The sequence below is a fragment of the Collinsella sp. CLA-ER-H2 genome (genome assembly GCF_040092405.1).
GTDB lineage: Bacteria > Actinomycetota > Coriobacteriia > Coriobacteriales > Coriobacteriaceae > Collinsella.
Map to the genome: position 1 here is coordinate 56,754 of NZ_JBBNLO010000001.1, position 57,671 is coordinate 114,424.

Below are 57,671 nucleotides of genomic sequence, written 5' to 3' on the forward strand. Positions count from 1 at the left end.
CCTCGTCCGTCTCGCCAGGGAAGCCGACAATAACGTCGCAAGAAAGTGACGCCTGCGGCAGATTGGCGCGAATCATACGCACCGTGTCCTCAAAGGCCTCCGCACTATAGGGACGGCCCATGCGATGCAGGGTCGCCGTGCAGCCGGACTGCACGGGCAGGTGCAAAAACGGGGCGATACGCTGCGGAAAGCGCGCCATAACCTTAAGCAGGCGCTCGGAGATATCCATGGGCTCGACCGAGGAAATGCGCACATGCGGAATAGACGTGCGCTCCATGATGGCCTCGAGCAGCTCATCGATTTCGACGTGCTCGTCGGTCGCGCTCTTGCCATCGTAGGCACCCAGGTTCACACCGGTCAGCACCACCTCGGGCACGCCGGCCTCCTGGGCCTCGCGAACTTGCTCGAGCACGGACTCGACGGGCACGGAGCGCTCGGGGCCGCGCGCCTTCCACACAATGCAATAGGTGCAGCGATGGTTGCAGCCATCCTGAATCTTCACGCCCAGGCGAGAGCGACCGAGCGCATCGACCACCTCGCCATCGCTGCAGGCGGGAACGCTATCGGACTCAACACCCAGCACCTCGCATACACGTTCGGCGACATCTATCTTGGACGGCTCGGCAATCACGCGATCCGAAAGCTCCGACAGCTCCTCGGGATGCAAATTGACCACGCATCCGGTCACGACCACATAGGGCTCGTTTGGATGGGCCAGCGCATGACGGACGGCCTTACGGGTCTTGGCCTCGGCCTCGCCCGTAACGGCACAAGTGTTAATGACGATCAGATCGGCATCCTGGGGCTCCACCATAGCAAAGCCCAGGCGCATAAGATCGGCAGTGATACGGTCAGACTCAACCCGGTTTACACGGCAGCCGAGGTTGACGACGGAAATATGGGGTGCGAGCACGCGGGCTCCTTAATCGAGGATATCGTCGAGGGCACTCTTGATACGGTCGGTCACCGACTTCTTACCGGAAGCGACGTCATCGCCCATCTCGTCGGCAAAAGCACGGAGCAGCTCGCGTTGCTTATTGGAAAGATTGGTGGGAACGACCACGCGCAGCTGCACAATCAGACGACCGCGCGAACCGCCACCGCCAATGCGCGGCATGCCGTAATTATTGACGCTCACGGTGTCGCCGAACTGGGCGCCGGCGGGAACCGTCACCTTAACAACCTCGTCGGGCATAATGCCCTCGACCTCGATCTCGCAGCCGAGCGCAGCCTGCGCAATCGAGATATCGCTCACCAGGTACAGGTCGTCACTGTTGCGCTTAAAGCGCTCATGGTCGGCAACGCGCACGTTGACAATCAGGTCGCCCGAAGGCTCGCCGCGAAGGCCGGCCTCGCCAAAGCCGCTCACACGCAGCTGGCGACCGGTCGAAACGCCAGCGGGAATATCGATGTCGATCTTTTCGTGCGAAGGCGTGCGGCCCTGACCGTCGCAGGTCTCGCAGGGATGGTCGATAACCGTGCCCTCGCCATGGCAGTCGGGGCAAGGCGAGGAAGACTGAACCTGGCCCAAAAACGATCGCTGAACCGTCGTGACGTAGCCCGTACCGTGGCAGCGACTGCACTGCTTTTCCTGTGCACCCTCGGCCCTACCGGTACCGTTGCAGTCCTCGCAGGGAGCAAGGCGATCATAGCTGATCGTCTTTTTGCAACCGAGCGCCGCCTCCTCAAGGGTCACCGAAAGGGAGATGGCCATGTCACGTCCGCGACGACGCTCACGACGGCTGCGGGCGCCACCACCGGCGCCACCGCCAAAGAACGACGAGAGCAGGTCGTCCATGCCCATGCCACCAAAGATATCGTTGATGTCGACATAGCCCGAACCACCAGGAACGTCGGCAGTGCCGTAACGGTCGTAGTTAGCACGCTTCTGCTCATCGGAAAGAACGGAATAGGCCTCGTTGAGCTCCTTGAACTTGGCCTCGGCCTCGGGATCGTCCGAAACATCCGGATGTACGGTACGGGCCTTCTTTAGAAACGCACGCTTAATCGTCCGCGCGTCGGCATCCCTGTCGACGCCAAGCACCTCGTAGTAATCCCTATTTACCGACACGACCGAATCCTTCCGACTTTCATTATTGTCACAGTGCGCCCTATACCCAAGCTGGGCCGACCGCAAACAAAGGGTTTGATGTTATTGCATTTGATACGGCGAAAGCATGGCCCGTTGCGAGCAGCTCGCGAACCAAACCGACACGAGCGCGAACATGAAGCCGTTGGCAAAACCGTTGGCAAACTGCATCGCACCGCGCTTCCACCACAGCAGGCTGCGATGAAGCACACCGTCCGAAAGCACCATGAACAGGCCCATGGTAAACGGAATAAAGCACATCACGGCAAAGGCCGAGAACACGCCCGAGATGGCCGACAGCACCAAAAACGGCGCCACAATGCCCATCAGGTAAAAGCCAGTACGAGCTTTGCCTTCCAAGCGCTCGGCCTCAACATGGGCGCGGCCGACCAGGTCGCCGCCCGCGGCACCGTTAGTGCCAGCATGGCCCATGCCGCTAATGCGGACCTCGTCGCCATCGTGCGTGCCGGCAGGAAACTCAATCGTCTGCTCGGAGGTCACACGGGTTCGCCCGCTGCCACCGCAATCGGGGCAGGGGTCGGCCACGACCTTACCGGAACCGCCGCACTCGGGGCAGACCGACTGGAACGTGCCCGCACCAAACAGGAAGGACAGGTCGACGTCGATGTGGCCGCGGCCACCGCAGCTCGGGCAGGTATGTGCATGCTCGGACGAAACAGAGCCCGAGCCGCCGCAGTGACCACAGGTATCGAAGCGCGTGTAGCGGACGGTCTTGCGGGCACCGCCCTTGGCCTCCTTGGCGTCGAGTTTGATATCGACGACCACGTTGGCGCCGTTCTCGGGATTGTAGGCAGCCTGGCCGCGACGCTGCTGGCCCCAGGCGCCACCAAAGGGAAAGCCGCCCTCAAAGGGATTGCCATAGCCCGTGCTGCCGGCGTAGCCGCCACCATAGGGCGAAGCCGTAGGAGCACCGGCAAAGGGATTGCCAGAACGCATGGCGTCGTAGCGCGCACGTTTTTGCTCATCCGAAAGCACGGCGTAGGCCTCGGAAACCTCTTTAAACTTTTCCTCGGCATCCGGCTCTTTATTGACGTCCGGATGGAGCTTACGGGCCTTTTGCTGGAAGGCCTTTTGAATATCACGCGAGGTGGCGTCCTTGGAGACACCCAGAATCTCGTAGTAATCTTTTTCGTTCATCGTCGCCATGCGCGGCAACCTCCTGCTCACAGCAGCGTATATATTCCGGTAATTCTACCCGAGCGGCCTAAGCTAGATCCCAAAACAGCTCGAACAGAACATTTCCATCGAGCCAGCCCAGATGGGTCGGCGCCAGACGAGCTCGAACATGGCCCGCGACGACATCTGCCGAAGTGAAGGGTCCCTCATGACCCCAGAGTGTCTCGGGCACCCAAGTGGCAAGACCCAATTCGAGCGAGCGATCGCAGGCAGCTGCCAGCTCGCCCGTTGGGATGACGTACGCTGCACGAACCAACAGGTCGGACGCGACACCGCGCGTCATGCGACAAGCGAGCATCAAGTCTTCGGCGACAGCCTCGCGCTGCGACAGATATTCGGCCTCGAACGCCGTCGCGTCATCGTCACGTTGCACCAGACGCACGCGGTACGCATCGCCTCGAGAAGACACGCCGGGGAACAACTTAGCCAGGCGATCGAAATCCTCAGCATCGAGCATGCCCGCGGCAGAGCGTCCTAGACCCAAATAGCCCTGTCCAGTCCAGTAGGCAATGTTATGGGCGCACTCATGGCCGTCGAGCGCGTAGCTTGCCACCTCATACGGATGATAGCCGGCCGTACCCAGGCGCTCACGCGCCGCGTCCATGCACGAAGCCTGAAAATCCTCGTCGGGCTCGAGCGACTCGTCGCGGCACGCCATGCGATAAAGGGGCGTCCCCTCCTCAAGCGTGAGCGGGTAGATCGACACATGATGAGGCGCCGCCGCCAGCACGCCATCGAGCGTGCTCCGCCAGCTTGCGGCCGTCTGCCCGGGAAGGCCGCACATCAGGTCGCACGACACATCGAGGCCAGCGTCCTTCACCGTCGCGATAGCCGCAAGTGCCCGATTGGCATCGTGAATGCGGCCAATAGCAGCCAGCTCGGTATTGTCGAGGGTTTGCACGCCCAGAGAGATGCGCGTGACACCCGCCTCGGCAAGCGCGGTGGCGAGCTCAGCGGTCAGGGACTCAGGATTGGCTTCGCAAGTAAATTCAACGGGTTTGCACCACATGGAGATACGACGGGCAAGTTCCACCAGGCGCTCCCCAGCAAGTGACGGCGTGCCGCCGCCAGTATAGACCGTGCGGACCTGCGCAAGCGCCCCGGCGTCGCCAAAGGAATCGAGGCGCGCATACAACTGCTCAAAATACGAATCGAGCGCGGCATCCAAATCACACGCAGCAAAGCTGCGCGAGTCAAAGTCGCAGTACCGGCACTTTTGGGCGCAAAACGGCACGTGCACGTACAGCGCGGTAACGGCCACCGTTAGGCCTCCAGCGGATGAGCAGGCACCGACTCGCCGGCGGCAAGCGCGGCCTCGCAGGCCACCACGTCGCGCTCGATATCATCGACCAGCGCCATAAACTCCTCGTACGTAGAGCAACGCACCACCTGAGCGCGCCAGGCGGCGGCATGGGGCATGCCCTTTAAGTACCAGCTTGCGTACGTGCGAGCACGCGACATGAGCGGCAGAAGCTCATGCGTCAACGTCAGGTGCTCGCGCAGAGCCTCCAGGCGCTCGACCGAGGAGCGAGAAGGAACCGGCGTGCCATCGAGTGCAAGGGCTCGGGCATCGCCGAACACCCACGGATTGCCGTAGATGCCGCGCGCGATAAACACCGCGCTGGCACCCGAGCCGTGCAGATGCTCAGCAGCCTCCTCGGCCGAGAACACATCGCCCGAACCAATCACGGGAATCTCGACAGCGTCGGCAACCTCATCGACGACCGACCAATCGGCCTGGCCCGTGTAGAGCTGCGTGGCGCAACGACCATGCACGGCGACTGCGGCAGCCCCTGCACTCTCAAGCATCTGGGCAAATGTCGCGGCATTGCGGTCCTCGGCATAAAAGCCCTTGCGAATCTTGACGGTCACGGGCACGTGCGCCGCGCCCACCGTAGCCTCGACGATCTTCTCGGCCAGGTCGGGCGTGCGCATGAGCGCCGAGCCCTCGCCCTTGGTAACGACCTTGCGGGCGGGACATGCCATATTGATATCGATGAGCGACAGTCGATCGCCAACGCGCTCCTCGACGGCGGCGACGGCGCTCGCAAACTGATCGGGCTTGGAGCCAAAGAGCTGCACGCAAATCTGCTGCTCCTCGTCGGCCGGCAGCACCAGGCGCCACGTTTTGTTGCTGGCATAGGCAAGGCCTGCCACGCTCACCATCTCGCTGTAGGCAAGGTTGGCACCGCGGCGGCGACACATGATGCGATAGGCGGGGTCGGTAACGCCCGCCATGGGAGCCATAAGGAACGGCTGCTCGGCATAGGCGCCCAGCAGCCGCAGACTATATTCGGAAAGAGCCATAGACCTACTCGTCCACCTTGAGGATCGCCATAAACGCCTCCTGCGGGACCTCGACCGAGCCGATGGCCTTCATGCGCTTCTTGCCCTCTTTCTGCTTCTCAAGCAGTTTGCGCTTACGCGAGATATCGCCGCCGTAGCACTTGGCAAGAACGTCCTTGCGACGCGCCTTGACGGTGGAACGGGCGATGATCTTGTTGCCGATAGCACCCTGGATGGGCACCTCGAACAGCTGACGCGGAATGATCTCCTTGAGCTTGTCGCACAAGCCACGGGCCAGGCCATATGCCTTGTCCTTATGGACGATAAACGACAGCGCGTCCACCTCGTCGCCCGAAAGCAGGATGTCGAGCTTGACGAGCTCGGAGGGGCGATATTCGTTGAACTCGTAGTCGAGCGAGGCGTAACCCTTGGTGCGGCTCTTAAGCTGATCGAAGAAGTCCAAGATGAGCTCGGCGAGCGGCATATCGAAGCGCATCTCGACCGATTTGCTCGTCAGGTGGATCATATCGGTCGTGACGCCACGGTGATCGATAGCGAGCTGCATGACGGCACCCGTATACTCGGGCGGGCAGATGATCTTTGCCTTGAGGTAGGGCTCTTCGATACGCTCGATGCGCGTGGCCTCGGGCAGATCCTGCGGGCTGCGGACATCGATCATTTCGCCGTCGGTCTTGTAGACGTGATAGTCGACCGAGGGACTCGTGGCAATGAGGTCCAGGTTGAACTCGCGCTCCAGGCGTTCCTTGACGACTTCCATGTGCAGCAGGCCCAGGAAGCCCACGCGAAAGCCAAAGCCAAGCGCCACCGAGGTCTCGGGCTCCCACACCAACGACGGGTCGTTGACGTGCAGTTTATCGAGCGCGTCACGCAGGTTCTCGTAGTCCTTGTTGTCGATCGGGAACAGGCCCGTATAGACCATGGGCTTGGCCTCGCGATAACCGGGAAGCGGCTCGGGGCAGGGGTTCGACGCCCACGTAAGGGTATCGCCCACGCGAACGGCCTCGGGATCCTTCAAGCCCGTGACCACATATCCGACCTCGCCGACCGTCAGCGCGTCGACCGGGGTCTCGGCAGGACGCTTGACGCCCACGCCGTCGACCAAAAAGTCGCCCTTGGCTTGCATCATAAGCAGGGTATCGCCCTTTTTGATGGAACCATCGAAGACGCGCACCGTAGCCACCACACCGCGATACTCGTCAAAGTACGAATCCAAAATGAGCGCTTTGAGCGGAGCGTTTGCATCGCCCTTAGGCGGCGAAATCAAAAAGACAATCGACTCCAGCAGATCGTGAATGCCCTCGCCGGTCTTGCCCGAGACGCACACGGCATCATCGGCAGGGATCGCCAGGTCATCCTCGATCTCGGTCTTAACCTCATCGGGATGGGCTGAGGGCAGGTCGATCTTGTTGATGGCCGGCACAATGTCCAGATTGGCGTTCATGGCGAGCGTCGCGTTGGAGACGGTCTGTGCCTCGACACCCTGGGTGGCATCGACGACGAGCACCGCGCCCTCGCAGGCGGCCAGAGAACGCGAGACCTCGTAGGTAAAGTCAACGTGGCCCGGCGTATCGATCAGATTGAACTGATACGTCTCACCATCGTCGGCGTCATAGGAAACGCGGACGGCATTGGACTTGATCGTAATGCCGCGCTCGCGCTCGATATCCATGGTGTCGAGCAGCTGCGACTCCATGTCACGCTCGTCGACGGTATGGGTGAGCTCGAGGATGCGGTCACTGATCGTGGACTTGCCATGGTCGATATGCGCAACAATCGAGAAGTTGCGGATGTGGGAAATGTCAATTGAAGTATTCATGCGGACTATCTTACCCGAGCGGTACAAAAAATGGAGCCTGTTCCATAAAACAGGCTCCATTTATGCGCGTAATCTGTGTGGTGTGAAATTTACAACTTAGGCGTTGATGCTGTTCACGAGCTTGGCAAGACCGGACTTGCGGTTGGAAGCCTGGTTCTTGTGGATAACATGCTTGGCGGCAGCCATGTCGAGACGCTTGGTGACGGTCTTGAGGGCAGCCTGGGCCTTCTCGGCGTCGCCCTCGGCGACGGCGGACTGGACGTGCTTGGTCAGCGTCTTGAGCTCGGACTTGACAGCCTTGTTACGCATGCGAGCTGCCTCATTGGTGCGGATACGCTTCTTCTGAGACTTGATGTTTGCCACTTCTGGAGTTCCTTTCGAGTTCCTTGCAAAAAATGTATGACACCTCTGAGACACGGTGAGGTCATGCAAGCGCCTACTATAGCACGCTCCCTCTCAAAGGGATAGAACGAATTTGTCAAATAGGCAGGTATCATCACGATTTTCTCAAGATGTTCGTAATCCAGAGCAAAAGCGCCGTCTGAGAATCGGCCGAACCCTTGAGCGCGAGCTCCACATCGACCGCACCCTCGAGCGCTGCGATGAGCTCTGCCATCGAAAAGCGACGTGCCCAGGTAAGGTGATTCTTGACCTGCCAGGACTGAAGCTTGAGCGTTGCGGCCAGCTCGCGACCCTGCCCACGCGCGTCGAGCGCCTTGGCGACGATAAGCTCGCGAATGCGACCGCACAGCAATGTGTAAGTCCACACGTAGCTCTTGGAGGACAGGAGCTTAAAGAGCTCGAGCGAACGCCGCATATCGCGAGCCGAGACGGCGTTGAGGAAGTCCCAGGGTTGGACCTCGGCCGTACGTACAATCCAGCGCTCAACATCGGCAAGTTCAATCTGAGGCGACTCGACCATCTGGGCAAGCTTTGCCAAGTCGTTATCGAGCATGCGCGTGTTTTCGCCCGAACGCGAAACGAGCTCCTCGGCGGCCGCCGTCGAAATCGACTTACCGCGCTGCGTCGCCATCTGCTGAACACGGCGCGGCAGTTCCCAGCGCTTGGTACCCGAGCAATCGACGATAGCCTTCTTGTCGATCTTGGCGATTGCCTTATACAGGCGCGTATTCTTGGCAAGTGAGTCGGCGATGATGAGACAGACCGTTGTTGGGCTGGGACTCGCCAGATACCCAACGAGCGGCTCCGAGACCGCCTTGGCGAGCTTTGAGCAGCCATCGAGGATTACCAGACGAAACTCGCTGCCCATCGGAAAGGTGTTAAGCGATCCGATAATGGACTCGATATCGGGGTCCTTGGTCATGTCTCGCTCGTCGAGGTTGAACTCGACCATACCCGATTTTTCCAGACGCGCTTTCATACGCGAGACGGCATGGTCGCGCTTAACTCCGTCGGTACCGACGATCAGATATGCCGGCAGCAAACCGGTTTCGGACATTGCGCTCCCCTCCCGCAGGCCTTCGTATTCGTTCCGTGCCATTTTAGCCCAGGGGCCCACCACACGCCAACGACGTCGTCACGGTCGCTGGCATCGCATCGCAAAGCCATTCGCAGTCGGTGTGACGGTAATGTCGCCGTGTTCGATGGTACACGCGAACACACCACCCGCTTCCTTAACGGCATCGATGCAGGCATCGGACGGATGGCCGTATCGATTCCCCTCACCGGCGCTTGCGAGGGAAAGCTCGGGCTTCAGGACGTCCAGCAACTCGCCATCGACTGAAACCTTGGAGCCGTGATGCCCAAGTTTAAGGACATCGATATCCCCCACCTCCTGCACGAATTCCCGCTCTTGGTCGAGCTCGGCATCACCGGTGAGAAGTATTCGCAGGCCCTTGCCTTCCTGAACATAAGAGAGCAGCAGGACAAGCGAGTCCTCATTTCCCTCGCCATCCACGAACTCGAATGGCCACATCACGCGAGCGCAAAATGAGCCGATGTCGACCGTATCCCCACGGCGCACCTGCCGATACTCCACGCCAGGTCGGTTCAATACCTCGGCAGGAGCATCCTCCAGCGCATCCGCCGCCACGGCAATCGTTCCGACCGAAAACTGTTCGAGCACGGCAGGCAAACCACCCCAGTGGTCCTCATCCCAATGCGTCACAAAAACGGCATCGATATGGTGCACGTTATTGCGAACCAACGCCGCAACCACACGCTCGTCGAGCCCGCAGTCGACAAGTGCAACTGCGCCGCCTTGGCGGATAAGAATCGCATCGGCCTGGCCCACATCGAGTACCGTCACCGAAGGCGGAGCGAATCGATCCCAGTAGACGTACGGAATCGCAGCCAAGAGCACCAGGCATGCAAGCCCCACCGCCATAAGACGTGCACGGGGACGCGGCCACCAGACCAGCAGAACCGCCAGCAAACACGGCACTAGGTAAATCCACATGCTATCGGGCGGCACGCTCACGGATGCACCCGGCACGGCGGCAAACAGCTGCTCGAAGAACAGCGCGCAACGGGCGGCAATCATGGGCACAACGAGCGCCCAAGTCCGCAACGGCGCCACGAGCGAAAAGGGAACCAGCACGATGGACACAGCAAGCAGTACGCTCACCACCGGACCGATGACCGCATTTGCCAACGGAGCAATGAGCGAGAACGTACCGAATGCAGGAATGGTAATGGGAAGTGTCGCCAGTTGCGAGCACAGCGTGACGGAAAGCATGCTGGCAACGCCCGATGACACACCCAGCTCACCCAAAGCGAAGGTCGCATAGGGGCAAAAGCACAGAATGGCTAAGACGCTGGCACATGAAAGCTGAAAACCCATCTCGAACAGCACCGTCGGTCGCAGTAGCACAAAGATGGACATGGTTACGAAGAGTGCCGATGCGCCGTGCCGGCGACGCCCCACGCCGTTTACAACAAGCGTCGTGAACACCATGCAGCACGCGCGCACGGCCGAGGGAGACGCGCCCGTAAAGGCAGCGTAGCCCACAAGCGTTATCGCCAATATCGCCCGCTGAAGACCACGTGAGCGCCGAGTCTTTTGCAATACACCCTCGATTACAAACCCCACGATAGCCAAATGGCTGCCCGAGACGGCGATAAGATGCGCCGTTCCCGTTACCGAAAACCAGTCGCCCGCCGGCTGGGCGCGTAGCTCGGCCGAACGACCACAGACGACACCGGCTATGAGCGCACGCGCCGGGTCGGTCGCAGGCGCGATGGACGCAAGCAGCCCATTTCGCAGCCGAAGCAGCGGCCCCGGAGAACCCTCATCGATCGAGACGATCCGAACGGCTTTTACCTTGCGTACCTCGCATCGGAGCGCGCGCGATCGTCCAAACGCATCGTTCTCAAAACGTGAAACGCGACCGATAACACGCACGTGCGCCCCGACCTTGAGCTCGCGGTCACACGATAGGCGAACCGCTGCCAAGTTCTTACCGTCCGCGCGTGCCTCGCAGGTATAGGAATACACGTCGTCGTTTATGGATGGATCACCCTGCACGACAAACTCGAGGCTGCTTGCCGCTCGACCGTCGAGCGCCTTCGAGGCGCCTAGCGTGCCCACAGCCCACCACGCCGAGACGACCGCTCCCGCCACGAGACCGACGGACGCGGCATACAGCCACCGCTTCAAAGGGGCAAGCCGCGCACAAGATTGAGCCAGCACAACGAAGACCGCCGCCGCAACGGGAATGGCCCATAGCGGCCCGACCGCCGGCACCCGCTCCCTCAGCAGCGCATCAGCGGCCACGTTAAGCACCAAAGCGCAGCTCACGCACATGCCGGCACACAGGGCCATCGTCCACGGCATCAAGGGCCGCGGAGGCATCACATGCTCGCGCTCGGTCGCACTCATACGCAGATGCAATCTTTGATTTTGGCAAGCTTCTTCTCGCCGATTCCCGACACACGCATCAGATCGTCAACCGAGGCAAAAGCACCGTTCTTTGTACGCTCATCGATAATCGACTGTGCCATGGAGGGACCGATGCCCGAGAGCGTCTGTAGCTCTGCCGTGCTTGCCGTATTGATGTTGACTAGGCCCGTTGCGCCACTCACGCCCAATGATGCGGAAGCCCCACCATCAACACCGGCTTCCGCAATGGACGCCTGCTGCTCCCCTACCGTTGGAACGTGGATTTTTTGTCCATCAGTGACCTTAGATGCCCGATTGAGCCCCGTAACGTCTGCCTCGGGCGCCAGCCCGCCGGCGGCATCAATCGCCTGAGCCACCCGCGCGCCGTCCTTGAGGCGATATACACCGGGCGACACAACGGCGCCATCGACATCGACATAGACCTCTGCCGCGGCAGAAGCCTTAGTCGAAGAACCTTCGGATGTCTTTCCGCTCGAGGCATCACCGGATCCCGGCTCCATCAACGAGCCCGTACCGTCAGTGCGCTCAAACGACACACCGCCGGCACCGCCGCCAAGGTTCGCCATCGCCAAGCCGCTCGCCATCGCAATGACGACCAGTATCGCCATCACCACTGCCTTATGACCGAGCAGCTTGTCCGCCAAGCGGTCCATCCGTTTGACCCGTTCGTGTTGTTCGCGCTGCGCCATAGCAAAACCTCCCAACACCATCGTGTCAGGAAAGGAGCCCTGCAACAGCCACGCTCCAAAACCGGTTTTAGCGGTCAAACCAAAAACCGACCAAAACCTTGCACAAATCTGTCCATTTATTCAGGCACACGTCAGCAAATGAACACTTAGCCGCAAAATGCCCAGATAGCAAAAGACCGACGATGCAGGCGCATCGTCGGTCTATGCACAACATTACTCGTGATCTTGGTAAATCTCACGCGGAGCAAGCTCCGAATGTTTGCGTTTTAAGGTCTTAGGGGCCTTATACGTGTTGCTCTCGAAGTCGATGTACTCGGTCTGCTTGAGCAGGCGCTCGATCATCTCCTCGTGATCGAACAACTCCCAGGCCTCATGCACGGCATCGAGTTTAGCGTGCGTCTCGGGACGGCGCGGCATAAACAGCGTGCAGCAGTCGGGAGCGGCCTCAGTCGAGATATCGAACGTACCAATCTCCTCGGCGCGCGCGATGATCTCCTGCTTGTCCGAACCGATGAGAGGGCGGAACACGGGGATCTTCACGGCCTCGTTGACGGCCATGATGTTCTCAAGCGTTTGGGAGGCAACCTGCCCAAGCGATTCGCCCGTCACGATAGCCTTGGCGCCCTCGATGTGTGCAATGCGCTCGGCAACCGAATACATAATGCGGCGATACATGATCACGCGCAGGTTGCTGGGACAGGTCACCGAAATCTCGCGCTGGCAGTCGCCAAACGGCACAACATACAGACGGCCGATCTGGACACCCGGCTCAAGGGCGCGAATGATGTCCTGCACTAGATACTCGCTGGTATCTGGCGTCTGCGGACGACCGGAAAAATGCACCGGCACGCACACGGCTCCGCGTCGCGCGAGCATCCAGGTCGCCACCGGCGAGTCGATACCCGATGACAGCAGGGTCACGACCTTACCGGCAGAGCCCACCGGCAGACCGCCCACACCGCGCTCGGAGCGCGCGTACACATAAACGCTACCCTGAACAACCAGCACGTGAACCATCGCGTCGGGATCGTGCATTTGAACCTTTTTATCGGGGAACGCCTCGCACAGCACCTCGCCCACCTGACGATTGATATCAATCGAGGTGAGCTCATAGTCGGTATTGGAGCGCTTGGCGTGCACCTTAAACGAATCGAAGGGGCCAAACTCACGCAGCGCCTTCACGGCGGCGGCACAGTACTCCTGAGGGTCGCGATTGGTGTGATACGCCAAAGAGACGCGAGCAACGCCGGGAACGGTGCGAATGACACGAGCCGCCTCGTCGGCCTGATGCTCGTTAAAGGTCACGAGGATATAACCGGAAATTCGAGACACGGCATTCACGGAAAAGGCGGCCAAGGCCGCCTTGATGTTATCCATGAGGATATGCTCAAAATGTGCGCGGTTCTTGCCCTTCAGTCCAACCTCGTGATAGTGGACCAGGCAGACGCGAGCTGCCATTTAGGCTTCAGCAACCTTGTGGCCGAGCGCCTTCTCGTAACGGGCCTCATCGTAGGAGATATCGCCGTCGACGATCTCGTCCATAGCCATCGAAATGGTATCGGCACCAGAAAGGCCGATGGTGATGTCATCGACATCCTGAACGGCAAGCACGCGGTTGTGCTGGCCACGAAGCATGCTATTGATGTCGCAGGCGCGCTTGGAGGCAAGCGAAGCGAGCAGGAAGCGGTTGTGATCGGTCTTCTCCAGAAGATCGTCAATGCAAGGCTTTACAACGGACACGGACCTCAGATCCTTTCATGCATATCGAGAACGCGAACGAGTTCGTCGGTCGCGCGGTCGAGATCGTCATTCACCACGACGTCGTCGTAGCGGTCGGCAAGGGCAAGCTCATCGGCGGCGTTTGCCATACGCAGCTCGATCGTCTCGGGCGTCTCGGTTCCACGACCGACCAGACGCTCGCGAAGCACTTCGAGCGAGGGAGGCTTGATAAAGATCAACACGGCCTCGGGGAAACGCTCCTTAACCTGCAGGGCACCCTGGACATCGATCTCCAAAATGAGAGACGCGCCCGAGGCGAGCTTGGACTGGACCTCGCTCACCAATGTGCCGTAGCAGTTGCCGTGGACCTCGGCCCACTCAACGAACTCACCGTTTGCCACGCGGCGGTCGAACTCCTCGCGCGTCAGGAAAAAGTAGTTGACGCCGTCGACCTCACCTTTGCGTGGTGCTCGCGTGGTAGCCGAAACCGTCAGGCCCAGGTTAGAGCGACGCTCGCGCACACGAGTGACGAGCGTGCCCTTGCCTGCGCCTGACGGTCCAGAAATCACAAAGAGCTTTGAATCCTGAGCGCTCACTTATTTGGTCAGCTGCTCGAGGAGCTGCTCGCGCTGACGGACGCCGAGGCCCTGGACGCGACGGGTAGCGGAGATGCCGAGCTCCTCCATGATCTTGGCGGCCTTAGCCTTGCCATAGCCGGGGAGGGACTCGATGAGGGTGGAAACCTTCATGCGGGAAGCGATGGGGTCATCGGAGTTGAGCACGGACTCGAGGGACTTCTCGCCCTTCTTGATCTGCTCGCGAAGCTCAGCGCGGGCATGACGTGCGGCGGCAGCCTTCTCAAGAGCCTGCTTGCGCTGCTCGTCGGTAAGCTGAGGGAGTGCCATTCGTACCTCCAAATAGTTGGGTTATATCTGATTCAATATTTGGCATTTTAGCACGTAAAACGTATAAAATGCCCAATCGCGGCTCCATAGGTTAGACGATAGCCGCAAAAAGTGCAATATATTGCGCTAAAAGTTGAGCCCCTGACCTGCGATTCCACACAAAGGATGGGAAAGTTTTCGCAGGCACAGGGGCTAAATTGTGCTAATGAGACCCAAAAGTGGTGACTTAAGGGAATCTTTTTATGCGACGTTTTCGACCAGCTCGGCGACGATGGCATCGAAAGCGGCAACCGGGTCATCGGCACCGGTGATGGGGCGACCCACCACGATGTGGCTCGCGCCACGCTCGATAGCCTGGGAAGGCGTGGCAACGCGGGACTGATCGCCAAGGGCGGCGCCCACCGGACGAACGCCCGGGGTCACGATGAGCGCATCGGGGCCCAACAGCTCACGCATATCGTGGGCCTCCATCGGCGAGCACACGATACCGTCGATGCCGTTGGCCTGGGCGAGCTTTGCCAGACGCGCGGCCTCCTCGGCCACCGGCGACTCGACGCCGATCTCGCTGAGCGAATCCTGGTTCATGCTCGTGAGCACGGTGATGGCGACGAGCTTGGCACGGTCCTCGCGCGCCTCCTCGGCGCCCTCGCGGCAGGCGGCGAGCATAGCGCCCGAGCCCAGACCGTGAACCGAAAGCAGATCGGCACCGGCAAGCGAGGCCGAACGGGAGGCGCCGCGCACCTGATGCGGAATATCGTGGAACTTAAGGTCGAGGAAGACCTTAAAGCCCAGGTCCTCGAACGTCCTGACGATCTCGGGGCCTTCGGCGTAATAGAGCGTCATGCCGACCTTGAGCCAGACGGCATGGCCCGAAAGCTCACGGGCGAGCTCGAGCGCACGCTCACGGTCGCAGTCGAGGGCGACGATAACGCGGTCGCGGGCATCGGTCTCTAGCATTCGAACGCACCTACCAGCTCGTTGATGTCCTTCACGCCCTGGGACTCGGCCCAGGCCTCGAGCTCGCGCGCGATCTTGAGAGAAGCACACGGATCGACGAAGTTGGCCATACCGACCGACACGCAGGTAGCGCCAGCCAGGATAAACTCGGCCGCGTCCTCGCCGGTCATGACACCGCCGACGCCGTTGATGGGGATATCAACGGCCTGGGCAACCTCCCAGACCATGCGCACGGCGATGTGGTGGCACAGCGGACCCGAAAGGCCGCCCTTGGGCTTGGCAACGCGCGACTTGCGGGTATGGACGTCAATAGCCATACCCTGAATGGAGTTGATGACCGAAAGGCCGTCGGCGCCCTCGGCCTCGAGAGCCTTGGCGATCTCGGCGACGTTGACCGGAGCCATCTTCACGAACAGCGGCTTGTCGGTCACCTTGCGGCAGGCAGCCATGACAGCAGAGGCGCCCTCGGGCGTGGAACCCATGGCGGCACCGCCGGCGGCGATGTTGGGGCAGCTCACGTTGATCTCGTAGCCGGCAGCCCAGGGGCACAGCTCGACATACATCTCGAGCGCACGGACAAACTCGTCCACGGAGTGACCGGCAACCTGGCAGATGACCTGGCAGCCGTCCTTGGACAGCTGCTCGAGCCACGGACCGGACTCACGGGCGAAGGCGGCGACGCCGGGATTCTGCAGACCCACGGAGTTGATCATGCCGCCGGGAATCTCGGCCATACGGGGCGCGGGGTTGCCGGGCCAGGGCTCGGCAGCGCAGCCCTTGGTGGTGATGGCGCCCAGCTGGGACACATCGAAGAAGTTCTGGAACTGCCAACCGTAGCCAAAGGTACCGGCTGCGGTGTTGATGGGGTTCTGCATCTTGACGCCGCCGAAATCGACGGCCATGTTCACGGTACCCACTAGAAGACCACCACCTTGGAAGCATCAAACACGGGGCCGCACATGCAGGCGCCCTTCATACCGTCGACCGTCTCGACATTGCAGGTGTTGCAGGCGCCAAAACCACAGCTCATCATGCGCTCGAGCGACACCTCGCAATACGCGCCGGCCTCGGCGGCAGCGGCGGCGACCTTCTTCATCATGACGGCGGGACCGCAGCTGGCGACGTAGTCGTAACCGCCCTCGCTGAGCAGCTCGGCGGCAGGATCGGTGCAGAAACCGTGCGTGCCCAGCGTGCCGTCGTCGGTGCACACGTTGACCGTGGCACCCAACGCGCGAAACTCATCGACGCCCACGGCCTTGGACGCGGTGCCAAAGCCCAGGCACACGTCGACGTCCACGCCCTGCTCGGCAAGCATGCCGGCCAGGCAGAGCACGGGCGGAACGCCGATGCCGCCGGCGACGAGCAGTGCCTTCCTAGTGCCCTCGGGCACGAGCCAGCCATGGCCGCCAGGGCCCAGCAGGTTGGAGGTGGAGCCAGGGGCCATCTCCGACAGGCGACGGGTGTCGTCGCCCACGACGGCGTACCACAGCTCGACGGTGCCGGCCTGGGCGTCGGCGCGATAGAAGCTCAGGGGCACGCGAAGCAGCGAGGACGCATCGCCGGGCACGGCGATGTTCACAAACTGACCGGGCTTGAGCGCACTTGCAAGCTTGGGGGCCGAGATAACGAGCGAGAAGATGCCGTCGGCGATCTCCTGGTTCGAGACGACCTCGAAGTCGTGCATGCGTGCAGTGGAAGGTGTGGGCATAGACGCTCCAATCCCCCATGCGATTGCATGGACCAAACGAACAGAAAGCGCGGCACCGCAAGGGCGCCGCGCACAAAAGCGATAAGGCTATGCTAGCAGATGCAGCCGTCGGCAAGCGTCTGTTTACCGCCGACAAATACATCGGTGGCACGACCGGTGAGCGTGCGACCGGCAAAACCGGAGTTCTCGGCGCGCGACTCGTAGCCGTCCTCGCCGACCGTCCAGGTGGCGGTGGGATCGAAGACGGTCAGGTCGGCAACGGAGCCCGCCTTGACCTGAACCTGATCCAAACCCAGGATCTCACGCGGCTTGATGGCCATGAGCTCGACCATACGGCCCATGCTCATCTTGCCGGTGTTGACCAGCTCGGTGAGCACAAGCGACAGCGAGGTCTCGAGGCCGATCATGCCAAAGGGCGCAAGCTCGAACTCGCGGGCCTTCTCCCACGGGGTGTGGGGAGCGTGGTCGGTAACGATGACGTCGACCGTGCCGTCGATGACGCCCTGGCGGATAGCCTCGGCGTCCTCGCGGGTGCGCAGCGGCGGGTTGACCTTGAGCGAGGTGTTGTAGGTCTCGTCCAGGTCGTTCTCGGACAGGAACATGTGGTGCGGGGTGGCCTCGCAGGTGACCTGCACGCCAGCGGCCTTGCCGGCACGCACGAGCTCCAGGCCGTGGGCGGTGGAGATGTGCTGGATGTGCAGCTTGGCACCGGTCAGCTTGGCGATCTCGATGTCGCGGGCGATCTGAAGCTCCTCGCCTGCCGCCGGCCAGCCCTCGAGGGCCAGACGGGTCGAGACCTTGCCCTCGTTGATCTGGCCGTGACCGACCAGGTCCTCGTCCTGGCAATGGCTCATAAAGACCTTGCCGAACATCTTGCCGTAGTCCATGCAGCGGCGGAGCATACCCGCACCCTGCACGCCGCGACCGTCGTCGGTGAAGGCGACGGCGCCGTGGGCGGCCATATCGCCCATCTCGGACATGGCCTCGCCCTTAAGACCGCGGGTCATAGCGCCAGAAGGATAGACGCGGCAGTGACCGACCTCGGCAGCGCGGGACTTAACGAACTCCACGACGGTGCCGTTATCGGTGACGGGGTCGGTGTTGGGCATGGAGCACACGCCGGTGAAGCCGCCCTTGACAGCAGCGCGGGTACCGCTCTCGATGTCCTCTTTGACCTCATAGCCGGGCTCACGCAGATGGACGTGCATGTCCACCAGGCCGGGAACGAGGTACTTGCCGGAAAGGTCGCGGACCTCGGCGCCCTCGGCGGCGAGATTCTCGACGACCTCGGCGATCTTGTCGCCGTCGATCAGGACGTCAACGACACCGTCAAGCTCGACAGACGGGTCGACGACGTGGGCATTCTTAAGAAGCAAGGCCATTATCGGCACCTCCAAGCAGCAGATACAGGATAGCCATACGCACGCAGATACCGGCGTAGACCTGCTCCAGGATGACGGAGCGTTGCGGGTGGTCGGCCATATAGGAGTCGAACTCGACGCCGCGGTTGATGGGGCCCGGGTGGCAGATGATCGCGTCGGGCTTCATGAGCTTCTCGCGGTCCTTGGTCAGGCCGAAGAGCTTGTGGTACTCGCGAATGGTCGGGAACGGCGCGCCCTCGAGACGCTCCTGCTGCACGCGCAGCATGTAGACGACGTCCAGCTCGGGCAGGACGGAATCGAGGTCGCTCGTCACGTGGTCGCAGCCCAGGACCTCGGGTGCCGGCGGTAGCAGCGTGCCGGGGGCGACGGCGTAGGTCTCGCAGCCCATGATCTTAAGGGCGGGGATCAGCGAGCCGCAGACGCGGGAGTGGGCGATGTCGCCGACGACGGCGACCTTCAGGCCGTGGAAGTCACCCTTGTGCTCCCAGATGGTGTACAGGTCCAGCAGGGCCTGCGTGGGATGGTTGTGCTTGCCGTCACCGGCGCAGATGACGCTCGCGGGCGAGTTCTGCGTGACGATGTAGGGGGCGCCGGCGTGCTTGTCGCGAACGACGATGCAGTCGATCTTGTAGGCGTTGAGGGTCTCGACGGTGTCGACGAGGCTCTCGCCCTTGACCGTGGAGGTCGAGGAGCCGCCAAAGTTAAGACTGTCGGCCGAAAGACGCTTCTCGGCGAGCTCGAAAGAGCTGCGGGTGCGCGTCGAGGGCTCGTTGAACATGTTGACGATGGTCTTGCCCTTGAGCGTGGGGACCTTCTTGATGGCACGCTCGTTGACCTCGGAGAACGCCTTGGCGGTCTCGAGGGTGAGCTTGATATCCTCTTCGGAGTACTCGGTAATGTCGATCAGGTGCTTATGGTTGAACGCCACGGTACTACTCACCTCCCAGCGGCGCGGAGCCCACGTGGGAACCCGGCGCGACGTCATTAATCTCGACAGCGGTGTGGCCGTCGACTTCCTTCATATATAGGTGCACGTTCTCCTCATGCGACGAGGGAACGTTCTTGCCGACAAAGTCCGGCGAGATGGGGAGCTCGCGGTGGCCGCGGTCAACGAGGACTGCCAGCTCAATGCGGCTCGGACGGCCCAGGTCCATGACGGCGTCGAGAGCGGCGCGGATGGTACGGCCCGTATACAGGATGTCGTCCAACAGCACGACGCGCTTGCCGTCGACGCTGAAGGGAATGTTGGTAGCGTGGATCGCGGGAGCGAAATTGGTCGCGTAGTCATCGCGGTAGAAGCTGATGTCGAGGCTGCCGAGCGGAACGTCGACGCCCTCGATCTCCTTGATCTCCTCGGCGAGCTTCTTTGCCAGAAGGTCGCCGCGCGTGACGATGCCGACCAGAGCGAGGTCTTCACAGCCCTCGTTGCGCTCGAGAATCTCGTGCGCGATGCGGGTCATCGCTCGATTGACGGCGGTCTCGTCCATGATGACCGCCTTGGGGGAAGTCGTGCCCATCGATCTCCTTCCTCACATGTCTTGACTGCTGACACAGTCAAAAAAAATAGATGCCCGACCGCTTAAAGCGGACCAGACACCCACAGGAAGGGCTGCTCTTTGGCAGCTATGTAATTCCATGTGGGTATCTCGTACCCCTTTAATGGTCATGGGATAGTGTAGCCAACCTCGAGCTTAATTGCGAGCATTAATACAGAGCAATCCGTAAACGGAGCTCAATGCTCAATAAACCTATATATATTTGTGGGACGAGCTTGAAAACACACGCACGAGCTGGCATAATCCTCTCTGCTGCACGCAAATCGGATCTACGTCCAGGGCCGTGGCGTGAGCACTATCGCCAAAAGAGGAATATCTCTGTGTAGATTACGCACAGGGAGCTGCTTCTGTGCTATAGTTCAGGCTTGTTTGTTAACGCGACATGTTCGTTTGTCGCCCAAGGAGGGTCAGTTATGTCCAAAGTTTGCGAAGTTTGCGGTAAGCACCCCGTTGCCGGTCGCTCCATCAGCCACTCTCACCGCGTCACCAACCGTAAGTTCCGCCCCAACATCCAGCGCGTCTACGTCGTCGTCGATGGTCACCGTCGCAAGATGAACGTTTGCTCCACCTGCCTCAAGTCTGGCAAGGTTGCGCGCTCCTAAATAAGGTCTTACCAACAAGTACCTCGGACTCTCCGGGTCAAAGACCTCGCGTTCATATAGAACTTACCAAAGGCGCCCTCCCCTACGGAGGGCGCCTTTTTGCACTCATTAGGGACAGACTTACATGAATGTTTTCACGCATTGGGGACAGACATGTCGCACGCAAGCGGCACACCGACTGGCTCCGGCCCCTGCCTCACGCTGCATCCTTCCAGCCTGCAGTTGCCTTGGTCACGCTCGTGGCGCCGATGCCGGTGATACGGGAAATTTGCTTGACCGTGAGATGCGCCCGCCTGAGCCTCAGCAGGCAGGCATCGCGTTCGGGACGAGGCAGGGCCTTGAGCAGCGCAGGATCTATGCTCGGCAGGACTTCGCGCGCAACGGAAAGGGCATCCTCATCGTGGATCCGTCGGCGTGGAAGAGCCTCAACTGACCAGATGCGCCCGGCAACTTCCTTGAGATGCTCGCAATAGCAACGGGAGCCTCCGACAATATCGAGCATAGGGGCCGCATCACAGATGTCAAAGGGATCATAGCCCAGCTGGTATGCCCTAAAGCTTGACCAGCGGTATGCTTCGAGAGAGTCGATCGCACCTTTCACAGGATTGAGATGGATATAATCGAGTAGCTGCACCGCCTGTGTGTCTGACTCAACCGCAACACGCGAATAGCGATTGTCAAACAGATGGCCCGTTCTTCCCGTTTTCCCATTGAAATACTTAGCATACGCCGTCAGTGCGCACTGCATTGCCTTTGAAAGGTTGTCATATGGGTCATCAACCATCAAATGGAAGTGGTTGTCCATAAGGCACCAAGCCAACACTGCCACGTCATGGCGCGCAAACCTGTCCGAGATATCCGATAAGAAACGATAGCGGTCAGAGTCATCTTCAAAAATAATCTGTTTGGAGTTGCCACGGTCAAAGACGTGGTAATAGCCGGTGAGCGAAACGGCACGGGCGCATCGAGGCATAAATCTCTCCTTTCAAAACTGAACAGGCAACACCTAAAAGGAGAGAAGGAACGCGAAATGCTGAGCCTGTGATCTATTTATATCCAATGAGCGGCAAAAACAGGCCCAGAACGGCAAAATGGCAAATCGATGTCTGTCCCCAATGAGTGGAAGCACTCATGTAAGTCTGTCCCCAATGAGCGGGGCGATGCATTGGGCATAGTTTTAGTTGAAACGGTTCATTTGATTGAAGCGTTTTAGTTTGTCTTTTACAGGAATCTGACCGTTCACCGAATTATTTCTTGCTATCATGCATCTTGTAGGGTAAATCTCCGATCGCAAGGAGACACAAATGGTGAAAAAGTCACCGGAAAACACTACTCCCGCAATTGTGGACAACGTAGAGGCGCTTGAGGCTAAGCTCGCTCAGATGCGAGAGGCCCAGGCGCTTTTTGCTACGTACACGCAGGAGCAGGTCGACAAGATCTTCTATGAGGCCGCCATGGCCGCCAACAAGGCTCGTATCCCGTTGGCGAAGATGGCCATCGAGGAGACCGGCCGCGGCGTTCTTGAGGACAAGGTCATCAAGAACCACTACGCCGCAGAGTACATCTACAACGCTTACAAGAACACCAAGACCTGTGGTGTCCTGGAGCGCGACGAGGCTTACGGCATCACCAAGATCGCCGAGCCCATCGGCATCGTGGGCGCCGTCATCCCGACGACCAACCCCACCTCCACCGCGATCTTCAAGACGCTGATCAGCCTGAAGACCCGCAACGCCATCATCATCTCCCCGCACCCGGCAGCCGCAAAATGCACCATCGCCGCCGCCAAGCTCGTGCTTGACGCCGCCGTCAAGGCCGGCGCCCCCGAGGGCATCATCGGCTGGGTCGATGTCCCCTCCATCGAGCTGACCAACATGGTCATGCGCGACGTCGACATCATCCTCGCCACCGGTGGCCCGGGCATGGTCAAGGCCGCTTACTCCTCGGGCAAGCCCGCCCTGGGCGTTGGCGCCGGTAACACCCCGGTCGTCATCGACGACACCGCCGACGTGCTGCTCGCCGTCAACTCCATCATCCACTCCAAGACCTTCGACAACGGCATGATCTGCGCTTCCGAGCAGTCCGTGACCGTCATCGACACCATCTATGACCAGGTCAAGGCCGAGTTCCAGAAGCGCGGCTGCTACTTCGTCAAGCAGGGTGCCGAGATGGAGGCCCTGCGTGCCGCCATGTTCAAGAACGGCGCCCTCGATCACCGCATCCCCGGCATGGCTGCCGCCAAGATCGCCGAGCTCGCCGGCATCGAGGTTCCCGCCAAGACCAAGATCCTGATCGCCGAGGTCACCTCCACCGACCCCGCCAAGGAGGAGTTCTCCCACGAGAAGCTCTCCCCGGTCCTGGCCATGTACCACGCCAAGGACTTCCAGGAGGCCGTCGACAAGGCCGAGCACCTGGTGCTCGCCGGTGGCCCGGGCCACACCGCCTCTCTGTACGTGCACCCCGCCCAGGCCGAGAAGATCAGCCTGTTCGAGCACGTCATGAAGGCCTGCCGTATCGTCATCAACACCCCGTCCTCGCACGGCGGCATCGGTGACCTGTACAACTTTGGCATGAAGCCGTCTCTGACCCTGGGCTGCGGCTCCTGGGGCGGCAACTCCGTCTCCGAGAACGTTGGGGTGAAGCACTTGATCAACGTTAAGACTGTGGCCGAGCGCCGTGAGAACATGCTGTGGTTCCGCGCTCCCGAGAAGGTCTACTTCAAGAAGGGTTCCACGCCCGTCGCCCTCGACGAGCTGGGCAACGTCATGGGCAAGAAGCGCGCCTTCATCGTCACCGACCAGTTCCTCTTCAAGAATGGCAACACCCGCGCCATCGAGGCCAAGCTCGATGAGATGGGCATCGCCCACGACTGCTTCTACGACGTCGAGCCCGATCCGTCGCTGCAGTGCGCACGTCGCGGCGCCAAGCAGATGGCTCTCTTTGAGCCGGACGTCATCATCGCCGTCGGCGGTGGCTCCGCTATGGACGCCGGCAAGATCATGTGGATGATGTACGAGCACCCCGAGTGCAAGTTTGAGGACATGGCCATGGACTTCATGGACATCCGCAAGCGTATCTTCACCTTCCCCGAGATGGGCAAGAAGGCCTACTTCGTCGCCGTCCCGACCTCTTCGGGTACCGGCTCCGAGTGCACGCCGTTCGCCATCATCACCGACAAGGAGACCGGCATCAAGTGGCCGCTCGCCGACTACGCGCTGCTCCCCAACATGGCTATCGTCGACGCCGACAACTGCATGACCGCCCCGCGCGGCCTGACCGCTGCCTCCGGCATCGACGTCATGACCCACGCCATCGAGTCCTATGTCTCCATCATGGCTTCCGACTACACCAAGGGCCTCTCCGAGCGCGCTGCTAAGCTCGTCTTCGAGAACCTGCCCTCCAGCTTCACGAACGGCGCCAAGGACCCGCATGCCCGCGAGGAGATGCACAACGCCTCCTGCATGGCCGGTATGGCCTTCGCCAACGCCTTCCTGGGCCTCAACCACTCCATGGCCCACAAGCTCGGCGCCTTCCATCACCTGCCCCACGGCCTCGCCAACGCCGTCATCCTGACCCGCGTCATGCGCTACAACGCCGCCGAGGCTCCCGTCAAGATGGGCACGTTCTCCCAGTATCCTTACCCCAACGCGCTGCACAACTACGCCGAGATGGCCAAGTACTGCGGCATCGAGGGCAAGGACGACAAGGAGGTCTTCGAGAACTTCATCACGAAGCTCGAGGAGCTCAAGGACTTCATCGGCGTCAAGAAGACCATCGCCGACTACGGTGTTGACGAGCAGTACTTCCTCGACACCCTCGACGAGATGACCGAGCAGGCATTCAACGACCAGTGCACCGGCGCTAACCCGCGCTACCCGCTCATGAGCGAGATCAAGGAGCTCTACCTGGACGCCTACTACGGCCGCGAGCCCCAGGACTACGCCGTCTGCTAGTTTTAGCACGGTTTTTAACGGCGGGGGTGCACGGGTGTTTCACACACCCCCGCCGTCGCTTCTATCGCATCGTTGAAAGGATGCAACCATGCTGCTACCCGATTCCAAGACCGAGCTCGTCCGCCGTGGCAACAAGGTCGTTTACGACCTGGGCGACAAGATCGTCAAGGTCTTTAACGAGACCAAGCCTGTCTCCGACGTGTTCAACGAGGCTTTGAATCTTGCCCGCATCAATGAGTGCGGCATCCGCAGCCCCAAGGCTCTCGAGGTTTCCCAGCTCGAGAACGCCAACGGCTGGGCGCTCGTGACCGAGAAGGTTCCGGGCACCACCCTTGCCGAGAAGATGACTGCCGAGCCCCAGCGCTTTGGTGAGTACCTCGAGATGTTCGTCGACCTCCAGATCGAGATCCACGGCTACACCTCCCCGCTGCTCAACCGTCAGCGCGACAAGTTCGCCCGCATGATCGACAGCCTTGATCAGCTCAATGCCACCACGCGCTACAACCTTCAGGAGCGTCTGGACGGCATGACCAAGGAGTTCAAGGTCTGCCACGGCGACTTCAACCCCTCCAACGTCATCGTCGGCGACGACGGCCAGCTCTATGTGTGCGACTGGGCACACGCCACCCAGGGCTCCCCTGCTGCCGACGTTGCCACCACCTACCTGCTCTTTGCTCTCAACAGCAAAGACCAGGCCGAGGCCTACCTGGAGCTCTACTGCGACCGCGCCGACATGCCCATGCAGGTCGTGCGTCAGTGGACGAGCATCGTCGCCGCTTCCGAGCTCGCTCGTAAGCGCAACGTGAACGATGAGTTCCTGAAGAACTGGATCGACGTCGTCGATTATCAGTAATATCTGAGCGATTCATTTCGCATCGGAGGCACAAAGGAAAACCCCGCAGCTCGCATGGGCTGCGGGGTTTCCTTTTAGCACTTGAGCGTGCCGACAAGATAAAAGGACGGCCCCTGCATCTCCCCGATCTGGAGAAATGCAGGGGCCGTCCCGTATATCGAACTACAAGCGAAATCGCCGATTAACGGCGTGCCGCCTTCACAAGCTCGGCAACCTTGGTGACGACCTCGTCGATCGCCACGTCCTCGCGCTCGCCCGTGGCACGGTCCTTGAGCTCGACGGTGCCGTTCTTAAGGCCACGCTTGCCGAGCACCACCTGATACGGGAAGCCCATAAGGTCGTTGTCGGCAAACTTAAAGCCGGGACGCTCATCGCGATCGTCGACGACGACCTCGATACCCTCGGCGCACAGGCCATCAACGATCTGCTCGCAGACGGAAGCGCACTCCTCCTTCTTGGGGTCGAGCGGAATCACCGCAACCTCGTACGGGGCAACGGAGACCGGCCAGACGATGCCGTGCTCGTCGTTGTGCTGCTCCACGACGGCAGCGAGCGAGCGGGACACACCAACGCCGTAGCAGCCCATGATCAGCGGCTTCTCCTTGCCGTCCTCGTCCATAAAGGTGGCACCCATGGCCTCGGAATACTTGGTGCCCAGCTGGAAGACCTGAGAAACCTCGATGCCGCGAGCAGCAGAGAGCGGCTTGCCGCAGTGCGGGCAGGGATCGCCGGCAACGACGGTGACCAGGTCGGCCCACTCGTCGACGGTAAAGTCGCGCTCGGGGCAGGCACCGGTAAAGTGATAATCGACTTCGTTGGCACCGCAGGCCCACTGCTTGGACTCGCGCAGGCTCTCGTCGCACACCAGACGGATGCCCTCGGGCAGGTTGACCGGTCCGATAAAGCCCTTGTGCAGGCCGTTCGCCTGAAGCTCATCGTCGGTCATCATGCGATAGCCCTTGCCAAAAACATGCTCGGCCTTGCAGTCGTTGAGTTCATGATCGCCCGGAACGATGGCCACGACAGGCTTGCCCTCAGCGTCGATGAGTGCCAGCGACTTGCGCGTGCCGTTCTCGGGGAAGCCGAAGAACTTTGCAACGGCCTCGATGGTGCCCATACCCGGAGTCTCGACCTTGGTAAGCGTACCGTCGCCAGGACCCTCGGTCACAACGACCTTGGTACTTGCGGCCTCGTCATCGGCAGCAAAGCCGCACTCGTCGCAGTAGACGAGCGAGGCCTCACCGGCGTCGGCCAAAGCCATGTACTCGACGGAGGTGTCGCCACCGATCTCGCCGGAGTCGGCGACTACGGGCAGAGCCTTGATGTAGCAGCGCTCGCAGATGTTGGCGTAGGCCTGCTTCATCTTGTCGTACTCCTCCTGCAGACTCTCCTGCGTGGCAGAGAAGCTGTAGGCGTCCTTCATGATGAACTCGCGACCGCGCATCAGGCCAAAGCGGGGACGGAACTCGTCGCGGAACTTGTCCTGGATGTGGTAGAGGTTAACGGGCAGTTGCTTGTAGGAACGCAGCTCATTGCGAACCAGGGCGGTCACGGTCTCCTCGTGCGTGGGGCCCAGCACGAACTCGCGGCCGTGGCGGTCATCGAAGCGCACGAGTTCCTTGCCATAGGCGTCGATGCGGCCGGACTCGCGCCATAGCTCAGCGTCGACCATAATGGGCATCATGAGCTCCTGGGCACCGGCGGCATCCATCTCGTCGCGCACGATGTTCTCGATCTTGCGAATCGAGCGCCATGCGAGCGGCAGGTAGGAATACAGACCGGCGGCCTCCTTGCGGATCATGCCGGCACGGAGCAGCAGGCGGTGGCTGGCGAGCTCAGCGTCCGCCGGATCCTCTTTAAGCGTCGGCGCATAGAGCTTAGACATATACATTGCTCGGGTCATTTATTTCTCCTCAATAAGTTTGTCGACCTCTGCCATAAGCGCGTCGACAATTTGGTCCTCAGCTACTTTACCAATGATCTGGCCATGCGAAAAGAGCAAGGCCTGACCACGTCCGCAAGCAACGCCCAGGTCGGCATCAGAAGCCTCACCGGGGCCATTAACGGCACATCCCATCACGGCGATGGAAAGCGGCGCGGAATAGTTCTTCAGTCGCTCGGTAACCTCCTCGGCGATGGGAATGAGGTTGACCTGGCAACGAGCGCACGTGGGACACGAGACGATCTCGGGACCACGGCGGCGCAGGCCAAGGGACTGCAGGATACCCCAGGCGACCGGCGGCTCCTCGACCGGATCGGCCGTGAGCGAGACGCGCATGGTGTCACCGATACCCTCAGACAGCAGAATACCAAGGCCCACCGAGCTCTTAATGGTGCCCTGAAGCTTGGTACCCGCCTCGGTTACGCCCAGGTGAAGCGGAACGTGGGGAATCTCACGCGACAGGGCTCGATAGGTATCAAGCGTCGTTTGCACGCTATGGGCCTTAGCCGAAAGCACGATGTTCGTAAAGCCGCGGTCTTCAAAATGCTTGACGAAACGCTCGCTCGACATCACGAGCTTTTCGGGCTGCGAAAGATTGTCGCGCTCGGCAATATCTTGCTCAAGCGAGCCCGCGTTCACGCCAATGCGAATCGCGCAGCCCGCGGCACCCGCGGCATCGATGACAGCGTCAACCTTGGCCCAATCGCCGATATTGCCGGGGTTGATGCGCAGCTTGGCGGCACCGGCCTCGACGGCGCCGATGGCAAGCTTATGGTTAAAGTGGATATCGGCGACGATTGGCACCGGAGACTCGGCACAAATCGTGCGAAAGCCCTCGAGCGCAGCCTCGGTAGGCACGCTCACGCGAACAACATCGCAACCCGCCTGGGCAAGCGCACGCACTTGCGCAAGCGTTGCCTGGGCGTCGGCGGTATCGGTGCAGGTCATGGACTGAACCACCACCGGCGCGCCACCACCGATCTGCACGCCGCCCACATATACGGGGCGCGTCAGCTCGCGCGGCAAAGGATGGGATAAAGACAATCCAAACACTCCCCTACAAAATAAATCGAAGGACGTCGGAACGAAGCATATAAACAAACAGCAGCGCAAAGAGCGCGATGCCGACATAGCTGACGATTGTCTGCACCTTGAGTGGCAGCTCGCGACCGGCGACCATTTGGATGATCTCGATAACCAGCTTTCCCCCGTCGAGCGGCGGAATGGGCAGCAAGTTCATAAAGCCCAGCGAGAATGAGATGAGCGCTGCAAACGACAGGAACGTTACGGGGCCGGCAGCAGCAGCCTGTGAGGACATAACGCTAATACCCACGATCGAAGAAGACTGATCGAGAATCTCCATCGTATGCTGCGGCTGGAGCAGGCGCATCACGCCCTCCGCGGTCTGCACAACATAGGAGAATGACAGACGCGCCGAGGTGATGGGGTCCAAACGGACTACCTGCGTAGAGGCATACACACCTAGGCGCTCGTCCTCTTTGAGCGCAACCGTGGTCGAATGCTGCTTGCCGTCACGCTCGTACTCGATGGCGATATCGTCCTTACCGGCGGCCTTGCCGATGGCATCGTAAACGTTCATCCATGTGGAGCACGATACACCGTCAACCGAAAGGATCGCATCACCAGCCTCGATACCCGCCTTGGCGGCAATAGACCCCTCGTCAACCTGACCGATCACGTTGGTATCGATCGGCACGGTGACGCCCGCAATGGAATAGATGCTCATAAGCAGCAAAAAACCCGTCAGGATATTGACGAGAATGCCCGCGAGCAGCATAAAGGCGCGCTTGAGAAAGCCCTGGCCAAGATAAGTGTGCGAGCGCTCTTGCGCCAAGAAATCAGCCTCGCCGCACGGCAGCTCCCACACATCGCCCTCGGCAGTCGCATGCTCTCGATCGAACCGGCGGCCGTCAAAGGTGGTGTAACCCGCCGCGTCTCGCGGCAGCGTCTGATACTTGGTGGGATAGTAGCTCGGCGAGGGTTTCTCCCCTTCCTCATACCAGGGAGCGATGGAGCCCCAGCCCAGCAACAGAGCACAAGCCTCGAGCACATCCTCCTCGGAAAGCTCGAGCTCGACAGCAAGGTCGGCCACGGTCACGCGACCATGACGGTAGATAGCCGCGAGCACGCGATCGGCGCAGGAGACATCGGTCGGATCCATACCGCAGATGGCAGCGTAGCCACCCAGCAGCAGCGGGGTCACGCCAAACTTGGTTCCAATGCGACGCGACGTGTAATGGATGTCAAAGCGGCACGGCAGGCCCAAAAAGAACTCGGTCACACGGACGCCGCAGGCACGCGCCGCCAAAAAGTGGCCGCCCTCGTGCAAAAACACGAGGACGGAAAGCATCAGCAGGCCCCAAAAGACCGATGAGAGAACGCTCAGAACAGTATCCATAAAACGAAAAAGCAATCCTTATGGGTTAGGAACGGGTTGCGGCGAGTACCTGCGCAGCCTTTTCACGCGCCCACGCATCGATGTCGCGAAGCTGCTCAAACGAATCGACCGCCTGCATATCGTGGGCATCCATGCAGGATTCCACAATGCGATCGATATCGGTAAAGCTGCAGCCATCGTGCAGGAAGGCATCGACGGCGACCTCGTTGGCGGCATTGAGCACGCACGGCATGGTGCCACCCGTCTTGCCGGCACGCTCGGCCAGTGCCAGACAGCGGAAGGTATCCATGTCGGCAGCATCAAACGTGAGCTGCCCCAGCTCGCGGAAATCGATACGAGGCGCCGGGGTATCCCAACGCTCGGGATACGAGAACGCGAACTGGATGGGAATACGCATGTCGGAAGCACCGAGATGCGCCATCACGGAGCCGTCGGCAAACTCGACCATAGAGTGAATCTTGGACTGACGCTGCACGACCACGTTAATGAAATCGAGGTCGCAGTTAAACAGATGCATGGCCTCAATGCGCTCCAGGCCCTTGTTCATGAGGGTGGCGGAGTCGATGGTGATCTTGGCGCCCATGGCCCACGTGGGATGTGCGAGGGCATCGGCACGCGTCACGCGATTGAGCTCGTCGCGGGTGCGGCCAAAGAACGGACCGCCCGAGCAGGTGAGCCAAATACAATGAGCCTCGCGTGGGTTCTCCCCCAGATAGCACTGGTAGATGGCGGAGTGCTCAGAGTCGACTGGAATAAGCTGGCCCGGTTGCGCCAACGGCATAAGCAAGTCGCCGCCGACGACGAGGGACTCCTTGTTGGCAAGGGCAAGACGCTTATTCGAGGTCAAGGCCGCATGGCTCGCCTCGAGACCGGCGGCGCCCACAATAGCGACGAGCACGCAGTCGACATCGTCGCGACACGCGAGCTCGCAAACCGCCTGCGCGCCAACGCCGAGCTTCGTTCCCTCGGGCAACTCCTGCAGCACGGCGTCATCGCCATGAGCGACATCGGCCACGGCAACCGCCGGAACCGAGAACTCGCGGGCAGCGGCAACGAGCTCGGAGGTACTGGAGTTAACGGACAGCGCCGTCACCTGCAGGCGATCGGCATGCTGGCGGCACACATCGAGCGCCTGGGTGCCGATAGAGCCCGTACAACCCAGGATGGCAACACGGAGACGTCCATCGGGGCCATACGTCGTCTGGAAGGACATTACAGCACGCCTCCGATCATCAAAAGCAGCTGCGCGGTAATGCAGCCAAAGATAAGCGAATCGCTACGATCGAGCATGCCGCCATGGCCCGGGATAAGGTTGCCGGAATCCTTGACGCCCACACCGCGCTTGATGCGCGACTCGATGAGGTCGCCGATAACGCCCAGGACGGACACGACCACGCCGCACAGCAGCGCATAGGGCAGGCTGAGCTTGTAGAAGTGCGTCGCCCACAGGATGAGCCAAATCAAAACCGAGCCAAGAATGCCGCCAACAAACCCCTCCCAGCTCTTTTTGGGAGAGATCTTGGGGACCATCTTGTGTTTACCGATACGGCTGCCCACGATGTAGGCAAACGAATCGGAGACCCAAAGGGACGCACAAACGCCCACCGAAAGCAGGGCGCCGGCAAAACCGGGCACGGCATCGCGCAGCAGCACGATAGCCGACAGCATAAAGCCAGTGTAGATGGGACCCATGAGCGTCACGGCCACATCAGAGATGCGGGTACGCGGCGACCAGACATACCAAATGCCCACAGCGAGCATCAGGGCAAAAAGCAGGGTATTCAGCAACATCGAATCGCCCAACGCCGACAGCGGAAAGAGTACGGCGGCAGCGATACCCATGCGCTCGTTAGCCATCTTGCCATCGAGCCTCGTCATACGGAAAAACTCATAGCAGCACAGACCGCTCATGACAGAAACAAAGATGGCCGTGGGCACAATACCCAAAACCAAGCACAAGATAAAGACAACGGCGTAGACGATACCGGCGGCGGCACGGGTAATAAAGCCCGCCAGCCACGAACCGGTGCCGCTCTTCGCTGCAGGCGCTCCCGAAGTGGCAGCTTTGCGCGCAGGCGTCTTGGGAGAAGATGCCTTGGGACGATTGGACACGATTAAGCCTCCTCGGTCTTGCTCAGTCCACCAAACCTACGGTCACGGCCCTGATAGGCCAAAATGGCGTCGACAAGGCCCCAACGATCAAAATCGGGCCAATAGGTATCGGTGACGTAGAACTCGGAATAAGCCACCTGCCACAGCAGATAGTTCGAAAGGCGCAGCTCACCAGAGGTGCGAATCACAAGCTCAGGATCGGGAAGACCGGCAGTATAGAGGTGAGAAGCCACCATGTCGTCATCAATTGCGGCAGGGTCGATCTTACCGGCGGCAACGTCGAGTGCGATCTGACGGACAGCGCGAGTAATCTCGGCACGCGCGCCGTAGTTGACGGCAAGCGCCAGCGTCATACCGGTGTGATCGGCGCACTCAGCAAGACCGCGTTCAAAAACGTCGCGGGTCTTCTTGGGCAGCGCGGAAATATCACCCAAAAAGACAACGCGCACGTTTTCGCGCTTCAGAAGCGGCAACTCGTCGATGAACGTCTTGGCAAACAGGTGCATCAAGACGTTGACCTCATGCTGCGGGCGGTTCCAGTTTTCGGTAGAAAACGCATAGGCCGAAAGCACGTCGACGCCCAGGCGCACGCAGGCGGTAATGATCTCGCGCAGCGAGACGATACCCGCCTTGTGGCCCTCAGTGCGTGCAAGACCGCGCGACGTGGCCCAACGACCGTTGCCGTCCATGATGCATGAGATATGGTGCGGAATGTTATTGAGGTCAAGGTCTGAAAAACCGACGCCCGCAGGGGCGTCGGCAAAGTACTCGACCAGTTTATGCTCGTCGTATTGCACCTTAGATCTCCATGACCTCGGCTTCTTTTTCCTTCAGAAGCTCCTCGACCTTGGCGACATACTCATCAGTGTGCTTCTGGACCTTGGCCTGCTCGCGACGGACATCGTCCTCGGTGAGCTCCTCATCGCGCTCGAGCTTGTTGTTGAAGTCGCGACGGATGTTACGGATAGACACCTTGGCCTGCTCGGCGTACTCGCGGCACTCCTTGACGAGCTCGCGACGGCGCTCCTCGGTGGGAGCCGGGAACGGCAGACGAACGACGGTGCCATCGGAGTTGGGGGTAATACCCAGATCGGAAGCGCCGATGGCCTTGACGATAGCGTTGATAAGTGCCTTGTCCCACGGCTCGATGAGCAGCATGTGGGCCTCGGGGGTCTTGACGGCGGCAATCTGCGTGACCGGCGTGGGAACACCGTAATAATCGACGGTGATGTCGGACAGAATGTTGGCATTGGCGCGGCCGGTACGGACCTTGGAGAAGTTATGCTTGAGGGACTCGAGCGACTTGTCCATATGGGCGGTGATGTTCTCTGCCATGCTTAATCCTCCTGATAGACGAGCGTGCCGACGGGCTCACCCGCGAGCGCGCGCTTGACGGTGTCCTCGCCATCGATGTTGAGGACCAAAATCGGCATACGGTTGTCCTGGCACAGTGCCGTAGCCGTGGAATCCATAACCTGCAGACCGCGGACGAGCACCTCGTGATAGGTAATCTTGTCAAAACGGACGGCGTCGGCGCACTTGACGGGATCCTTGTCGTAGATGCCGTCAACCTTGGTGGCTTTAATCAGAATCTCGGCGCCGATCTCGCACGCACGAAGAGCCGCGGCGGTGTCGGTCGTAAAGTACGGATTGCCCGAACCGGCGGCAAAGATAACGACGTTGCCCTTGGAAAGGTGGTTGATGGCGCGACGGCGAATATAGGGCTCGCAGATCTCGTTCATCTGGATAGCGCTCATAACGCGGCAGGGAACATCGTTGTGCTCGAAGGCATCCTGCAGGGCGAGCGCGTTCATAACGGTTGCCAGCATGCCCATGTAGTCGGCCTGAGCACGCTCCATGCCACCGGCAGCGCCGGCCATGCCGCGGAAAATATTACCGCCGCCGACAACGACGCCGACCTCATGGCCAACGGCGAGCAGCTCCTTGACCTGTTTGGCAAGATGGTCGGTAACCTTGGGGTCGATGCCATACTGGCCGTCGCCCATCAGTGCTTCGCCAGAAAGCTTAAGAAGCACGCGTTTATATCGGATGTCGGACAAAGCGATCCTCCTTTAGATTGAACTCTCAACATTCTATCAAAGGCTCTAAGAAGAGCCATGAAAAAGCAGGCTGTGAGTAAAACCCACAGCCTGCTCATTACCAGCTACAAGAGCTTATTTACTCGCCACGAACCAGACGGTCAAAGGCAACGACGGTAATGGTGTCGCCGAGCTCCTTGGAGACCTGCTCAGCGTACTTCTTGATGGTGAGGGAGCTGTCCTTGATGAACTCCTGCTCGGTGAGCACGGACTGCTTGTAGAACTTCTCCAGACGGCCGACAGCCATCTTCTCCTGGATAGCCTCGGGCTTACCGGACTCGGCAGCCTGAGCCATGTAGATCTGCTTCTCGTGCTCGACGGTCTCGGCCGGAACCTGATCGCGGGTAGCACAGATCGGGGCGACGGCGGCAACCTGAAGGGCAACGTCGTGAGCGAAGGTCTTGAAGGACTCAGCCTGAGCGGTCTCGGCCTTCTCGAAGGCGAACTCGACGAGGACGCCGATCTTACCACCCATGTGGATGTAAGAAGCGAGCGCGCCGTTCTCAGCCTTGCGAGCAGCGAAGCGGGAGATCTTCATGTTCTCGCCCATGATGTGAATCATCTCGGTGAGCTCGGAGGAAACGGTCTCCTCGCCCATCGGCTTCTCGAGCAGAGCGTCGACGTCAGCAGGCTCGGTGGTAGCGACAACCTCAGCGACCTTGGAAGCAAAGCCGGTGAACTTGGCGTTGGAGCCAACGAAGTCGGTCTCGCAGGAGAGCTCGAGCAGAGCGCCGGTCTTGCCATCCTCGGAGACGAACGCGGCGACAGCGCCCTCGTTGGTCTCACGGCCAGCCTTCTTGGCAGCCTTGGCAAGGCCGTTCTTACGCAGAACGTCGACAGCGGCGTCCATGTCGCCGTCAGCCTCGACGAGAGCCTTCTTGCACTCCATCATCGGGGAGTCGGTCATCTCGCGGAGCTGCTTAACCATAGCGGCGGTAATCTGGGCCATTGTGGTTCCTTTCAAAGAGATGAAAAAGAATTAACTAAGACTGATTTACTCGGCCTTGGGCTCAGCGGCCATCTCGGCCTCGGAGACCTGCTCCTTGCCGGAGCCAGCGAGGCAGGCGTCAGCCATGAGCTCGCACATAAGGGTGACAGCGGAGATAGCGTCATCGTTGCAGGGGATGCCGTACTCGACCTCGTCGGGATCGGAGTTGGTGTCGATCAGGGCGACGACGGGGATGTTCAGGCGCTGGGCCTCCTTGATGGCGTTCTCCTCGCGCTTGGTGTCGATGACGAAGAGAGCCTGGGGCAGACCCTTCATGTCGCGGGCGCCACCGAGGTTGGTCTGGAGCTTAGTGAGCTCCTTGCCGAGAACAGCCTGCTCCTTCTTGGGCAGAACAGCCATGCGGCCGTCCTCGACCATAGCCTCGAGCTCCTCCATGCGGTTGATGCGGGAGCGGATGGTGACGAAGTTGGTCAGCATACCGCCGAGCCAACGCTGGTTGATGTAAGGCATGTTGGCGCGCTCAGCAGCGTTCTTGACGGCCTCCTGAGCCTGCTTCTTGGTGCCGACGAACAGCACGTTGCCTCCCTTGGCGACGTTCTTGACGAAGGTGTAGGCCTGGTCGGCGTCGAGGATGGTCTGCTTGAGGTCAAGGATATAGATGCCGTTGCGCTCACCGAAGATGAACGGCTTCATCTTGGGGTTCCAGCGACGGGTCTGGTGACCGAAGTGGCAGCCGGCCTCGAGCAGGGTGCGGATATTAATCTTGGTAGCCATGTTAAACCTCCTGTGGTTTGCCTCCGCGCGGGGTCATCCTCCAAAACCAACCCGGACATGTGCTACCAAAGCCCGGGCACCACGGTATGAAGTAGCCGCGCGTGCGTGATAAAAACATGTTGCCGTGAAGCAACCCGATGAATGATAGCAGGAATGCTTCTTCCTGCCAACCCGCAATCAAAACCACACACCTGAGTGCGGCGCGGGACGTCCCAGCAACTATTCGCCGCGGGGATGGGCTTGAGCCACAGCCCGCTTAAGCCGATCGGGTGTGAGATGCGTGTAGATCTGCGTCGTGGACAGGCTCGCATGACCCAGCAGCTCTTGGACCGAGCGCAGGTCCGCACCGCCCTCGAGCAAGTCGGTCGCAAAGGTATGGCGCATCGCATGCGGGGCGATGTCGGCCGGAATGCCGGCGAGCGTCGCCAGCGTATGGAACCGCCGCCGGAGCATGGCGGCGCTCATGCGATTGCCGCGCGCCGATATAAGCAGCGGATGCGGCCCGGTGGCGGGGTCACGGCGCTTTGCCTGAGCGAGCAACACCGGCCTCCCCTCCTCAATATAGAAACGAGTCACCTCGAGCGCACGACGATACAGGGGGACGATACGTTCTTTGCACCCCTTGCCCCACAGGCGCAGCGTGCGCTCGGACCATGAGATGGATTCCACATTGAGCGCCGCAAGCTCTGAGATGCGGGCACCCGAGGCATAGAGCAACTCGAGCATCGCCGCATCGCGCAGTCCCGCGGGTGTTGAGGTATCGGGGGCTTTGAGGAGTGCCTCCACCTGTTGAGTCGTAAGGACGCCCGGCAGGTCGCGCGGCAGCTTGGGCGATGCGATCGCCGAGACCGCATCGCCCTCGACAATCCCCTCGACAGCCATCCACCGATAGAGTGAGCGAATGGCAGACAGGTGTGCCGCAAGGGTCCGAGCCGCCACCTGGCCACGCGACAGCTCGGCCAAATAGGAACGAACGGTCCGTACGTCGGCGGCGCGAGCGTCGATGCCCTCGCGTTCGCACCACGCAGCAAAGCGCTCCAGCCTCGAGCCATAGGCCGTCACCGTGTTGGGAGAAAGTCCCTCGACGCGTGCGATATAGGCGATAAACGAGTCGACGGTGTCGTACAGGTCAAAGGCTATGACCGGTCGCCTCCAAACAGATCGGGGCGAGTGGCCAGATAGGCGTCAAGGGCCTCGAGCGCACGGTCCGCATAGGCCTGGTAGCGGTCGCGCTTGCTGCGGCGCTTACCATCCTCGAGTGGCGGCACCAGGCCAAAGTTGACATGCATGGGCTGATAGCCCACGGTGGCAGGATCGGTCGCATAGCCCACGAGCGCACCCAGGGCGCCCACGCGGGGCAACTCGACGGAATCGGCGCCGATAGCCTCTGCATAGGTGTTGAGCGCCGCGAGCAGACCGGTCGCCACGGCTTCCATGTACCCCTCGGTGCCGGTGATCTGACCGGCCAGGCGCACGCCGGTACCGGGCACGGCAAAGGTGCCATCGAGCACGTGCGGGGCGTCGACAAAGGTATTGCGGTGCATGACACCGTAGCGGAAGAACTCAGCGTTCTCCAGGCCCGGCACCATATGGAAGACGCGCTTCTGCTCGCCAAAGGTCAGGTTGGTCTGGAAGCCCACCAGGTTATAGGCGGTCTTCTCCTTGTTCTCGGCACGCAGCTGAATCGCCGCCCAAGGGCGACGTCCGGTACGCGGGTCGGTGAGGCCGACGGGCTTCATGGCGCCAAAGCGAATGGCGTCCTTGCCGGTGCGCGCAACCTCCTCGGCAGGCTGGCAGGCCTGGAACAGATCGCCGCCCTCAAAGTCCTTGAGCACCACGCGGTCGGCCGTGGTGAGCGCCTCGATAAAGGCCTCGTACTCCTCCTTGTTGAGCGGAGCGTTGAGATAGTCGCCGCTCCCCTGCTCCTCGTAGCGCGACTGCGAAAACAGCACGTCCATATCGAGCGTGGAGGCATCGACGATCGGCGCCGCGGCATCGAAGAACGCAAGGGCGTCGCCACCGACGAGCTTCATGACCTCTTCGCTCAGCGCCGGTGAACACAGCGGGCCCGCGGCAATGACCACGTGGCCCTCGGGGATCTGGGTGACCTCGCCGTGAACGACCTCGATATTGGGGCGGGCGGCAACCTCAGCCTCGACGAGCTCGGAGAATGTAACACGGTCGACCGCCAGGGCGCCACCAGCGGGAACAGCAGCGCGATGGGCGCAGTCGAGCAGGACTGAACCCATGCGCTCAAGCTCGGCCTTCAGCAAACCAGCCGCGGAATCCGGACGGGTCGACTTAAACGAATTGGAGCAGACGAGCTCTGCCAGGTGATCGGTATGGTGAGCCGGGGAGCTCACCTGGGGGCGCATCTCGCACAGCTTTACGGCAAACCCGCGGTCTGCCAGCTGGATCGCGCATTCCGAACCCGCCAGACCGCCACCGATAACCGTCACCTGATCGAACTGCATCTGCAAACACCTTTCTAATTGACACGTTTTCCATTGTGACCGAAGGGCGTCTGGGCGTGAAGGGCAAACTTGGAGGGCGCATACCTTCCATCCATCATGCGCTCGATAAGGCCCTCGAGTTCAAGCGAACCCAAGAGTTTGAGTACGCCGACAGCATCGAGTGAGACGAGCGCCGCGATGTCGTCGACCTTGAGCGGCGAGGCGATGAGCGCATGCATCACGGTCTGCTGTGTTGGATTCAGGTCGGCAATGCCGGGAGCATCGGGGCGCGAGTAGCGCAGGGTGCCGTATATGCGAGAGATAGCCATCTCGATGGACTCCTCGTCGACAATGCAGCAGGCACCGTTCGCAATGAGGTAATTCGTGCCACGCGACTCGGGCGATAGGATCGACCCCGGCACGGCAAGAAGTTCGCGCCCCAAATCCATAGCAGCCTCGGCTGTAGAAAACGTCCCGGAAGGCATACCCGCCTCGGATACAAAGAGGGCTTGCGACAGGGCCGCGATCACGCGATTGCGACGCGGAAAGGCAAACTTGCGCGGACCCATGCCCCACGGAGAGATCGACACGACCGCGCCGCCCGTATCGAGCGTGCGCGTAATAAGCCCCGCGCTCGAACGCGGGTAGACCACGTCGGCGCCCGTCCCCAGCACCACGACGTGTTTGCCGCCGGCGTTGACCGCAGCCCAACCCGAGGCCTGGTCACAACCGACCGCACCGCCCGAAACTACCGTCACTCCCGCCTCAACCGCCACCTTCGCCGCAAGCTCTGCCACGGCAAGACCATACGGCGAGGCCTTTCGCGCACCGATGATGGAGAGCGCGGGCGTCGAAAGCGCCTCGGGGTTGCCGCGCACATAGAGCGTCTGAGGTACATCAGAAAGCTCCAAAACGGTCTCGGGATACAACGCGTCACCTGGATGCAGCTCGAAGGTCCCCTCAGCCATCATTGGTCCCTCCTTCCCTGGTACATCGCCGCCTCGAGCACGTGGTCCTGCGTCACCTGCTCGCTCTCGGCGACATCTGCGATCGTGCGCGCAATGCGAACAAGGCGCACGATGCCACGCCCTGTGAGATGCGTGCGCTTCGACAGGCCGAGCACACACTTCTCCGCCGCATCATCGAGCTCAAAGGTCGAAACGACGCCGTCAATGGACCGAGTCTCGTCATCCTCGCCCTCGGCATCCGCATCGTCCATGCGGGATTCGCGCCAAGCGCGAAAGGCGCGACCGCGCACAACGTAGTCACGTAACTCGGCCGACGACATGCCCTCCGCACCCTCGATAATCACTTGAGGGTCGGGACGGGTCACATCGATCATCATGTCGATACGGTCGGCCAAAGGACCGCGCAGTTTAGACCGATAGCGCTCGACCATCGCCGCCGAGCAGCGACACGGCACCTCGCGATCGCCCAAAAAGCCGCAGGGGCAGGGATTGCTCGCAGCCAGCAGCTGAAAGCGCGACGGGAAGGTAAAAGCCCCGTCGACGCGTACGATCCTCACGTAGCCGCGCTCGATGGGCTGACGCAGCGTCTGCAGCACGCCAGTGGGAAACTCGGCAAGCTCGTCCAAAAAGAGCACGCCGCCATGAGCAAGGCTGATCTCACCCGGGTGCACCGGGCGCCCGCCGCCGATAAGGCCTGCGGTCGAAATACTGTGGTGGGGACTGCGGAAGGGGCGGTGCCCCGCCAACAAGCCATCAATGTTCTCACCCAAAACCGAATGGATGCACAGTGCCTCCTGCTGATCCTCAACGGAAAGCTCGGGCAGGATGCCGGTCATACGGCGTGCGAGCATCGTCTTGCCCGATCCCGGAGACCCGATCATAAGCAAGCCGAGTTCTCCTGCCGCCGCAAGCGCCATGCCGCGTTTAGCGACTTCCTGCCCCAGCACGTCTGCATAGTCGAGCTCGGGCTCAAAGGTCGCCTCGACACCCTCGGAATCCAAGTAGTGCCGTGCGGCATCGCCCATGCCGTGAGCAAGCTGAGACAGATGGTCGATAAAGCCGCAATCTACGCCCGCGAGTGGCACATGCTGATCGGACCTGCCGGCGATAAAAGACAGCCCCATGTCGCGAGCCAATAGCTGAAACGCCACCTCGCCCTTGACGGGAAGCACCGTACCGTCCAGACCAAGCTCACCTGCGATAAGGCAGCGATCGAGGTTGTCACGGGGAATCTGCTCATCGGCCGCTAGAACCGCGATGGCGATGGGCAGGTCAAAGCCGCTACCGGTCTTGCGGATATCGCCGGGTGCCAGGTTAACGGTAATGCCCGAGCGCGGGATCTCGAACCCGGCGGAGCGCATCGCGCAGCGAATACGACCGCGTGACTCCATCACCTCCATACTCGGAATGCCGAGCATCTGGATGCCCGGAACGCCACCGGCAAGCGAGACCTCGACCGTGACGTGAATCGCCTCGACGCCGCGGATGCAGGCCGCGTGAACGGCAAACGTCTCGAACGCCATCACGACACCTGCCAATCGAACGCGTTGTACTGGTGCTCGATCTCGGCGATATGCCCGCCGCGGATGGTGACACCCACAGCATCGAAGCGAATCGCCTTGAGCGGATAATGCTCCATGAGATAGCAGCTTGCGATGCGGCGGTAGCGGCGTTGCTTTTGGGCGTCCACGGCCTCCTCGGGAAAGACCCGCGTGGTGCAATCCAGGGCGACGCGTCTCGTCTTGACCTCGGCCATCACCACGACATCGTCGAGCTCATCGAGCAGCACCAGATCGGCCTCGCCCTCGGTGCAACGATAGCCCTGCTCCAGCAAGGTGTAGCCGCGCTCGTTAAAGTAGTCGATGGTGATCAGCTCGCCCAGCATGCCTAGCTCGCGGGGACTGAGTCCCTTGATAAACTCGGGCGTCATCGCCCCGGAGTCGAGCTCGCCGTTTTCCCAACGCTCCTTGAGCTGCTGCGTCTTGCTCTTTTTGCTTGCGGCACTCATGGGGTCTCCTTCCCCGCACACTGCATTGCCCCGATGATGAGGGCACCTTTCATGCGGGTAAGTACCGGAAGCAAACCAAAAGCTGACCAAATGCCGTCAAAAAACGGGCCGTACGCAACAATGGTGTTGCATACGGCCCGCTACCAGCAGGTTTATAAAACCCCAGAGGTCCATGTCTCCACAATTGGCCTAGAAAAGGCGCTCAGTCTGCAGAAAGTTTCCGCAAAAGCTCACGCGGTGCAGCGGACAAAGTCCATGTTTGCGAATGGCCTCGATGTGCTCGGGGCTCGCATAGCCCTTCGACTCGGCCAGATGGTACTCGGGATACTCGGCGTCGTACTCGACCATCATCTCGTCACGCGTGACCTTGGCCATGATGGACGCCGCGGCGATGCAGGCGATCTTGGCATCGCCCTTAACCACGTCGCGCTCATTGGGAACGGCGCCCAAGGGGTTGCCATCCATGAGGACGCAGTCGGGTTCAAGTCCCGTATCGGCCACCGCACCCGCAACGGCAGCGCGGATGGCGCGGGCCATACCCATCTCATCGATATCTGCAGGAGCGATATGGCAAAAGCCGATAGCAGTCGCCACCTCGGCAATCTTAACCGAGAGCAGCTCGCGGCGCGCCGGCGTGAGCTTTTTGGAATCGTTGATGCCCCAGATGCGCGGCTCCATCGGAAGGCACACGGCACACACGGTCAAGGGCCCCGCTACCGAGCCACGGCCCACCTCGTCGACACCAACGACCACCCCATCGCCGCCAAGCTCATGCATAAGCTCATACATGTCATTGACGCGCTCGCGCTCGGCAAGCTCTTTGGCATGGCGTTTGAGGGCGCGTTCGCAAGCCTTGATCACCTGCTGGCGCGGATCCTCGCGATAATGCTCCACGAGGGCGGGAATCTCCTCAAACGTAGCACTCGCCAACTCACCGGCAACCTGCGATGCCGAAACCGAGCTCGTCATGTTGGCCATACCAGGCCCTCCTTGCATGCAAATCAGATAAAAAGAAGGGCCACCCGAAGGTGACCCTTACGTCCAAACGAGTGGACAGACGCTGCGATCTTCTTAGCGCTTCTCGGGGATGCGAGCAGCCTTGCCCACCTTGTCGCGGAGGTAGTACAGCTTGGCGCGACGGACGCGACCATGACGAACGACCTCGAGCTTGGCGATCTTGGGGCTGTGAAGCGGGAAGGTACGCTCAACACCGACACCGAAGGACATCTTGCGGACGGTGAAGGTCTCGCGGGCACCGGCGCCGGCCATGCGGATGACGTCGCCCTGGAAGACCTGGATGCGCTCGCGGTCGCCTTCCTTAATGCGGTAGTGAACCTTGACGTTGTCGGCGACGCGAACCTGAGGAATGTCCTCGCGGATCTGCTGACGCTCGATTGCGCGGATGTAATCCATGTGCAATTCCTTACTCTTCTAGAGGTGCCGTACCACCTTGGCCGGCACGTAGTTGAACAAACGTATTCGAGTATACACGCGCGGGTTTCTGCTGCAAGAACAATTTTTTACGCAGACAAAAAGACAAAACCCGCACATGATAACCGCCCGTCTCACGAATGAGACGGGCGGCATGAAGGGGGGCTACGCTAGGCGTCTAAACCCAAAACGTTAGGCGGAACGCTTAGCCTCGAGCTTGGCCTGAGCGGCAGCCAGGCGTGCGAGGGGCACGCGGTAGGGCGAGCAGGACACATAGTCCACATCGGCCACGTTAAACAGGCCCTTGATGGACTTGGGGTCGCCGCCGTGCTCACCGCACACGCCAAAGTGCATGTCGGGGTTGGTGGCGCGGCCCTTCTCGACAGCCATGCGCACCAGCTCGAGTACTGCCGTATCGATGGTCTCGAAGGGGTTGTCCTTTAAGATCTTCTTGTGCATGTACAGCGGGATGAACTTGGCCTCGGCATCGTCGCGGGAGAAGCCGAAGGTGGTCTGGGTGAGGTCGTTGGTGCCAAAGCAGAAGAAGTCTGCGTGATGGGCGATCTCGTCAGCGACCATGCAGGCGCGCGGCAGCTCGAGCATCGTGCCCACGGGAATATTGAGCTCGACGCCCTCTTCGTTGGAAACCTCGGCGATTACGCGCTCGATAACCTCGCGGGTCTGGACATGCTCGGCCGTGATGGAAACGAGCGGAACCATGATTTCGGGGCGCGGGTCGACGCCTTCCTTGATAAGGCGGGCAGCAGCCGTGGCCACAGCGCGGACCTGCATGAGCGGCAGATCGCCAAAGACGACGGACAGGCGCACGCCGCGCAGCCCGAGCATGGGGTTCGACTCGACCATGCCGTCGATACGGCGCAGGCGGGCGCGCAGGACGGCAAGCTCTTCCTCGCTGGCGTCAGCGGCTTCCTTCTTGGTGATGGCGACCTCGAGCTCGCGAGGATTATCCAGGAACTCATGAAGCGGCGGATCGAGCAGGCGGACGACCACATCGCGACCGGACATGGTCTTGAACATCGCCAGGAAGTCCTCGGTCTGAACCTTGAGCAGGTCGGCCAGGGCCTGCTGCTTCACGGCCTCATCGTCAGACAGGATAAAGCTCTGGATGATGTTCTTGCGGTCGCCCAGGAACATGTGCTCGGTGCGGCACAGGCCAATGGCCTCGGCGCCAAACTCGAGCGCGAGCGCGGCATCCTCGGGGCTGTCGGCGTTGACGCGCACATGGTTGGCATGGCCACAGGTCTCGTCCAGACGAATCTCGTCGGCCCAGGACAGGATGGTGTCCAGGTCGCCGGTGAGCTCGGCCGAAACCAGATCGACGGCGCCGTCGACGACGATACCTTGGGTGCCGTCGATGGAGATGACATCGCCCTCGTGCAGCACGAGGTCGCTGCCCTCGATGCGCACGACCTTCTCGGCGGCATCGATATGGAAGCGCTCAACGCCGCAGACGCAGGGCGTACCCATGCCGCGGGCGATAACGGCGGCATGGCTCGTCTTGCCACCGTGGCTGGTCAGGATACCCTCGGCGGCGACCATGCCCTTCAGGTCGTCGGGGTTGGTCTCCCAGCGAACCAGAATGACCTTGCGGCCCTCGTTGGCGCGCGCGACGGCATCGTCGCTCGAGAACACGACCTCGCCCACGGCGGCACCGGGGCTGGCGTTCAGACCACTGGCCAGCGCCTCGTACTTTTTGGAGGCGTCAAACTGCGGGTGCAGGAGTTGGTCGAGTTGCGCGGGGTCGATGCGGCTCACGGCCTCTTCGCGAGTGATCAGGCCTTCCTCGACCATTTCGATAGCGATGCGCAGGGCGGCGGTGGCGGTGCGCTTGCCCACGCGGGTCTGGAGCATCCAGAGCTTGCCCTGCTCGATGGTGAACTCGATATCGCACATATCGCGGTAATGGTCCTCGAGCGTCAGGAACACGTGCTCGAGCTCCTCACCTGCAGACTCGAGGCCCGGGGTGGCCTTGAGGTCGCCAATGGGCTCGGTGTTGCGGATGCCGGCGACGACGTCCTCGCCCTGGGCATTAACCAAAAAGTCACCGTAGAACTCCTTGGTGCCGTCGGCCGGATTACGCGTAAAGGCGACGCCCGTCGCAGAGGTCTCGCCCTTGTTGCCAAAGGCCATGGCCTGGACGTTGACGGCAGTACCGAGCTCGTCGGAGATGCCGTGCTGTTTGCGGTAGATGCAGGCGCGCTCGTTCATCCAGCTGCCAAAGACGGCCTGGATGGCAAGGCGCAGCTGAAGCTCAGGATCGTGCGGGAAGACGGGCTTGCCGTCGGCAACCTCGAGCTCGGGATACAGGGCGGCCTCGACGTTCTCGGAGAAGATCCCCTTGAAGGTCTCGACGAGTTCCTGCAGGTCCTCGGCCGAAAGCTCGGAATCGACGCGAATGCCGGCGACCAGGCGGGCCTGGGTCAGGGCGTTCTCGAACAGGTCGGCATCAACGCCCATGACGACGTTGGAAAACATCTGGATAAAGCGGCGGTAGCTATCCCAGGCAAAACGCGGATTTTGCGTCTGGGCGATGAGACCCTGAACGGAATCGTCGTTGAGGCCCAAGTTGAGGACCGTGTCCATCATACCGGGCATGGAGAACGGAGCGCCCGAGCGAACCGACACGAGCAGCGGATCGGAGGCGTCGCCGAGCTTTTTGCCGCAGCGGGCCTCGAGGTCAGCCTCGGCGGCAACGATCTCATCGAGTGCGCCTTCGGGCCAGACGTTGCCGGCACCGGAGTACTCGACACAGGTCTGGCAGGTAATAGTAAAGCCACCGGGAACCGGCAGGCCGATACGGCTCATCTCGGCAAGGTTTGCGCCTTTGCCGCCAAGCACGAAGTTCATGGACTTGTCGCCCTCAGTGACACAGGTGCCCTGGGCGTCGGTTCCAAAACGATAAACCCTCTTGCAATCGCTCACGATACTTCCCCTTCCATGCACTTACGCGCACGACCGTGGTAACGAATCGACCCGCCGGATGCGGGCCGTGAGGGTACTATACGGCGGGCATTGAGCGGGCTTGCGCAGAGGACGCGGGGGTTGGTAAACGTGGTAAATTTGGCGGTAAACGGTAGGTAAAGTTGGTTACCTTATGAAGATACCACAACAAGAAAATACAGGTCAGATGCAATGTTTTTGCTAAATCGCTTTACCAATTCAGACTTTTTAGCCACTTCGATGATTTTTCTGGGACGGGGATTAAAAAATCATTGAGTACCTAATGATTTTTTAATCCCCGTCCCAGAAAAATCATCTCAGGTACCGCTGTTGGGCTCGACGGGCGGCGCGGCGGGCGCGGGCTTCTTGGATTTCCTCCAAGTGGCTAATGATCTCGGCAGCGCTTTCCTCGATGGCCTTGCCGTCGGTACGCACCACAAAGCAGCCCAGGCGCTTCATGAGGGCACGGGCTTCCTCAAGCTCGCTGCGCACGCTCTCGGGCTCGGCATAGGAGCCGGCAACGGCACGAGCGTAGTCATCGCCCAAGCGGCTATCACGAATTTCGGAAATCACATCGACGGTCGAAATCAGGCCGAACAGGCGCATCGGGTCGACCTCGTAAATCGACTTGGGCGGCTCCATGCCATGGGCCAAAGGAACATTGGCAACCTTGTAACCTTGATAGGCCAGATACATCGACAGCGGCGTCTTGGACGTGCGCGATACGCCCAGCAGCACGATATCGGCACCCGACAGATCGTCGCAACCGCGCCCGTCATCGTGCTCAACGAAATACTCCATGGCCTCGATACGATGGAAATAGCGGTCATCGGTCTTGTGAATCACGCCCGCGACGCCCTTGGGCGGTACACCGATGAGCGACGACAGCACGGCGAGCGTCGGGCCGATCAGGTCGACCGAACGGATATGCAGCATGCCCAGGTAATCGAGCACACGAGCACGTAGCGCCGGGTCGACGATGGTATGGAACACGGCGATATCGCGATGGTCGGCATCGACGCGCGGCCCCACAAATGACTTGACCTGCTCCACAGAAGTCACCTTAGGCAGGCGCAAAACACAAAAAGCCCCTTCATCAAATTGCCCGGACGCCGCAAGCACCACCTCACAAGCGGTATCACCGAGCGAGTCGGAGATAACGATAACGGTGGGACGAGCGGTGACCGGGCAATCCATGCGGGGCTCCTTTTGCGCTTATGCGCAGGCTGGCTTACTTTTTGCGAGCAAGCTCACCGATGTTTGCGATGCCGGAGAAAACGACCTCGAAGCGGTTGAGCAGCTTAAGGCGATTATCGCGAAGCTGCTCGTCCTTGTCCATGACCATGACCTCGTCGAAGAAGCGGTCGATGGGGGCGCGCAGGGCCGCAAGGGCGGCAAATGCGGCCGGGTAATCCTCGGCAGCAAGGGCGGCGTCGACAGCGGTCTGAGCAGCCTCGGAGGCATCGGCAAGCGCGAGCTCGACCTCGCCCATCAGGGCGCGGTCGTACTCCGCGCCCAGCTCGGGCTTGGAGATGTGCGCGGCGCGGGCATAGGCGGTCGCCAGGTTATCGAACGTCTCAGCGTCGTTCTTGCGGGCCTCGTCGAGGGCGGCGCAGCGGGCGAAGAAGACGGACGGGGCGATGATGTGCACCGCGGAGACGGCGGCAACGGTATCGGCCGGGATCTTTTCGTCGCGGGCCATGCTCACCAGACGGCCGTGGAAGAAGTCGCGAACCTGCTGAGCGACCTCGGCGGCGTCGAACTCGATACCCTGCTCGCTGTAGAGCTCGAGGGCGAAGTCGATGAGCGACGTGGGGTCGATCAGCAGACGGTCGCGCAGGATGTTGATGATGCCGATGGCGGCGCGACGCAGCGCGTAGGGGTCGGAGGAGCCAGTCGGGGGCTCGCCGATGGCAAAGATACCGGCAATGGTATCGAGCTTGTCGGCACAGGCCACGATGCAGCCAGCGATGCCCTCGGGCAGCTCGTCACCGGCAAAGCGGGGACGATAGTGATCGCGGATAGCATGGGCGACCTCGTCGTTCTCCCCCATCGCGGTGGCGTAGTAACCGCCCATCACGCCCTGCTGGCTCGTGAACTCGACGACGGCGTTGGACACCAGGTCGGCCTTGCACAGGTGAGCGGCGCGAGCCGCATCGGCGGCCAGATGGGCACCCAGGTGAGCCTCGCGGGCGATGGCGAGCGCGAGCTGCTCGATGCGCTCGGACTTGGCGAGCACGCTACCGAGCTTCTCCTGGAAGGCGACCTTGGCCAGACGCTCGCGGAACTCGTCAAGGGAGATCTTCAGGTCCTCCTCATAGAAGAACTTGGCGTCGTCCAGACGGGCGCGCACGACGCGCTCGTTGCCGTCGATCACGCGCTCGGCATTCTCGGGCTTGCTGTTGGAGACGACTACGAACTCACGCGTGAGCTTGCCCTCGCCGTCATAAATCGGGAAGTAGCGCTGGTTGGTGAGCATGGACTCGCAGATGATCTCGTGCGGGACCTTGAGGAACTCCTCATCGAAGGTACCGACAAGCACCGTCGGCCACTCGCAGAGGTTAATGACCTCCTCAAAGACCTTCTTGGGCGTGTCGACATGGCAGCCGGGGCGCGCAGCCTCGACCTCGGCGATACCGGCAAGGATGGCCTCGCGACGACGCTCGGCAGAGAGCACGCCGGCGTCCTCGAGCACCTGCTCGTAGACGGCGGGGCTGGCGACCACATGGTCACCGGGGCCCAGAACGCGATGTCCGCGCGTGGTATTGCCACTCGTCACATCGGCAAACGACACGGGCACGACGTCCTCACCCAAAAGGCAGCAGATCCAACGGACCGGACGAACAAACGTAGCGTGCTCGTGGCCCCAGCGCTGCCTGCGGTAGTTGGGCCACTGCAGGCCGGCGATAGTCTTCTCGCACAGAGACGTCAGGATCGGCGTAGCCGGAGCGGAGGGAATGTTCTTCTCGGCGAACACGTACTCGCGGCCGTCGGTGTCCTCGCGACGGACCAGGTCCTCGGCAGCCACACCGCACTTGCGGGCAAAGCCCTGGGCGGCCTTGGTGGCGTTACCGTCGGCATCAAAGGCAATGTTTGCCGCGGGGCCGCGCTTGACCTCGTGAACCTCGTCGGTCGCGGTGGCGACGTCGGCAACGAGCGCAGCCAGGCGGCGCGGGCTCGAGATCACGCGGACCTCGCCGTGGGCCAGACCGGCCTCGTCGAGACCCTTGGCGATCATGGTGCCAAGCTGCTTGACGGCATTGTTCAGCGGTGCGGAGGGCATTTCTTCCGTACCGATCTCAAACAGGAAATCCTTAGCGTCTGCCATGGCTTACGCCACCTCGCCTTCCTGGTCGGCATTCTCGTTGACTCCGGCGACCTCGGCCATATAGGCCTCGCAGCACGCCTTGGCGACGGCGCGGACGCGCAGGATGTAGTTGGCACGCTCGACCGCGGACAGCGCGCCACGGGCATCGAGCAGGTTGAAGGCGTGGCTGCACTTCATGACGCAGTCGTACGCCGGCAGCGGAAGCTTGCGCTCCAGGCAGGAGTGGCACTCGGCCTCGTAGTCGTCAAACTTCTGACGCATCATCTCGACGTTGGCGACCTCAAAGTTATAGGCACTGAACTCGCGCTCGTTCTCGAGGAACACGTCGCCATAGGTCATGGGCGTTCCGTCGGGCAGATAGCTCCACACCAGGTCGTAAACGGAGTTGACGCCCTGAGCGTACATGGCGATACGCTCCAGGCCATAGGTGATCTCGACGGGCACGGGGTCGACCTCGATGCCGCCCACCTGCTGGAAGTACGTAAACTGCGTGACCTCCATGCCGTTGAGCCAGACCTCCCAGCCAAGGCCCCAGGCGCCGAGCGTCGGGCTCTCCCAGTCGTCCTCGACAAAGCGGACGTCATGGTCGTTGGGGTCCAGGCCAATGGCGGCAAGAGACCCCAGGTAGAGCTCCTGGGCGTTGACCGGCGACGGCTTGATGAGCACCTGGAACTGATAGTAGTGCTGCATGCGGTTGGGGTTCTCGCCGTAGCGGCCGTCGGCGGGACGGCGGCAGGGCTGCGCATAGCAGGTGCGCCACTCGGCGGGACCGAGCGAGCGCAGCGTGGTCGCGGTATGGAAGGTACCGGCACCGACCTCGGAGTCATAGGGCTGCATAATGACGCAGCCCTGCTCGCCCCAGTACTGCTGGAGGCGCAGGATGATGTCTTGGAAGGAAAGCGATGAAGCGTTCATGCCTCTAATATCCCCTCGTTGAAACGATTACACGGTTAGGTACTGTACTATAGCGGTTTTTAGTCGATAGCGCCCAGACGGTTGAGCGGCCAGTAACGCACGAGCGCCACGGCGATCAATTCGGAGCGGTCGACCGGGCCAAAGTAGCGGGAGTCAGCAGAGTTCTCGCGGTTGTCGCCCATCACCCACACGCACCCGTCGGGAACGGTGTAGGGATAGCTTACCTGAGCGCCGGGCGCTTGGACCGAAAGTGGCCAGCTCATGCCCATCGTATAGTCCTCGTCGAGCGCTTGGCCGTCAACGACCACCTTGCCATCCTGCAGGTCGACCGTCTGCCCGGCCGTGGCAATAACACGCTTGACAAGAACATCATGCTCGGAGGTGCCATCGGGGTTGTGAAACACCACGATATCGCCCTGCTTGACGGGCTGACCGAGCTCGAGGCTCACCTTTTGTGCCAGGATCTGGTCGCCAATCTCGATCGTGGACTCCATGGAACCGGTGGGTACCACAAAGGGTTCGACCACAAACGAGCGAATCAAGAAGGTAGCGACCAGTGCGATCGCGACGACCACGATCCACTCAAACGCACCCTTTAGCACGGAATGCTGCGATGGAACCATCCTCACTCCTCGCTCTGCGAATACGAAGCGTCCAGAATCTCCTGCGCGTAAGCGCGCTCCTCGGGCGTGAGCCGCGCCGTCTCAATCAGATCGGGACGCCAACGACAGGTGCGCTCGATGGCGTTCTTACGACGCCACGCATCGACCTTAGCATGATCGCCGCTCACAAGCACCGGAGGCACGCCCTCGCCGTTGAACTCGGCAGGACGGGTGTACTGCGCGTACTCGAGCAGGCCTCCATCCTCGGCGGTCGAGAACGACTCGTCCACGTTGCTCATCTCGTCGCCCAGGGCGCCGGGAATCAGGCGTACGACGGCATCGGCAACGACCATAGCGGGAAGCTCGCCGCCCGTAAGCACGTAGTCGCCGATCGACAGACGCTCATCGGCATACGCATACGCGCGCTCGTCGACGCCCTCGTAGCGACTGCACACAAACAGCAGGCGCTCACTTTTGAGCAGGCGCTCGGCCACATGCTGCGTAAAGGGCTCGCCACAGGGGGTGAAGAACACAACCGTGGGCTTGGGACCCTCTGCGCTAATGGCCTCGATGGCCTCCGCGATAGGCTCGACCTTCATGAGCATGCCCTGCCCGCCGCCGTACGGCTCGTCATCGACGGTACGATGGCGGTCGTGCGTCCAGTCGCGCAGGTTATACGCCTTAAAATCAAAAAGGCCGGCCTTGCGGGCGCGGCCCAAAATCGATGTGGACATGACGGGCTCAAACATCTCGGGAAAGACCGAAAGGGTCTCGATCAGCATGTTGTCCTCCCTACTTGTCCATATCGATCAGGCCGTCCATAACATGGACGGAAATTGTTCCTGTGTCGGGAAGATCGAGCACGACCTGCTCGATCACGGGAATCAGTACCTCGCCGTACCGATCGCCCTCGACAACCCAAACATCGTTAGCGGGCGTCGACATGATCTCGACGATCGTGCCGAGCGAACCGAAGCGCTCGTCGACCACCTCGCGACCCATCAGGTCGGTATAGGCAGCGTCGAGCGAATCGAGCTCAAAGTCGTCACGATTTGCCAGCACGTAGCATCCCGTGATGCCCTCGGCGGCCGTCAAGTCGTCAATGCCCTCAAACGAGACCAGATCGCCATCGCCCGTATCGGTGACGGACACGACCGTGCAAAAGCGGTCGCGCTTGAGCGCCGGCGGCGTCAGGGCGACGCGCATACCCGGCTCTAATACAGAAGGAAGCCCCCGCAGCGGCTGCGCGAGGACCTCCCCCTTCCTTCCGTGCGGCTTGACCACACGGGCGATGTTTTTGTACTGGGACCTCAAGGTCCTAGCCCAGAACCTCTACCTCGACAGCAGTGTCGAGGCGAGCGGCCAGTGCACGGGCGAGCGTGCGAATGGCCTTGATGGTACGGCCACGACGGCCGATGACCTTAGCGACGTCATCCTCGGCGACCGAAACCTCAATCGTAGAGGCGTCGTCACCATCGATGACCTCAAGGCTCACGGAATCCGGGTCGTCGACGATCTGAACAACGAGATATTCGACGAGATCGGCGATGCGATCTGAGAGCATTGCCTCACCCTCGAGCTGTGCAGCGTCAACCTCAGGCACGATTTACTCCTCGGCGCCCTCAGCGGCCTCAGCGGCAGCCTTAGCGGCCTCGGCCTCTTTGGCGAGCTGCTTCTTGGACTTCTTGACGACGGTCTCGGTCTTCTCGCCCTCGTTGGCGGCCTTGACCAGAGCGGCGACGGCGTCGGTGAGCTGAGCGCCCTTGGACTGCCAGTCGGCGATCTTCTCGAGGTCGAGGTTGATGGTCTTGGGGGCGGTCATCGGGTTGTAGCGGCCAACCTCCTCGATGATACGACCGTCACGCGGGGCGCGGGAATCGGCGACGACGACACGGTAGTACGGACGCTTCTTAGCGCCGTGACGAGCAAGGCGAATCTTGACTGCCAAAGGAAACTCCTCCAACCAAGCAGCTTTAGGCTGCAACTACAAACAAACAGTTGAACATAATACGCCATCGACGCGGGCAGGTGAAGTCCGTGAGACCAACTTCTTCGGTGTAGTCGAGGGCAAATCCATATCTTAGACAAGAATTCGGGATTTGCAAGCACATACACGCACCCCACATGAGCTGCGCGGTATACTCATGACATGGAAATACGCGAACATACATACGGTTATGAGGATGCCATGGGCGTCACGCCGCCTCCCTGGACGGGTCCGGCGGTGGGCCTCATGGACCTCGATGCGTTTTTTGCGAGCGTGGAGATGCTCGACCATCCCGAATGGCGCGGAAAACCGCTCATCGTGGGCGGAGACGCCGATTCGCGTGGCGTCGTGTCCACGTGTTCATATGAGGCACGTCGCTTTGGCGTGCACTCCGCCATGCCCTCGGCCGAGGCACGGCGTCTGTGTCCTCAGGCCATTTGGACGCACGGGCATTTTGATCGCTACCGCGAGGTGAGCGCGCAGGTCATGGCGATTCTTGCCGAGGAGACGCCGCGCGTGGAGCGCGTATCCATCGACGAAGCCTTTATCGATATCACACCGGGTCGCTTTGCGCCCGAAGACCCGTTGCTGGTTGCGCGGCGTATAAGCGACCGCGTGGCAGCGCTGGGAGTGACGTGCTCCATTGGTGTGGGCTGCAACAAGACGGTCGCAAAGATCGCAAGCGAGCGGGATAAGCCGTTTGGGCTGACCATCGTGCGCCCCGGCACCGAGCAGCGCTTTTTGGCCGCGCTGCCGGTATCTGCCATGAGCGGCATAGGGCGCTCGGCCGAGGAGCGACTGCGCCGCATGCGCATCTACACCCTCGGCGAGCTTTCGCGCGCGCCTGAGTCCACACTGGCCTCTATTTTTGGCGTCAACGGCGAACGCATGCGCCAGCGTGCGCTGGGACTCGAAATCTCCGAAGTCACGAGCCTCGATGAAGAGCGCGAGGTCAAGTCGGTCAGCAATGAACGCACCTTTGCTAAAGATTTGACTGAGCGTGGGGATATTGAGGCGGCGATTGCGCTGTTGGGAGAGTCAGTGGGACGCCGCCTGCGCCGTCAGGGGCTGACGGGTGCCACGGTAACGCTCAAGCTTAAATATTCGTATGGCAGCGGACGCTCGGCGCAGCGGCGGCTTCCACACCCCACCGATGATGAGAATATCTTTGTTGCCGTAGCGCTCGAGCTGCTCGACAATATCTGGCAGGAAGGCATGCATGTGCGCCTGGCGGGCATCGGCATGAGCGACTTCGACCACCAAGGCGGCATCCAAACCGACCTGTTCTGCGAAGTCGATGACCGCGGGGCCCAATCCAGCGACCGACGCGACCTCTCCGTCGCCATCGACGCCGTCCGAGACAAATTCGGCGACACCGCCCTATCCTTCGGCCGCCAATCCCGCTTCAACGATTAGTCCCTGAGGCAAAAAGAAAGCCGGGTAGCTGCGGAAAACCGCAACTGCCCGGCGATATGCGTGAGGGTAGCTAAACCCCGTCTCAAATGAGCTACTAGAGGAGGTTGAGGGGGAGCTGGGGGGCGTCTCCCCAGAGTTTCTCGAGGCGGTAGAAGTCGCGGGCTTCGGGAGTGAAGACGTGGACGACAACCGAACCGTAGTCCATGAGCATCCAGGTCTTCTGCTCGCGACCCTCGATGGAGAACGGGTGCTCGCCGCAAGCCTCGGCGACCTTCTCCTCGATCTCGTCGACGATAGAATCGACCTGGCGGTTGTTGGTACCGGTGGCAAGCACAAAGTAGTCGCATACGTCGGAAAGCTCGGTCAGGTCGAGCACCTGAACGTCCTCGCCCTTCTTGTCGTAGGCGGCCTGTGCGGCGGCGCGGGCGACATCCTCGGCGGCGACACCGCTCGCGGACAGCGAGGCGGCAGTGCGGTCGGACGTGGCGGCGAAGCTCTTGTGCTCCACATGTTCAAGAATCTGCTCGTCGGTCATGATCTCGTCGGCCATGGAATACCTCTTTCTAGACAGCCCGAGCTAGCGCAGCTGGGCGTAATGGTTGTAAATCGAAATAGCCGTGGGATAAAGATAGCGCCCGGACTGGATCACATAGACCAAACCCTGCGCAAAACAGGAGAAGAACAACTCGTCGAGCGACGACTCCCCCACCATCTTGCGCAGCGCATGCGCATAGTCGCCGTGGCGGTTGGGCTCGATGGCATCGGCCACAAAGACCACCATATCGAGCGGCGTCATGTCGCAAGCGCCCACGGTATGACGGTCGACAGCCTGGAAAACGGCCGGCGACAACTCGGGGAAAAGCTGCGGAAGCTCATAGGCGGCAACAGGACCATGCAAAAGCGGCGTCGCGGCGGAAGGAGAACCGGCAATCTTAATGCCGTAATGCAGAGCGCGCGTAACCAGCTCGTCGTCGGAGAGCACTTTGTCCCAGTCGTGGATCAGACCGGCAGCAGCGGCATCAAAGCGGTCAACGCCGTAGACCTCGGCCAGATGAAGTGCGGTCTCGGCAACACCCAGCGAATGCACATAGCGCTTGCGCTTATCCTTCATGCGAACATCGAGCAGCTCTTGAATGCGCTTGAGCAGTGCGCGCTCATCGCCCTCAAACTGATCCTCTACCGACAACGTAGACCCCCATCACTCAAAATCTTCTTGGCCCAAATCGGCATATAGCCTGCGTTTGCGAATGTAGCCGAGCACGGACTCGCTCGTAAGATAGCGCACGCTCATGCCGCGGGCAACTCGCTTACGAATGTTCGTCGAGCTGATCGCCAGCGCCGGAATCTGAATATAGCGCACGTCGAACGGCAGCCCCGACTCTTTGATTCGGGCACGCGCTGTATCGATATCAAAGCCCGGTCGTGTCGCCGCAATAAAGGTAGCAAGCTCAGCGATTCGTTCGGCATCATGCCAGGTCACGATATCGATAATCGCATCGGCGCCCGTAATAAAGTAGAGCTTTACCTGCGGCGGGTAAAAGTCGCGAAGGGCATGAAGCGTATCAGCCGTATAGGTTACGCCCGGGCGGTCGATCTCGAACCGGCTCGCCAAAAAGGCCGGGTTCGCGGCGGTGGCGAGGACCGTCATGGCATAACGGTCCTCGGCAGGCGTCACCGGCTTGTCAAGCTTAAAGGCAGGCGTGCCCGCCGGCATAAAGAGCACGGCATCCAAGTCGAGGGACTCACGCGCCTGCTCAGCGGTCACCAGGTGCCCGTAATGGATGGGATCAAAGGTGCCACCCATAATGCCGAGCCTAAACTCCTGCCCGTCCTCTAGAGGAAGCTCGGGCAGACCGATTCCACCGCGCAGCGACATGGCTTACTCGCCCTCCGAGGTCTCGGCATCGTCCTCGGCATCCGCCGCATCGACAACCTCGACGCCCTCATCCGCAGCATCGGCCACGTCAATGGCCTCGACGGCAACGTCCTCGCCAGCATCCTCGAGCTCTTCGTACTCCGAGAAGTCCTCGGCGCCCTCAAAGTCAAAAGCGCGCTGGCAAATGCGGACCTCGTCGCCCGCACGGCAACCGGCCTTCTCGAGCGCGTCGTCAACACCCATACGCGCAAACTTATGCTGCAGGTAAATGACGGCTTCCTCGTTTTCCCAGTCGGTCTGGATGACCATGCGCTCGATGGCACGACCGACCACGCGGAAGGCACCGGGCTCTTCCTGGACAATGCGGAAACGCTTCTCGCGCTGCAGGCGGCGACGCTCCCACTCCTCGTCGCGCAGATCGACCGGCTCATCAGAGACCGCCAGCTCGGCGCGAAGCTTAGCCACCTGCTCGCCCACGGCAAGCATCAGCGTGTTGAGGCCGGCGCCCGTAACAGCAGACACGGCAAAGAACATATGGCCATCGTCGAGCGCCGCACGCTTAAGGTCGGCAATCTTGTCGGCCGTGCCCGGCACATCACACTTGTTGGCAACGACGATCTGCGGACGCTCCGAAAGCTCGGCGCCATACTGCTCGAGCTCGCGGTTGATGATGCGATAGTCCTCGACCGGATCGCGATCCTCAAAACCACCCGTCATATCGACGACGTGCATGATGAGTGCCGTACGCTCAATGTGGCGCAGGAACTGGTGACCCAGGCCCTTGCCCTCGCTCGCGCCCTCGATGAGACCGGGGACGTCGGCAACGACGTAAGAATATTCGCCGGCACGCACCATGCCGAGGTTCGGCACGAGCGTGGTAAACGGGTAGTCAGCAATCTTGGGGCGGGCGGCACTCATGCGCGCAATGAGCGATGACTTACCCACCGAGGGAAAGCCCACAAGCGCGGCATCGGCCATAAGCTTCATCTCGAGCTCGATCCAGTGTTCCTCGGCAGGCTCGCCGAGCTGGGCAAAGGCCGGAGCGCGACGCACCGACGTCACAAAGTGTGTGTTGCCCAGACCGCCGGCACCGCCGGGCGCCACGACGACGCGCTCGCCGTCGTGCACCAGGTCGGCAATCTCGAACATCGGGGTCTGCGTCTCGGGATCGAGCTCGCGCACCACGGTACCCATAGGGACCTTGAGAATCAGGTCCTCGCCGCTCTTACCGTTACGACGGGCACCCTGCCCGTGCGTGCCGCGCTCGGCGCGGAAGTGATGCTTAAAGCGGTAATCGATCAGCGAAGACAGCTGAGCATCGGCCTGGATGACGACATTGCCGCCACGACCGCCGTCGCCGCCATCGGGGCCGCCCTTGGGGACAAATGCCTCGCGCCTAAACGACATGCATCCGGCTCCGCCGTCGCCGCCGCACACGTTAATGCGGCTGATATCGGTGAACTGTGACAACAGAATCGCCTCCTACAAAAAAGAGGGAGACCCTTGAATCCTAAAACTCAAGTGCCTCCCACATATGTGCTCTATGAAGGGTGAATTACGCGTTCGCGAGCGGGCGTACGCTGACCCTGTGCTTGATACCCTTGTGGAACTCAACGGTACCGTCGACCAGCGCGAACAGCGTGTCGTCCTTACCACGGCCAACGTTCTCACCCGGGTGGATGTGCGTGCCGTGCTGACGGACGAGAATCGTGCCCGTGGTTACCGTCTGGCCGGCATAGCGCTTCGTGCCAAGGCGCTGACCGCGGGAGTCACGGCCATTACGGGAGGAACCGAGTCCTTTTTTGTGTGCCATTGTGTATACCTACTCTTTCGTTA

At 61.0% G+C, this 57,671-nt stretch carries 56 protein-coding genes (1 of these 56 only partly in view); 4 read left to right on the forward strand and 52 right to left on the reverse strand.

What is annotated here, in order from left to right; genetic code table 11:
- The 20 genes from AAAX59_RS00300 to pyrR form a co-directional block, all read right to left on the reverse strand.
- Window positions 1-913, reverse strand: partial view of a MiaB/RimO family radical SAM methylthiotransferase gene (locus AAAX59_RS00300; protein ID WP_349069916.1) — the 5' portion only. It extends 380 nt beyond the left edge of the window; only the first 913 of its 1,293 coding nucleotides appear in the window; the start codon lies at window positions 911-913; its stop codon lies off the left edge, out of view.
- Between the two features lie 9 nt (window positions 914-922).
- Window positions 923-2,071 (reverse strand): molecular chaperone DnaJ, encoded by a 1,149-nt coding sequence (gene dnaJ, locus AAAX59_RS00305; protein ID WP_349069918.1) that lies wholly within the window; start codon window positions 2,069-2,071, stop codon window positions 923-925.
- Between the two features lie 81 nt (window positions 2,072-2,152).
- Window positions 2,153-3,256: a DnaJ domain-containing protein gene (locus AAAX59_RS00310; RefSeq protein WP_195644942.1), complete on the reverse strand. Its 1,104-nt coding sequence runs from the start codon at window positions 3,254-3,256 to the stop codon at window positions 2,153-2,155.
- Between the two features lie 58 nt (window positions 3,257-3,314).
- Window positions 3,315-4,547, reverse strand: a complete 1,233-nt coding sequence (gene hemW / locus AAAX59_RS00315; protein ID WP_349069921.1) for a radical SAM family heme chaperone HemW — start codon at window positions 4,545-4,547, stop codon at window positions 3,315-3,317.
- Window positions 4,548-4,549: 2 nt separating this feature from the next.
- Window positions 4,550-5,593: a tRNA dihydrouridine synthase DusB gene (gene dusB, locus AAAX59_RS00320; RefSeq protein WP_349069923.1), complete on the reverse strand. Its 1,044-nt coding sequence runs from the start codon at window positions 5,591-5,593 to the stop codon at window positions 4,550-4,552.
- Window positions 5,594-5,597: 4 nt separating this feature from the next.
- Entirely contained in the window at window positions 5,598-7,409 is a 1,812-nt protein-coding gene (gene lepA / locus AAAX59_RS00325; protein WP_349069925.1) for a translation elongation factor 4, read from the reverse strand.
- 96 nt (window positions 7,410-7,505) lie between these two features.
- On the reverse strand, window positions 7,506-7,772 hold the full coding sequence (gene rpsT, locus AAAX59_RS00330; RefSeq protein WP_022094714.1) for a 30S ribosomal protein S20: 267 nt from the start codon (window positions 7,770-7,772) through the stop codon (window positions 7,506-7,508).
- A 133-nt stretch (window positions 7,773-7,905) separates the two neighbouring features.
- On the reverse strand, window positions 7,906-8,868 hold the full coding sequence (gene holA / locus AAAX59_RS00335; RefSeq protein ID WP_349069927.1) for a DNA polymerase III subunit delta: 963 nt from the start codon (window positions 8,866-8,868) through the stop codon (window positions 7,906-7,908).
- 78 nt (window positions 8,869-8,946) lie between these two features.
- Window positions 8,947-11,250, reverse strand: a complete 2,304-nt coding sequence (locus AAAX59_RS00340) for a DNA internalization-related competence protein ComEC/Rec2 (RefSeq protein ID WP_349069930.1) — start codon at window positions 11,248-11,250, stop codon at window positions 8,947-8,949.
- Window positions 11,247-11,960: a helix-hairpin-helix domain-containing protein gene (locus AAAX59_RS00345; protein ID WP_349069932.1), complete on the reverse strand. Its 714-nt coding sequence runs from the start codon at window positions 11,958-11,960 to the stop codon at window positions 11,247-11,249. The genes AAAX59_RS00340 and AAAX59_RS00345 overlap by 4 nt, the downstream gene beginning before the upstream one ends.
- 213 nt (window positions 11,961-12,173) lie before the next feature.
- A complete protein-coding gene (thiI, locus tag AAAX59_RS00350) occupies window positions 12,174-13,418 on the reverse strand; it encodes a tRNA uracil 4-sulfurtransferase ThiI (protein ID WP_022094718.1) in 1,245 nt (414 codons plus the stop codon).
- Window positions 13,419-13,700, reverse strand: a complete 282-nt coding sequence (locus tag AAAX59_RS00355) for a DNA-directed RNA polymerase subunit omega (protein WP_035138532.1) — start codon at window positions 13,698-13,700, stop codon at window positions 13,419-13,421.
- 5 nt (window positions 13,701-13,705) lie between these two features.
- Window positions 13,706-14,275 (reverse strand): guanylate kinase, encoded by a 570-nt coding sequence (gene gmk / locus AAAX59_RS00360; RefSeq protein ID WP_349069935.1) that lies wholly within the window; start codon window positions 14,273-14,275, stop codon window positions 13,706-13,708.
- A complete protein-coding gene (gene mihF, locus AAAX59_RS00365) occupies window positions 14,276-14,584 on the reverse strand; it encodes an integration host factor, actinobacterial type (protein WP_006236130.1) in 309 nt (102 codons plus the stop codon). It lies immediately after the preceding gene.
- A 240-nt stretch (window positions 14,585-14,824) separates the two neighbouring features.
- Complete coding sequence (gene pyrF, locus AAAX59_RS00370; protein ID WP_349069938.1) at window positions 14,825-15,541, reverse strand: orotidine-5'-phosphate decarboxylase; 717 nt, start codon at window positions 15,539-15,541, stop codon at window positions 14,825-14,827.
- Window positions 15,535-16,443, reverse strand: coding sequence for a dihydroorotate dehydrogenase (locus AAAX59_RS00375; protein WP_349070023.1), 909 nt, complete (start codon window positions 16,441-16,443; stop codon window positions 15,535-15,537). Before AAAX59_RS00375 ends, pyrF begins: the two co-directional genes overlap by 7 nt.
- A 14-nt stretch (window positions 16,444-16,457) precedes the next feature.
- Window positions 16,458-17,225, reverse strand: a complete 768-nt coding sequence (locus tag AAAX59_RS00380; protein ID WP_349070025.1) for a dihydroorotate dehydrogenase electron transfer subunit — start codon at window positions 17,223-17,225, stop codon at window positions 16,458-16,460.
- A gap of 116 nt (window positions 17,226-17,341) precedes the next feature.
- The gene (locus AAAX59_RS00385) at window positions 17,342-18,631 is read right to left on the reverse strand and encodes a dihydroorotase (RefSeq protein ID WP_349069940.1); all 1,290 of its coding nucleotides are present in this window, start codon (window positions 18,629-18,631) and stop codon (window positions 17,342-17,344) included.
- On the reverse strand, window positions 18,615-19,559 hold the full coding sequence (locus tag AAAX59_RS00390; protein WP_349069942.1) for an aspartate carbamoyltransferase catalytic subunit: 945 nt from the start codon (window positions 19,557-19,559) through the stop codon (window positions 18,615-18,617). The genes AAAX59_RS00385 and AAAX59_RS00390 overlap by 17 nt, the downstream gene beginning before the upstream one ends.
- A gap of 4 nt (window positions 19,560-19,563) precedes the next feature.
- Window positions 19,564-20,148 carry a bifunctional pyr operon transcriptional regulator/uracil phosphoribosyltransferase PyrR gene (pyrR, locus tag AAAX59_RS00395; protein ID WP_349069945.1) on the reverse strand — a complete coding sequence of 195 codons (585 nt, stop codon included), beginning with the start codon at window positions 20,146-20,148 and terminating at the stop codon, window positions 19,564-19,566.
- Between the two features lie 452 nt (window positions 20,149-20,600).
- Here pyrR and rpmB point away from each other — a divergent pair, with 452 nt between their 5' ends.
- Window positions 20,601-20,789: a 50S ribosomal protein L28 gene (gene rpmB, locus AAAX59_RS00400; RefSeq protein ID WP_022094725.1), complete on the forward strand. Its 189-nt coding sequence runs from the start codon at window positions 20,601-20,603 to the stop codon at window positions 20,787-20,789.
- A gap of 196 nt (window positions 20,790-20,985) precedes the next feature.
- On the opposite strand, the gene AAAX59_RS00405 is transcribed toward rpmB, so the two are convergent.
- Entirely contained in the window at window positions 20,986-21,762 is a 777-nt protein-coding gene (locus AAAX59_RS00405; RefSeq protein ID WP_349069947.1) for a transposase, read from the reverse strand.
- Window positions 21,763-22,093: 331 nt separating this feature from the next.
- On the opposite strand from AAAX59_RS00405, the gene adhE reads away from it, so the two are divergent.
- On the forward strand, window positions 22,094-24,742 hold the full coding sequence (gene adhE, locus AAAX59_RS00410; protein WP_117797767.1) for a bifunctional acetaldehyde-CoA/alcohol dehydrogenase: 2,649 nt from the start codon (window positions 22,094-22,096) through the stop codon (window positions 24,740-24,742).
- Window positions 24,743-24,830: 88 nt separating this feature from the next.
- Entirely contained in the window at window positions 24,831-25,595 is a 765-nt protein-coding gene (locus AAAX59_RS00415) for an aminoglycoside phosphotransferase family protein (protein WP_006236119.1), read from the forward strand.
- 181 nt (window positions 25,596-25,776) lie between these two features.
- Here AAAX59_RS00415 and AAAX59_RS00420 read toward each other — a convergent pair whose 3' ends face one another.
- The 26 genes from AAAX59_RS00420 to rpsP all read right to left on the reverse strand — a co-directional run bounded on the left by AAAX59_RS00420 (window position 25,777) and on the right by rpsP (window position 52,504).
- Window positions 25,777-27,498 carry a proline--tRNA ligase gene (locus AAAX59_RS00420; RefSeq protein ID WP_349069949.1) on the reverse strand — a complete coding sequence of 574 codons (1,722 nt, stop codon included), beginning with the start codon at window positions 27,496-27,498 and terminating at the stop codon, window positions 25,777-25,779.
- Window positions 27,499-28,581 carry a flavodoxin-dependent (E)-4-hydroxy-3-methylbut-2-enyl-diphosphate synthase gene (gene ispG / locus AAAX59_RS00425; RefSeq protein ID WP_349069951.1) on the reverse strand — a complete coding sequence of 361 codons (1,083 nt, stop codon included), beginning with the start codon at window positions 28,579-28,581 and terminating at the stop codon, window positions 27,499-27,501.
- 13 nt (window positions 28,582-28,594) lie between these two features.
- Window positions 28,595-29,956: a M50 family metallopeptidase gene (locus tag AAAX59_RS00430; RefSeq protein WP_349069953.1), complete on the reverse strand. Its 1,362-nt coding sequence runs from the start codon at window positions 29,954-29,956 to the stop codon at window positions 28,595-28,597.
- A 25-nt stretch (window positions 29,957-29,981) separates the two neighbouring features.
- On the reverse strand, window positions 29,982-31,169 hold the full coding sequence (gene dxr, locus AAAX59_RS00435; protein ID WP_195363556.1) for a 1-deoxy-D-xylulose-5-phosphate reductoisomerase: 1,188 nt from the start codon (window positions 31,167-31,169) through the stop codon (window positions 29,982-29,984).
- Window positions 31,169-32,068, reverse strand: a complete 900-nt coding sequence (locus AAAX59_RS00440; RefSeq protein ID WP_349069956.1) for a phosphatidate cytidylyltransferase — start codon at window positions 32,066-32,068, stop codon at window positions 31,169-31,171. The genes dxr and AAAX59_RS00440 overlap by 1 nt, the downstream gene beginning before the upstream one ends.
- A gap of 2 nt (window positions 32,069-32,070) precedes the next feature.
- Window positions 32,071-32,865, reverse strand: coding sequence for an isoprenyl transferase (locus tag AAAX59_RS00445; RefSeq protein ID WP_055285137.1), 795 nt, complete (start codon window positions 32,863-32,865; stop codon window positions 32,071-32,073).
- A gap of 1 nt (window position 32,866) precedes the next feature.
- Window positions 32,867-33,403, reverse strand: coding sequence for a ribosome recycling factor (gene frr, locus AAAX59_RS00450; protein WP_089573404.1), 537 nt, complete (start codon window positions 33,401-33,403; stop codon window positions 32,867-32,869).
- 2 nt (window positions 33,404-33,405) lie between these two features.
- The gene (pyrH, locus tag AAAX59_RS00455) at window positions 33,406-34,128 is read right to left on the reverse strand and encodes a UMP kinase (RefSeq protein WP_040359955.1); all 723 of its coding nucleotides are present in this window, start codon (window positions 34,126-34,128) and stop codon (window positions 33,406-33,408) included.
- Between the two features lie 118 nt (window positions 34,129-34,246).
- A complete protein-coding gene (gene tsf, locus AAAX59_RS00460) occupies window positions 34,247-35,116 on the reverse strand; it encodes a translation elongation factor Ts (protein ID WP_022094736.1) in 870 nt (289 codons plus the stop codon).
- A gap of 45 nt (window positions 35,117-35,161) precedes the next feature.
- Window positions 35,162-35,890, reverse strand: a complete 729-nt coding sequence (gene rpsB / locus AAAX59_RS00465; protein ID WP_006236109.1) for a 30S ribosomal protein S2 — start codon at window positions 35,888-35,890, stop codon at window positions 35,162-35,164.
- Window positions 35,891-36,109: 219 nt separating this feature from the next.
- Window positions 36,110-37,030: a tyrosine recombinase gene (locus AAAX59_RS00470; RefSeq protein ID WP_349070028.1), complete on the reverse strand. Its 921-nt coding sequence runs from the start codon at window positions 37,028-37,030 to the stop codon at window positions 36,110-36,112.
- Window positions 37,027-38,364: a methylenetetrahydrofolate--tRNA-(uracil(54)-C(5))-methyltransferase (FADH(2)-oxidizing) TrmFO gene (trmFO, locus tag AAAX59_RS00475; RefSeq protein ID WP_117745959.1), complete on the reverse strand. Its 1,338-nt coding sequence runs from the start codon at window positions 38,362-38,364 to the stop codon at window positions 37,027-37,029. Before trmFO ends, AAAX59_RS00470 begins: the two co-directional genes overlap by 4 nt.
- Window positions 38,365-38,378: 14 nt before the next feature.
- Window positions 38,379-39,311, reverse strand: a complete 933-nt coding sequence (locus tag AAAX59_RS00480; protein WP_117745984.1) for a DNA-processing protein DprA — start codon at window positions 39,309-39,311, stop codon at window positions 38,379-38,381.
- The gene (locus AAAX59_RS00485; protein ID WP_349069958.1) at window positions 39,311-40,834 is read right to left on the reverse strand and encodes a YifB family Mg chelatase-like AAA ATPase; all 1,524 of its coding nucleotides are present in this window, start codon (window positions 40,832-40,834) and stop codon (window positions 39,311-39,313) included. The genes AAAX59_RS00480 and AAAX59_RS00485 overlap by 1 nt, the downstream gene beginning before the upstream one ends.
- Complete coding sequence (locus tag AAAX59_RS00490; protein ID WP_238022474.1) at window positions 40,834-41,319, reverse strand: YraN family protein; 486 nt, start codon at window positions 41,317-41,319, stop codon at window positions 40,834-40,836. Before AAAX59_RS00490 ends, AAAX59_RS00485 begins: the two co-directional genes overlap by 1 nt.
- Window positions 41,320-41,508: 189 nt before the next feature.
- The gene (locus AAAX59_RS00495; RefSeq protein WP_117745957.1) at window positions 41,509-42,297 is read right to left on the reverse strand and encodes a ribonuclease HII; all 789 of its coding nucleotides are present in this window, start codon (window positions 42,295-42,297) and stop codon (window positions 41,509-41,511) included.
- 93 nt (window positions 42,298-42,390) lie between these two features.
- On the reverse strand, window positions 42,391-42,732 hold the full coding sequence (rplS, locus tag AAAX59_RS00500; protein WP_006236098.1) for a 50S ribosomal protein L19: 342 nt from the start codon (window positions 42,730-42,732) through the stop codon (window positions 42,391-42,393).
- Window positions 42,733-42,942: 210 nt separating this feature from the next.
- Window positions 42,943-45,693: a pyruvate, phosphate dikinase gene (ppdK, locus tag AAAX59_RS00505; protein ID WP_349069959.1), complete on the reverse strand. Its 2,751-nt coding sequence runs from the start codon at window positions 45,691-45,693 to the stop codon at window positions 42,943-42,945.
- Between the two features lie 330 nt (window positions 45,694-46,023).
- Window positions 46,024-46,908: a pyruvate, water dikinase regulatory protein gene (locus AAAX59_RS00510; protein ID WP_349069961.1), complete on the reverse strand. Its 885-nt coding sequence runs from the start codon at window positions 46,906-46,908 to the stop codon at window positions 46,024-46,026.
- A gap of 34 nt (window positions 46,909-46,942) precedes the next feature.
- Entirely contained in the window at window positions 46,943-49,039 is a 2,097-nt protein-coding gene (glyS, locus tag AAAX59_RS00515) for a glycine--tRNA ligase subunit beta (RefSeq protein ID WP_349069963.1), read from the reverse strand.
- A gap of 3 nt (window positions 49,040-49,042) precedes the next feature.
- Entirely contained in the window at window positions 49,043-49,954 is a 912-nt protein-coding gene (locus AAAX59_RS00520; protein ID WP_006236091.1) for a glycine--tRNA ligase subunit alpha, read from the reverse strand.
- A 59-nt stretch (window positions 49,955-50,013) separates the two neighbouring features.
- Window positions 50,014-50,577: a signal peptidase I gene (lepB, locus tag AAAX59_RS00525; protein ID WP_349069966.1), complete on the reverse strand. Its 564-nt coding sequence runs from the start codon at window positions 50,575-50,577 to the stop codon at window positions 50,014-50,016.
- A gap of 2 nt (window positions 50,578-50,579) precedes the next feature.
- The gene (trmD, locus tag AAAX59_RS00530) at window positions 50,580-51,338 is read right to left on the reverse strand and encodes a tRNA (guanosine(37)-N1)-methyltransferase TrmD (protein WP_055285126.1); all 759 of its coding nucleotides are present in this window, start codon (window positions 51,336-51,338) and stop codon (window positions 50,580-50,582) included.
- Between the two features lie 10 nt (window positions 51,339-51,348).
- Entirely contained in the window at window positions 51,349-51,840 is a 492-nt protein-coding gene (gene rimM, locus AAAX59_RS00535) for a ribosome maturation factor RimM (RefSeq protein ID WP_226812527.1), read from the reverse strand.
- A 34-nt stretch (window positions 51,841-51,874) separates the two neighbouring features.
- The gene (locus tag AAAX59_RS00540) at window positions 51,875-52,120 is read right to left on the reverse strand and encodes a KH domain-containing protein (RefSeq protein ID WP_171021534.1); all 246 of its coding nucleotides are present in this window, start codon (window positions 52,118-52,120) and stop codon (window positions 51,875-51,877) included.
- 42 nt (window positions 52,121-52,162) lie between these two features.
- Window positions 52,163-52,504, reverse strand: coding sequence for a 30S ribosomal protein S16 (gene rpsP, locus AAAX59_RS00545; RefSeq protein WP_022094749.1), 342 nt, complete (start codon window positions 52,502-52,504; stop codon window positions 52,163-52,165).
- 201 nt (window positions 52,505-52,705) lie between these two features.
- Here rpsP and dinB point away from each other — a divergent pair, with 201 nt between their 5' ends.
- Complete coding sequence (gene dinB, locus AAAX59_RS00550) at window positions 52,706-53,959, forward strand: DNA polymerase IV (protein ID WP_349069968.1); 1,254 nt, start codon at window positions 52,706-52,708, stop codon at window positions 53,957-53,959.
- A 94-nt stretch (window positions 53,960-54,053) separates the two neighbouring features.
- Here dinB and rsfS read toward each other — a convergent pair whose 3' ends face one another.
- The 5 genes from rsfS to rpmA all read right to left on the reverse strand — a co-directional run bounded on the left by rsfS (window position 54,054) and on the right by rpmA (window position 57,648).
- Entirely contained in the window at window positions 54,054-54,509 is a 456-nt protein-coding gene (rsfS, locus tag AAAX59_RS00555) for a ribosome silencing factor (RefSeq protein ID WP_349069971.1), read from the reverse strand.
- Window positions 54,510-54,536: 27 nt separating this feature from the next.
- A complete protein-coding gene (gene yqeK, locus AAAX59_RS00560) occupies window positions 54,537-55,070 on the reverse strand; it encodes a bis(5'-nucleosyl)-tetraphosphatase (symmetrical) YqeK (protein WP_192934390.1) in 534 nt (177 codons plus the stop codon).
- An 87-nt stretch (window positions 55,071-55,157) separates the two neighbouring features.
- Window positions 55,158-55,835 (reverse strand): nicotinate-nucleotide adenylyltransferase, encoded by a 678-nt coding sequence (nadD, locus tag AAAX59_RS00565; RefSeq protein WP_089573445.1) that lies wholly within the window; start codon window positions 55,833-55,835, stop codon window positions 55,158-55,160.
- Window positions 55,836-55,838: 3 nt separating this feature from the next.
- Window positions 55,839-57,305 carry a GTPase ObgE gene (gene obgE, locus AAAX59_RS00570; protein ID WP_349069973.1) on the reverse strand — a complete coding sequence of 489 codons (1,467 nt, stop codon included), beginning with the start codon at window positions 57,303-57,305 and terminating at the stop codon, window positions 55,839-55,841.
- A gap of 85 nt (window positions 57,306-57,390) precedes the next feature.
- Window positions 57,391-57,648: a 50S ribosomal protein L27 gene (gene rpmA, locus AAAX59_RS00575; protein WP_006236075.1), complete on the reverse strand. Its 258-nt coding sequence runs from the start codon at window positions 57,646-57,648 to the stop codon at window positions 57,391-57,393.
- Window positions 57,649-57,671 lie beyond the last annotated feature (23 nt).

Bases quoted from the DNA above. Each gene is read 5' to 3' on its own strand.
- rpmA (WP_006236075.1), bottom strand. From the start codon at position 57,648: ATGGCACACAAAAAAGGACTCGGTTCCTCCCGTAATGGCCGTGACTCC.
- dusB (WP_349069923.1), bottom strand. From the start codon at position 5,593: ATGGCTCTTTCCGAATATAGTCTGCGGCTGCTGGGCGCCTATGCCGAG.
- AAAX59_RS00520 (WP_006236091.1), bottom strand. From the start codon at position 49,954: ATGAACGCTTCATCGCTTTCCTTCCAAGACATCATCCTGCGCCTCCAG.
- AAAX59_RS00490 (WP_238022474.1), bottom strand. From the start codon at position 41,319: ATGAGTGCCGCAAGCAAAAAGAGCAAGACGCAGCAGCTCAAGGAGCGT.
- AAAX59_RS00340 (WP_349069930.1), bottom strand. From the start codon at position 11,250: ATGAGTGCGACCGAGCGCGAGCATGTGATGCCTCCGCGGCCCTTGATG.
- yqeK (WP_192934390.1), bottom strand. From the start codon at position 55,070: ATGAAGGATAAGCGCAAGCGCTATGTGCATTCGCTGGGTGTTGCCGAG.
- dinB (WP_349069968.1), top strand. From the start codon at position 52,706: ATGGAAATACGCGAACATACATACGGTTATGAGGATGCCATGGGCGTC.
- trmD (WP_055285126.1), bottom strand. From the start codon at position 51,338: ATGCTGATCGAGACCCTTTCGGTCTTTCCCGAGATGTTTGAGCCCGTC.
- thiI (WP_022094718.1), bottom strand. From the start codon at position 13,418: ATGGCAGCTCGCGTCTGCCTGGTCCACTATCACGAGGTTGGACTGAAG.
- AAAX59_RS00430 (WP_349069953.1), bottom strand. From the start codon at position 29,956: ATGGATACTGTTCTGAGCGTTCTCTCATCGGTCTTTTGGGGCCTGCTG.
- lepA (WP_349069925.1), bottom strand. From the start codon at position 7,409: ATGAATACTTCAATTGACATTTCCCACATCCGCAACTTCTCGATTGTT.
- nadD (WP_089573445.1), bottom strand. From the start codon at position 55,835: ATGTCGCTGCGCGGTGGAATCGGTCTGCCCGAGCTTCCTCTAGAGGAC.
- AAAX59_RS00385 (WP_349069940.1), bottom strand. From the start codon at position 18,631: ATGGCCTTGCTTCTTAAGAATGCCCACGTCGTCGACCCGTCTGTCGAG.
- pyrF (WP_349069938.1), bottom strand. From the start codon at position 15,541: ATGCTAGAGACCGATGCCCGCGACCGCGTTATCGTCGCCCTCGACTGC.
- tsf (WP_022094736.1), bottom strand. From the start codon at position 35,116: ATGGCCCAGATTACCGCCGCTATGGTTAAGCAGCTCCGCGAGATGACC.
- holA (WP_349069927.1), bottom strand. From the start codon at position 8,868: ATGTCCGAAACCGGTTTGCTGCCGGCATATCTGATCGTCGGTACCGAC.
- AAAX59_RS00420 (WP_349069949.1), bottom strand. From the start codon at position 27,498: ATGACCCGAGCAATGTATATGTCTAAGCTCTATGCGCCGACGCTTAAA.
- frr (WP_089573404.1), bottom strand. From the start codon at position 33,403: ATGGCAGAGAACATCACCGCCCATATGGACAAGTCGCTCGAGTCCCTC.
- AAAX59_RS00405 (WP_349069947.1), bottom strand. From the start codon at position 21,762: ATGCCTCGATGCGCCCGTGCCGTTTCGCTCACCGGCTATTACCACGTC.
- AAAX59_RS00415 (WP_006236119.1), top strand. From the start codon at position 24,831: ATGCTGCTACCCGATTCCAAGACCGAGCTCGTCCGCCGTGGCAACAAG.
- glyS (WP_349069963.1), bottom strand. From the start codon at position 49,039: ATGGCAGACGCTAAGGATTTCCTGTTTGAGATCGGTACGGAAGAAATG.
- dxr (WP_195363556.1), bottom strand. From the start codon at position 31,169: ATGTCCTTCCAGACGACGTATGGCCCCGATGGACGTCTCCGTGTTGCC.
- AAAX59_RS00540 (WP_171021534.1), bottom strand. From the start codon at position 52,120: ATGCTCTCAGATCGCATCGCCGATCTCGTCGAATATCTCGTTGTTCAG.
- lepB (WP_349069966.1), bottom strand. From the start codon at position 50,577: ATGGTTCCATCGCAGCATTCCGTGCTAAAGGGTGCGTTTGAGTGGATC.
- mihF (WP_006236130.1), bottom strand. From the start codon at position 14,584: ATGGCACTCCCTCAGCTTACCGACGAGCAGCGCAAGCAGGCTCTTGAG.
- rsfS (WP_349069971.1), bottom strand. From the start codon at position 54,509: ATGGCCGACGAGATCATGACCGACGAGCAGATTCTTGAACATGTGGAG.
- AAAX59_RS00495 (WP_117745957.1), bottom strand. From the start codon at position 42,297: ATGGCCAACATGACGAGCTCGGTTTCGGCATCGCAGGTTGCCGGTGAG.
- AAAX59_RS00310 (WP_195644942.1), bottom strand. From the start codon at position 3,256: ATGGCGACGATGAACGAAAAAGATTACTACGAGATTCTGGGTGTCTCC.
- adhE (WP_117797767.1), top strand. From the start codon at position 22,094: ATGGTGAAAAAGTCACCGGAAAACACTACTCCCGCAATTGTGGACAAC.
- trmFO (WP_117745959.1), bottom strand. From the start codon at position 38,364: ATGCAGTTCGATCAGGTGACGGTTATCGGTGGCGGTCTGGCGGGTTCG.
- rplS (WP_006236098.1), bottom strand. From the start codon at position 42,732: ATGGATTACATCCGCGCAATCGAGCGTCAGCAGATCCGCGAGGACATT.
- AAAX59_RS00380 (WP_349070025.1), bottom strand. From the start codon at position 17,225: ATGCACGACTTCGAGGTCGTCTCGAACCAGGAGATCGCCGACGGCATC.
- AAAX59_RS00480 (WP_117745984.1), bottom strand. From the start codon at position 39,311: ATGGCTGAGGGGACCTTCGAGCTGCATCCAGGTGACGCGTTGTATCCC.
- pyrR (WP_349069945.1), bottom strand. From the start codon at position 20,148: ATGGGCACGACTTCCCCCAAGGCGGTCATCATGGACGAGACCGCCGTC.
- AAAX59_RS00345 (WP_349069932.1), bottom strand. From the start codon at position 11,960: ATGGCGCAGCGCGAACAACACGAACGGGTCAAACGGATGGACCGCTTG.
- rpmB (WP_022094725.1), top strand. From the start codon at position 20,601: ATGTCCAAAGTTTGCGAAGTTTGCGGTAAGCACCCCGTTGCCGGTCGC.
- AAAX59_RS00485 (WP_349069958.1), bottom strand. From the start codon at position 40,834: ATGGCGTTCGAGACGTTTGCCGTTCACGCGGCCTGCATCCGCGGCGTC.
- rpsB (WP_006236109.1), bottom strand. From the start codon at position 35,890: ATGGCTACCAAGATTAATATCCGCACCCTGCTCGAGGCCGGCTGCCAC.
- AAAX59_RS00375 (WP_349070023.1), bottom strand. From the start codon at position 16,443: ATGGCCGTCGATTTCGGCGGCGTCAAGATGCAGAACCCCATCAACACC.
- AAAX59_RS00510 (WP_349069961.1), bottom strand. From the start codon at position 46,908: ATGGATTGCCCGGTCACCGCTCGTCCCACCGTTATCGTTATCTCCGAC.